The sequence below is a fragment of the Ruegeria sp. CF2 genome (assembly GCF_056537385.1).
Genome location: NZ_JBQFRL010000001.1, coordinates 1,065,109 through 1,119,461 on the forward strand (window position 1 = coordinate 1,065,109; position 54,353 = coordinate 1,119,461).

The window sequence follows — 54,353 nt, forward strand, 5'->3', positions numbered from 1 at the left end:
GAACTTCTGCCATATCGGCGTCGTTGCTGACAGGATCGAACGGCGAGCCATCGTGATTGCGGCGCTGGATAACCTGACAAAAGGTAGCAGTGGGCAGGCCTTGCAGAACGCAAACCTGATGTTAGGTGAACCCGAAACGACGGGGCTTATGATGGCCCCACTGTTCCCATGAGGCCGAGATGAAGACGCTGAAGAAACGTCGTCGTGTACAGATCATTCTGTTGGCTTTTGTGGCTTTGGCCCTGGCGACGGGCTTGATCGGCTATGCCATGCGAGACGGGATCAACTATTTCCGCTCGCCCAGCCAGGTGATCGCCGAACCGCCGGCACCGAATGAGGTGTTTCGCATCGGTGGCTTGGTCGAAGAAGGCTCGATCGTACGTGGGCAGGGTGAAACCGTACGGTTCACCGTTACCGACGGGGGTGAGAGCGTGAAGGTGGCCTTCACCGGTGTCTTGCCTGATCTGTTTTCCGAGGGTCAGGGGATGGTCGGCACCGGAAGCTACGTTGATGGTGTGTTCCAAGCCACTGAAATTCTGGCAAAACACGACGAGACCTATATGCCGAAAGAGGTCATCGATGCCTTGAAGGAGCAGGGCGTCTACGAAGAGCCGGCAGACAGCTGAAACAGGACAGCCTTCGGTAGGTTGCCTGAATGAGTGTTCAAGGGCGTTGCGCGATCTGGTCGTGCAGCGCCCTTCTTCGTTTCATGGATTTAAGGATTTCACCGGACCGTGGGCCGCATAGGAACACAGAGGTGCAGCATGCAGTCGGTTCAGCAGATTGCCAACGAGATCGTAACCCGTGAGGGCGGCTTCGTCGATGATCCGGATGACCCGGGAGGGGCCACGAAATACGGTGTCACAATCCACACGATGCGACGGTTGGGCCTTGACCTGACGCGTGACGGGACTGTCGATCGCCGCGATGTGATGGCGCTTGACCGGGAACAGGCTGTCGCGATTTTCATCACGCATTACTTTCAAAAGCCCGGTCTGGCACGGGTGCCCGACGCGCTGCAGCCGACGCTGTTCGATATGTACGTGAATGCGGGCGGACAGGCGGTGCGCATCCTGCAGCGTCTTTTGGTGCAGATGGGATTTTCGCTCGCCGTGGATGGCGTTTTGGGGCCGCGAACGGCTGGGGCGTGCGATCAGGCCGCAAATCCCGATCCGGTGGTGTTGCGCGACGCGTATGGGGTGGCACGAAGGAACTACTATTTCCGGCTGGCTGACCGACGTCCGGCCTTGCGCAAATACGTGCGCAGCCGCAACGGTGGGAAAGGGGGGTGGATCCGCCGGGCCGAGGAGTTTTTATCTCCGCCCTATCACCTGAGCATGGCCGAGTTTCAGCAAAGGATAGCCGCATGGGACTGATCGCAGGTGTTTTTGATCTTCTGTTCGGGGGTGGGCGCAACGTGGTGCGCGAAACTGCCGAGGTTTTCCGCGAGAACTCGGAGGCCGGTGCGGAACGCGCTGTTTCGCTGCGCGGACAGGCGATGAACCAGTTCGGCGCGGAATTCGAAGCTCCCCGCAAAGGCGGGTTTGACCGTTTCATGGACGGTTTGAATCGGTTGCCAAGGCCTGCATTGGCGCTGGGGACATTGGGTCTGTTCGTGGCCGCGATGGTCGATCCATTGTGGTTTGCGGCGCGGATGCAGGGAATTGCGCTGGTGCCCGAGCCGTTATGGTGGCTACTGGGCGTCATCGTGTCGTTCTATTTCGGAGCGCGGCATCAGGCAAAGGTTCAAGACCTTCAGCGTGATATCTCAGTTACGATGATGCGGGCGCCACAGGTCATGGCCAACTTGCAAGCTCTTCACGAGATGCGGGCGGAAAGTCCGGGGGCTGCCAATCCGGGGCCGGATGCCGAACTGACGGCCCAGGTGATCATCCCCGATCACAACCCGGCGCTTGAGGACTGGCGGCGTCTGCAGCGCGCCTGACCCGCGACACTATGTGCGCCTGATTGCGGCGAAAGTGATTGGCGCTTGCCCGGGCGCGGGATTATACCCGAGCCCATGATTACCGAGCTTGGACATTTCGCCCTTATCCTGGCCTTCATGGTGGCCATAGTTCAGACAGTCGTGCCATTGATCGGCGCCGCAAAACGCTGGCCGTCATGGATGCTGTTCTCGGAGCCCGCGGCTATTGCTCAATGTCTTCTGACAGGATTTGCCTTCGCTGCGCTGGTGTGGGCCTTTGCGACCTCGGATTTCTCGCTGCGTATCGTGGTGGAAAACAGCCACTCCCTGAAGCCGATGCTGTATAAGATCAGCGGAACCTGGGGAAACCACGAAGGCTCGATGCTGTTGTGGGTGCTGATCGTGGCGCTTTTTGGCGCAACGGCCGCGCTTTTCGGCCAGGGTTTGCCACCCACGCTAAAGGCCCGTGTCTTAGCGATGCAGGCCGCAATCGGGGTCGCGTTCTACGCCTTCATACTTTTTACGTCGAACCCGTTTGACCGGCTTCCCGTTGCGCCCTTTGACGGCCGCGATCTGAACCCCTTGCTGCAGGACCCCGGCTTGGCTTTCCATCCGCCGTTTCTGTACCTTGGATATGTGGGCCTGAGCATGGCATTCAGCTTTGCCGTTGCTGCCCTAATTGAGGGACGGGTGGACGCGGCGTGGGGTCGTTGGGTTCGACCGTGGACCCTGGCAGCGTGGATATTCCTGACCATCGGCATCGCTTTGGGGTCTTGGTGGGCCTATTACGAATTGGGTTGGGGCGGATTCTGGTTCTGGGATCCTGTGGAAAACGCGTCTTTCATGCCTTGGCTTCTGGCTGCCGCCCTGTTGCACTCGGCCATCGTGGTCGAAAAGCGCGAAGCCTTGAAAAGCTGGACCATTCTGTTGGCGATCATTGCTTTTGGCTTCTCGCTGATCGGAACGTTCATCGTGCGCTCGGGCCTTCTGACGTCGGTTCACGCCTTCGCAAACGACCCTGAGCGTGGTGTGTTCATCCTGTTCATTCTGGTGGCGTTCATCGGCGGAGCGCTGATCTTGTTCGCCGCCAGGGCGCAGGCGATGGAGGCCAAGGGGCTCTTTGGAATGGTCAGCCGTGAAAGCGCATTGGTGCTGAACAATATCCTGTTGGCTGTCAGCAGTTTTGTCGTCTTCTTTGGGACCCTGTGGCCGATGGTGGCCGAGATGATGTTCGACCGAAAGCTCTCGGTCGGGGCACCGTTCTTCAATGCGGCCTTTACGCCGTTCATGGTGGTGTTGGGCATCGCATTGCCGCTTGGCTCGATGCTGCCGTGGAAGCGCGGCAGGCTGGGCCGCGTCGCATGGCAGCTGCGCTATGCGTTTGTTCTGGCCGTTTCGCTGGCCATACTGGTTTGGGTGCTGCAGACGGGCCGCAGCGCGCTTGGCCCGGTTGGTTTGTTCCTTGGCGCATGGATCACCTTCGGCGCCGCGGTCGATCTGTGGAGCCGTACAGGCCGCACCGGCGGCTTCCGGCGTCTGATGCGTCTGCCGGGTGCGGATTGGGGCAAGGCGATCGCCCATACCGGTCTGGGGGTCACGATCTTTGCGATTGCCGGCCTGACCGCCTGGGAGGTCGAGGACATCCGTGTTGCACGTATCGGCGAGACCTTCGACGTGGGCGGTTTCTCGTTCACTCTGGACGGTGTGCGCGAGGTTGAGGGGCCGAACTATTTCTCCACCATGGCCGATGTGCAGGTTCAAAAAGATGGTCGAGAGATAGCTACGTTGAACCCGGAAAAACGGACCTATCCGGTGGCCGCCATGCCCACGACCGAAGCCGCGATTGACTACCGCTTTCTGCGTGATGTCTACGTGGTCATCGGGGATCAGCAGGACGATGGCGGCTGGGTCATGCGTACCTACATAAAACCTCTTGCGAATTGGATTTGGGGAGGCTGCATTCTGATGGCTCTGGGCGGATTGTTCAGCTTGTCCGACCGCCGCTTCCGGGTGGCCGCAGGCGCGCGCAAGGCTCCGGCAGGCGGGGTGCCAGCAGAATGAAACGTCTGATCGTTTTGCTGTTGTTGCTGGCATCGCCGCTGATGGCGGTCCAGCCGGATGAGGTGCTGGACGATCCGGCGCTTGAAGCCCGAGCACGAGACATCAGTACGGGCCTGCGTTGTCTGGTTTGTCGAAACGAAAGCATCGACGAAAGCAACGCGGAACTGGCCCGTGACCTGCGCATTTTGCTGCGCGAACGGCTTGTCGCGGGCGACACCGATGAGGAAGCGGTTGCTTATATCGTCGACCGCTACGGAGAATACGTGTTGCTCAAACCCACGACCACGGGGGCGAACCTGCTGTTGTGGCTGGCAGGGCCGGCCATGCTGTTGATTGCGGCGGGTCTGGGGTGGAACTTCCTGCGCGGTCGTGCGCGGGTTGAGGAGACCTCCGCCGTAGACGGATTGAATGACGACGAGAAAGAGCGCCTGCGCCGGATTCTTGAAGACTGACGTGCGGTTTGCCTTTCCCTTGCGCCGCATTTGCGTCAGGGTTCGGGAAATTCTGCGCATGTGAGGACTTCATGGAATACGAAACGGTGCTTTTGGACATCACGGACGGTCTGGCTGTGGTCACGCTGAACCGGCCGGACAAGATGAACGCGCTTACGACGAAAATGCGCGCCGAGATTACCCATGCGATGAAAAAAGCCGCTCATGACGCGCGCGCAATCGTCCTGACGGGCGCGGGTCCGGCGTTTTGCTCCGGCCAGGATCTGGGCGATGCGTCCAGCACCGGCAAGATCGATCTGGAACGCGCGCTGCGCGACGAATATGAACCGATGCTGGAAGCTGTTCATGATTGTCCGGTGCCGACAATCGCGGCCGTGAACGGTCCCGCGGCGGGGGCAGGGGCCAACCTGGCGCTGTGTGCCGATGTGGTCATTGCGACCGAAAGCGCCTATTTCCTGCAAGCCTTTGCCCGGATCGGTCTTTTGCCGGACGCCGGCGGAACTTGGTTCATGCCGCGCCAGATGGGTCTGGCCAAAGCCATGGGTGCGGCCCTGTTCGCCGACAAGATTTCTGCGCGTCAGGCCGACCAATGGGGCATGATCTACGAGGCGGTTGCCGACGATGAATTCGCCGCGCATTGGCGCAAGCGCGCCGAGTACCTGGCCAAAGGGCCGACTGCGGGCTTTGCCGCGATCAAAAAGGCGATGAGAGGCACATACGAAAACACCTTGCCGCAACAACTGGCGACCGAGGCGCACCTGCAGGGAGAATGTGGGCGCACCCGCGACTTCGCCGAAGGCGTGGTGGCATTTTTGGAAAAACGCGCCCCCCGGTTCGAGGGGCGCTGACCATCAGGCCCGGCGGCGCCGGCGCGCGCGCCGTTCGGGCATCGCCTCGTCCCCGGTTCCGTCACTGACCGACGAGAAAGGCCCAAGGACCGCAGTAATTTGCTCGAGCGACGGACGGGCGCCACGGGGTTCAGTGTCCAGTGCCTTGCGCATCTCACGCAGGTGCGCTGGCATCGTTCCGCAGCAACCACCGATGATGGTCGCACCTGAATCCCGCGCCATGGCGGCGTAACGGCCCATCAGTTCGGGTGTGCCGTCATAGTGGATGTGGCCATCGACATATTTGGGAATACCCGCATTGCCCTTGGAGATCAGGGGGCGTTCGGTTCCCTGAGCCACAAAACCAAGAACCGTGCGCAGGATATCAGACGCGCCGGTGCCGCAGTTGGCGCCAAAGGCGATCGGCGGGTTGGGCAGGGTTTCGACCAGTTGCGCCAGATCGGCCGAGGTCACGCCCATCATGGTGCGCCCGGCGGTGTCAAAACTCATGGTACCGCACCAAGGCATGTCGGCCAGCGCAAAAGCCTCGGCCGCGGCGCGGAATTCCTCCGGCGCGCTGATCGTTTCTACCCACAGCACGTCGACTCCGCCGGCTTTCAGCGCCTCGGCCTGTTCGTGGAACATCTCGACCGCCTCGGCATGGGTCAGGCTGCCCACTGGTTCCAGGATTTCCCCGGTCGGGCCGACCGATCCTGCAACCACCACCGGGCGTCCGGCGGCATCCGCCACCTCGCGCGCCAGTTCGGCGCCGATGCGGTTCAACTCGGCCACGCGGGTGTGGGCGTCGTGCAGCTTCAGACGTGCAGCCGTTCCGCCGAATGTATTGGTCAGGAACAGGTCACTGCCCGCATTCACCGACCCCTGATAAAGAGCGCGGATCTTGTCGGGTTGGTCGGTGTTCCACAGCTCGGGCGCGTCACCCGATTGTAGCCCCATGTTGAACAGGTTCGTTCCGGTGGCGCCATCGGCAAGAATGGCGTCCTTCGTTTCCAGCAATCTGGTCAGCGCGTTGGTCATTGGAGATGTCCGGAGTTGTGGCCCCAAAGGCCAAAAATTTAGACGCCCCGTGTCGCATGACCGGGACGTCAAATCAAATTCATAATACTCATGAAGATCATGAGGTAGGCGGCATGCCTCAGTTGGTTTCGCTCATCACCTGAGCTTTGGCCTCGGGCAGCAGTTCCGCCATCTTGGCGCGGATTTCCTCGGGGCTGGACAGATCGCCCAGATCGGCGGCGACTTTGCGCACCACGTCCTCGTGGCCGGCCTCTTCGAAATCGGCGATCACGACGGATTTGGCATATTCGGCGGCCTCGTCCCCGCTTTTGCCCATTTTTTCCGCAGCCCACAGGCCCAGCAGCTTGTTGCAACGGGCTTGCGCCTTGAACTGCATTTCTTCGTCATGGGCGAATTTTGCTTCAAAGGCGTTTTCGCGTTCGTCGAACGTGGTCATGGGTGTTGGGCCTCTTCAAGTAAAAGTGTGTTTCCTGATGATATGACCATACGCGCAGCCGGGTGCAAGGTATTTGCGCTGCGTCAAAGCCTCTCGGATGCATGAACTTGCGGGAAAGGGGGGCTTGCACTATGAGAGCGCCAACGCGATGGGACTCATTCCCTCGCCCCAGCCTGGAAAGGTCGCACATGGCGCGTCGCAAGAAGATTTACGAAGGCAAGGCCAAGATCCTGTACGAAGGCCCGGAACCGGGCACGATCGTGCAGTATTTCAAAGATGACGCCACCGCGTTCAACGCGGAAAAGAAAGACGTGATCGACGGCAAGGGTGTTCTGAACAACCGCCTGAGCGAATTCTTCATGACCGGTCTGAACCAGATCGGCGTGCCGACCCATTTCATCCGCCGCCTGAACATGCGCGAACAGCTGGTTCGCAGCTGCGAGATCATCCCGCTGGAGGTGATCGTCCGCAACTATGCCGCCGGGTCGCTGTCGAAACGGCTGGGCATTGCCGAGGGCACGCAACTGCCGCGCCCGATCGTGGAATACTGCTACAAGGACGACTCGCTGGGTGATCCACTGGTGACCGAAGAGCACATCGCCGCGTTCGGCTGGGCCAACCAGCAGGACATGGACGACATCCTCAGCCTGGCGCTGCGGGTGAACGACTTCATGAGCGGCGTGATGCTGGCTGTGGGTATCCGTCTGGTCGACTTCAAGATCGAAATCGGTCGTGTCTACGAGGGTGACTTCCAGCGCCTGATCGTCGCTGATGAGATCAGCCCAGACAGCTGCCGCCTTTGGGACATCGAGACAGGACAAAAGCTGGACAAGGACGTGTTCCGCCGCGATCTGGGCAGCCTGACCGACGCCTATTCCGAGGTCGCCCGTCGCCTGGGCGTTCTGCCGAAAAGCAACGTGAGCAAGCCCACCCTGATCAACTGATCGCGCCGACTGGCAGCGCCTAACAAGGATGCGCTGCTCCTGTTCGGGGGCGGCGCATTTTTCATTGCGGGTTTGACAGGTCAGGCCCCTGTCACGCATCTTCGGGTTGACCGACCAACCCGGTCCGCTAACCAAGGTGGCACACTGAATGAGCGCGTTGTTCGATCAAGCGGTTTTCCTGAAATTTCTGGCGGCCGTTCTGGCCATATTCAACCCGCTCTACAACATCCCGATTTTCCTGAGCATGACACGCGACTGCACACCTGCCGAACGGCGCAGGGTAGCCATGATCGTGATGGCCTCGGTGACGGTGATCGCGCTGATCTCGGTTGCAATCGGCGAAGAGGTGTTGGCTGTCTTCGGGATCGACGTTCCTTCGTTTCGCGTGGCTGGCGGGCTGATTATCTTCGGGATCGGCATGTCGATGCTGAACGCGCAAGATCGGGCGCCGGGCGATCAGGCGGCCGTGGTCGATGGTCACGCGCGCAAGTTGAACTTTGCCGTTGTTCCGCTGGCGATCCCGTTGACAATTGGCCCGGGCACGATTGCCGTGACGATCGTGTTCTCGCATCAACTGTCGGATGGGGCCGAACTTGTGACCCTTGGCTCGGCGATCCTCATCGCCTGTTTCATCGTCGGACTCGGCCTGTTGTTTGCCGACAGCATCTCGCGTCTTGTGGGTGAGACGATGATCAACGTGCTGACCCGGATCATGGCAATCCTGCTGGTTGCCGTGGCCGTCGAGATGGTTCTGACCGGCATCTTCAACGCGGTTGATGCACATTATCCCAGCCTGACCGGCAGCGCAGGCAATTGATTTCCTCAAGATGAACCGCCTGCGGTCATTCGACCGCATCACAAAGGCTTGTTCTGCGCGGTCAGTCGCGCTATCCCCCGCGCAACGGAACAGGCCCCGGCGCGGCGGGCCACAGGTGGAGTTGCGACGATGAAGGCACGGGTGCACGTAATGCTCAAGAACGGGGTTCTGGACCCTCAAGGCGAGGCTGTGCGCCACGCATTGGGCGCACTGGGGTTCGACAAGGTGCAGGGCGTGCGGCAGGGCAAGGTGATTGACCTGGAACTGGCCGATGGCGCAACGGAGGCCGATGTGGCCGAAATGTGCGAGAAGCTGTTGGCCAACACGGTCATCGAGCGTTACGAGATCGAACTGGTCTGAGTTCTCTGACCGTCATCCCCAAGGAGGGTTTCCCATGCGCGCAGCGGTTGTCGTTTTTCCGGGGTCTAACTGTGACCGGGATCTTGCCGTCGCCTTTGAGCAGGCCGGATTTCAGGTCGACATGGTCTGGCACAAGGATGCCCAACTGCCGCAGGGCGTGGATATCGTGGGCGTGCCGGGCGGGTTTTCCTACGGCGATTACCTGCGCTGCGGTGCGATTGCTGCGCAGTCTCCGATTTGCAAGGCAGTGGTCGAGCACACCGAACGAGGCGGCTATGCCATCGGCATCTGCAACGGGTTCCAGATCCTGACCGAGACCGGCATCCTGCCGGGCGCGCTGCTGCGCAATGCCGGCCTGAAATACATCTGTCGAACCGTCGGGCTGAAAGTTGCGACCAGCGACAGCGCCTTTACTCAGGGCTACAACGCCGGAGACGTGATTCAGATTCCGATCGCGCATCACGATGGCAACTACTTCGCTGATGACGAAACCATCGCCCGCCTGCAGGACGAGGATCGGATCGCCTTCAGCTACACCGACAACCCCAACGGCTCGCGCGGGGATATTGCCGGGATCCTGTCGCACAACCGGCGCGTGCTGGGCATGATGCCCCACCCCGAGCGGGCGGCGGACGAGGCCCATGGCGGCACCGACGGAGTGGCGCTCTTCCGCGCATTGTCGGGTGTGCTGACACCTGCGTGACTTGAGGTCGTGGGCGCGGAAGCGTAGCTTCGGTGCATGAGTTCCGACGCGCAATCAGGCTGGACAAATCTATTTGGCCGCGGTGCCCCTTTGGGGTGGCGCCTGCGGCTGGCTGTGTTCGTGTTGCTGGTTGCCGCTGCGGCGACGGTCTGGGTCACCAACAGCCTGCTGACCAATCGGTTCACGGAATCGACCCGAAACAGGGCTGAACTGCGTCTGGCGCTCTATTCCGGCAACCTGCTGAGCGAATTGCGTCGAAACGCCATCGTTCCACAATTGCTGGCCCGGGACCCGACTTTGATTTCGGCCTTGCGGTCAGCCGATTTTTCCCTGTCGACGCAGCGACTTCTGTCCTTTGTTGAGGAAATCGGGGCTGCGTCGCTGATGCTGCTGGATCGGGATGGTCGGGTCGTTGCCGCAACAGACCGCAATCGACTGGGCGAGTCCCATCGAAGTGATCCGTATTTCGTGAATGCCGTCAGGTCGAACGCGACGATCTTTTCCGAGATTGCCCGCGAGACCGGCAGTTATGGCTTTCTCTATTCCCGCAGGATCGAGGCCGGGTCGGAAATTCTGGGCGTGATTGTGGTCGAGGTTGATCTGCGCAAGTTCGAGAACGCATGGGCCGGGATCTCGGACGCGGTCATGGTGACCGACAGCACCGGAACGATCATTCTGTCGACCGAACCCCAGTGGCGCGGCCTGAACGAGACTGAGGCGTTGTTGCGGCAGCATCCGCAGGGTGCCATCCAGCGCGCAATTCGAGCGACTACTGATTGGACGGCCCTGCCGCCGGACGCCTATGTTGCGGGCGAGGCCGTGATGCGGATGGAGACCCGCATCCCGTTCCGTGGTTGGAAGATGACCTCGTTCACGACCTATTCCTCGATCCGCGAAAAGGTGAACAGCGTGCTGGCGCTCGAGATCATGGGATTTGCGATTCTCCTGGCGCTGACCTTTTATGCACTGAGCCGTAGGGCCACGTTCCGCATGGCTCTGTTCCAACGCGAGTCGGCGGAGCTTCGCGCATTGAACGCAAGGCTGCAGCGCGAAATTGCCGAACGCGAGCGGGTTGAAAAGACGCTGGAAGTGGCGGAACAGACGCTGGCGCAAAGCTCGAAGCTGGCAGCCTTGGGCGAGATGTCGGCGGCCGTCAGCCACGAGTTGAACCAGCCGTTGGCGGCGATGAAGACCTATCTGGCGGGCGCGCGGCTGCTGCTGCGCCGAAACCGCCCCGAAGAGGCACTGGCCAGCTTTGGTCGGATCGACGGTCTGATCGAGCGGATGGGCGCGATCACGCGGCAGCTCAAGTCTTATGCCCGTAAGGGTGCGGACGCGTTTTCGCCCGTAAATCTTGGGGAGGCGTTGGCCTCATCCCTGTCGATGATGGAACCGCAGCTGCGCCAGAGGCAGGTCAAGATCACCCAGATTCTGCCCGAGGAGCCGGTGATCGTGATGGGAGATCGGATGAGGATCGAACAGGTTATGGTCAACCTGTTGCGAAACGCGCTCGACGCCACCAAATCTGTTGCAGAGCCTGAGGTCGAGATCATTCTGGCCGCAGGCGAGACCGCCGTGCTGGCGGTGCGCGACAATGGCCACGGGATCGAGGATATCGAGAACCTGTTCGAGCCGTTCTACACCACCAAGCGGCCCGGAGATGGGGTCGGCTTGGGTCTTGCCATCTCGTCCGGGATCGTGAACGACCATGGCGGACGGCTGACTGCGCGCAACGGCCAGAACGGCGGCGCGGTATTCGAGATGCAACTGCCCATTTTGGGACATGACGGCCTTGAGGCCGCAGAATAACGAGGACGTACCTATGGCACAGGCCATGAAAATTGCCATCGTGGATGATGAACAGGACATGCGCCAGTCGATCAGCCAATGGTTGGCGCTGTCCGGCTATGACACCGAAACCTTTGCAAGCGCCGAGGATGCGCTGAAGGTTCTGGGGCCGGATTACCCGGGGATCGTGATCTCGGACATCAAGATGCCCGGCATGGATGGCATTCAACTTCTGAAAAAGCTGATGGGTGCCGACAGCACCTTGCCGGTGATCATGATTACCGGTCACGGCGACGTGCCGATGGCGGTCGAGGCGATGCGGGTGGGGGCGTTCGACTTTCTTGAAAAGCCGTTCAACCCGGATCGGATGTCGGAACTGGCCAAACGCGCCAGCAACGCGCGGCGGTTGACGCTGGACAACCGGGCGCTGCGGCGCGAGCTGTCGGGCGGCACACAGATCATGAACAAGCTGATCGGCGCCAGCCCGGTGATGGAGCGCCTGCGTGAGGATATTCTGGACTTGGGCCAGGCCGACGGGCATGTGCTGATCGACGGCGAAACCGGCACCGGCAAGACCCTGGTGGCGCACGCGCTGCATGCAGTCGGCAGCCGGGCGGGCAAGAAATTCGTTCTGGTCTCTTGTGCCGCGCTGGAAGAGGAGGCGCTGGCCAAACGGCTGTTCGGCCCCATGATGCCCGAGGACACGCAACTGCCCGCTATCGAGGAAGCCCGCGGCGGCACTCTGGTGCTGGAGGATATCGAGGCGCTGAGCGACACGCTGCAAGCGCGGTTGCTGAGCGTCATGAACGAGCAGGGAACGCCGGCCGAGACTCGGATCGTTGCGATCTCAAACCTGCAGGAAGCCGGCAAGACCAGCGAGGACGTGCTGCGGCCCGATCTGTTCTATCGTCTGGCGGCACTGCGGATCACCATGCCGCCGCTTCGGCAGCGGGGCGAGGATATCCTGACCCTGTTCACCCGGCTGAGCGAGCAGTTTGCCGAAGAATACGGCTGTGAGGCGCCGCAAGTCAGCGCCCAGGAGGCCGCGCAGCTGCTTCAGGCCCCGTGGCCGGGCAACGTGCGCCAGTTGATCAACATCGCCGAACGCGCGGTTCTGCAGTCGCGGCGCGGCTCGGGCACTATCGCGTCGCTGTTGATGTCCGATCATGAAGAGATGCAGCCGGTGATGACCACCGAGGGCAAGCCGCTGAAGGAATACGTTGAGGCGTTCGAACGGATGCTGATCGACAACACAATGCGGCGCCACAAGGGATCCATCGCCTCGGTGATGGAGGAACTTTGCCTGCCGCGCCGGACTTTGAATGAAAAAATGGCCAAGTACGGGTTGCAACGGGCGGACTATCTGTAGGCGAGCGGCCAGTCCCTTTTTGGCCTTTTGTCCAAAGTACACCCGGTAAATTTGAAGCCAGAGGATGCCCGACCTGTCCGTAGATCGGGCTCCTTTGCAGTTTGCCCATTGTGTTTTCCACAGGACTGCTTTTATTGTACCGGGACGGGTCGGGCGCATTTTTGTGCCTGAATGTCCCGAATCATTGAGTTTCGCTGCTTTGCTGCAGGTGGTGACCTTTCCCGCCCGGCCAAGCAGACCGATTGTGCCCCGTTCCGGGGCAGTAGAGTACCTGAGCCCGAACTTCGGGCGAAAGGAATAATGGGCAGGCAGCGGCGTGTTCGCGCCTGTCGGAGAAGAACCGCGATGACGCGCGCGCTACGATTGAGTATACGGGCAGGGGGCCACAGCGCCGATCCCTGCCGTGCGCCGTCTGTAATCGCCCAGACAAGACACCACCCCAGATGCGCCTGTCCGCCTGGACAGGTCAGGACAACGCGTTTGGCGCGGTGCACCAAGGACACATGGCAAAGAAAATGCTTATCGATGCCACCCACGCGGAGGAGACCCGCGTCGTGGTGGTGGACGGAAACAAGGTCGAGGAGTTCGATTTTGAATCCGAGAACAAACGCCAGCTTGCTGGCAACATCTACCTGGCAAAAGTAACGCGCGTCGAACCTTCGCTGCAGGCGGCCTTTGTTGACTATGGCGGGAACCGGCATGGCTTCCTTGCGTTCTCGGAAATCCATCCGGACTACTACCAGATTCCGGTCGCGGACCGCGAAGCCCTGATGGAGGAAGAGCGCGCCTATGCCGAGGCAATGAAGGCGCGGGACGAGGCCGAAGAATCCAAGCCCAAGAAACGCCGCTCGCGGTCACGTTCGAAGGCGGCAGAGGTCAAAACGGACGATCCGGTCGAAACGCTGGACGTATCCGCCGAGCCGACAGGTATGGAAACCATCGACTTGGTCGAGGAAGACGCCGCCGATCAGGATGTGCCCGAAGGCACGTCTCCGATGGAGACGGTCGCTGAAACTCCGGTCGAAGAGCCGAGTGAAGACGCGAGTGACGAACCAGCGGACGAAAAGGCCGAAGTCGAAGCAGACGCCGCACCCGCTGAACCGGTCGAAACAGACGAGCCGGACGCGGATGCAGCGGACGACGCTGACGCCGAAGCTGATGAGGCCAAGCCGGATGCGGCTGCCAAGGATGACACGATCGAGTCGGTTGCGGATGATGATGACAGCGAGGATATCCGTCCTCCGCGCAAACCACGCCCGCGCCGCTACAAGATTCAGGAAGTCATCAAGGTGCGCCAGGTTCTGTTGGTGCAGGTCGTCAAGGAAGAACGTGGCAACAAAGGTGCCGCGCTGACCACTTACCTGTCGCTGGCCGGCAGGTATTGTGTGTTGATGCCGAACACCGCACGCGGGGGCGGCATCAGCCGCAAGATCACCAACGCCGCGGACCGCAAGAAGCTCAAGGAAATCGCATCTGAGATCGATGTGCCTATGGGCGCCGGTCTGATCATCCGTACAGCCGGCGCCAAGCGTACCAAGTCCGAGATCAAGCGCGACTACGAATACCTGCAGCGCCTGTGGGAGCAGATCCGCGAACTGACGCTCAAATCGATCGCCCCTGCGAAGATCTACGAGGAAGGCGACCTGATCAAACGGTCGATCCGTGATCTTTACAATCGGGACATCGACGAGGTTCTGGTCGAAGGCGAAGGTGGCTACCGCATCGCCAAAGACTTCATGAAGATGATCATGCCGTCGCACGCCAAGAACGTGAAACGCTACGAGGATCAGTTGCCGCTGTTCGCGCGCTATCAGGTGGAAAGCTATCTGGCGGGGATGTTCAACCCGACGGTCCAGCTGAAATCGGGCGGGTATATCGTGATCGGCGTGACCGAGGCGTTGGTTGCCATCGACGTGAACTCGGGCCGGGCCACCAAGGAAGGTTCGATCGAGGAAACTGCGCTCAAAACCAACCTTGAGGCCGCCGAGGAAGTTGCGCGCCAGCTGCGCCTGCGCGACCTGGCCGGCCTGATCGTCATCGACTTCATCGACATGGACGAGCGCAAGAACAACCTGGCGGTTGAAAAGCGCCTGAAGGACAAGCTGAAGACCGATCGGGCCCGTATTCAGGTCGGACGGATCTCGGGCTTTGGCCTGCTGGAGATGAGCCGCCAGCGCCTGCGCCCAGGAATGCTTGAGGCAACCACACAGCCGTGCCCGTCCTGTCATGGCACCGGTCTGATCCGCTCGGACGACAACATGGCTCTGTCGATCCTGCGTCAGATCGAAGAGGAAGGCACACGCCGCCGCTCGCGCGAGGTGCTGGCGCGGTGTCCGGTCAGCATTGCGAACTTCCTGATGAACCAGAAGCGCGAGCATATCGCGCAGATCGAAGCCCGCTATGGCCTGTCGGTTCGGATCGAAGGCGACACTCATCTGGTCAGCCCTGACTTCTCGATGGAAAAGTTCAAGACGGCCAGCCGGATCGTTCCCGAAGCGTCTGCGCCGGTGGTGTCCGCGACGGCATCGCTGATGGATCTGGTGGATTCCGAGGACGAGGTTGAAGACAGCGCCGCCGAGCCGGAACAGGCGGAAGAGGAAGCTAAGCCGAAGCGCAAGCGCCGCCGGCGTCGCCGCAAGAAGAACGGCGGTAACGGCGAGCAGGCCGAGGCAACCAGTTCTGACGAAGCTGCGGAAGACAAGGCGACCACCGAGGCGCAACCCGAGGAGTCCGGGACGGAAAAGACCGCAGAGTCTGAATCCGCTCCGGCTGAGACCGCAGAAGCTGGCGCCGAAAACGTGACCGAGGGTGAAGCGGAACAGGCCGAAGAAAAATCGGCCAAGCCCAAAAAACGTCGGGCACCGCGCCGCAAGAAGACGGCCGAAGTCGAAGAGGCGCCCGCGCCGGAACCCGAGGTGGCCGAAGAAGCGGTTCAGGCGGCCGCAGAAACGCCTGCTGATGAGGCTGCGGGTGCTGAGGACAATGCCCCCGAAGCGCAAGCCGAGGAGCCGGTCGAAGAGAGTGAGCCCGAGGCAGCGGCAGAAGTCGAAACGCCAGATGCCGAGCCCGTGGCGGAAGCGCCGGAAGCGGCAACAGAAGAAAAAGCCGAGGACACAGCAGAGCCGGTGCTTGAGACGGTGGCGGAAGAACCCGAGCCGTCCCCGGCCAAGCCCAAGCGGCGCGGTTGGTGGTCTCTGGGCCAATAAGACAACAAAGGCGGACAGTATTGTCCGCCTTTTTTCTTTCAGGTCCCGCCGTTTTTCCGAATGAGATAGATGTGGTGATCCGCAGCTTCTTCCATCCCGATCAGCTCGTGCCCGGACTCCGAGCAGAAATGAGGTACATCGACGATTGCGGCCGGATCGTCGGCAAGGACCCGGAGTAGGGAGCCCGCAGGCATGGCCTTGAGCCGTTTGCGGGCTTTCAGGACGGGCAGGGGGCACAGCAGGCCCAATGCATCCAGTGTTTCGGCTTCTTGTGTCATGGCTCTCAGATATTTGCATGGCGCACAGCTGTCCAGCCGGCAACCACGAGGATGTGACCGAATGGCCCCGTGACGCGCCCCACTGGATATCCTATGTGCAGTGGCATGTTCGGAATCGATATCATCGACGCGGGGCTGCTGCCCGCCATGTTCATCGCGCTGGTCGGCGGGTTGATCAGTTTTCTGTCGCCCTGCGTGTTGCCGATCGTGCCGCCTTATCTGGCCTACATGAGCGGCGTGACCATTCACGAGATGCAGGATCAGGCGCAGGCTCGACGTAAGGCGACCTTGTCGGCACTGTTCTTCGTCCTTGGACTGTCGACGGTGTTCCTGCTGCTGGGCTTCACGGCTTCGGCCTTCGGCGCATTCGTGCTGCAGAACCAGCTGCTGTTCGCCAAAGCCTCGGGTCTGGTGGTGATCGTGTTCGGCCTGCATTTTCTGAACGTGTTCCGCATTCCGATCCTGGACCGCGAAGCGCGGCTCGAAACCGGGGACTCAGGCGGATCGGTCTTTGGGGCTTATATTCTGGGGTTGGCCTTCGCATTCGGCTGGACCCCGTGCATCGGCCCCCAGCTGGGCGCGATTCTGTCGCTGGCCGCGTCCGAGGCCTCGGTGGCGCGGGGCACGCTGTTGCTGGGCGTCTACGCGGCGGGTCTGGGCATACCGTTCCTACTGGCTGCGATGTTCCTGAACCGGTCGATGGCAGTGATGAACAAGCTGAAACCGCACATGGGAACGATCGAGAAAGTCATGGGTGGCTTGTTACTGGTCGTCGGCATCATGCTGGTGACGGGTCTGTTCACCGAGTTCAGCTGGTGGCTGCTTGAGACGTTCCCGGCATTGGCCACTCTGGGCTGACGCGGCGCCCGGTCGCGATGATCGGGCCTTACCTTGGCCACATCGCTGAGCTAACCTGCCCGCAACAAGGGCAAAGGCATGAGCAGTCAGGTTCCGCAATCTGGGGTACAACGACGCCGGGTGTTCTATATCCCCGGCTATGATCCGATCCATCCCCGCCGCTATCGCGAGCTCTACCGGAAAGAGGGGCGCGCGCAGTCAGCAATTTCCGGGTATCGGTTCGAGGTCTCGGCCAAGACGGGCGATGGCCCATATGGCTGGCACGTCCGGTCGGAGCAGGACGGGGCCGAAGTACATACAGATGTCGAGGTTCTGGTTTGGTCCGACATCGTGCGCGACAGCATGGACAGCTCGATCCCGGCGACCTATTGGCAATTGCTGCGCACGGCGTGGATCTACATCTCGACCGGCACGCTTTGGCGGCTGATGCGCCTGCGCAAGGGGCCGGTGATCGCCGCACTCTATCCGGTGGCGATGCTGCTGGGGCAGTTGGCGTTGGCCGGATTGGTCTTTTACGGTGTGGCGATGTTGTCCGCGTCCGCGATGCATTGGTTGGCTGAGGCTGTAGAGGGCCCCGCGCTGTTCGGTCCATATTTTGCGGCGCGGATGTATCTCGGCCTGGCTATTGGCATGTTGGCAGGATGGTGGGTCTTGCGCTGGTTCCGCAAGATCGACAACCGCCTGTTCGCCTATTACCTGATGCACGACTATGCCTATTCTGCGCGACAGCGGGGGGAAACACCGCCCGAGTTGCAGGCCCGGCTGGACGAATTCCGTGCCACTATTGCGGCAGCGCTACGGTCGCCCGTCGATGAGGTTCTGGTGGTGGGCCACAGTTCCGGCGCCCATCTGGGGGTTTCGGTTCTGGCCGACCTGCTGCGGCGGGGCGAGGTGCAGCCGGATGGCCCGGTCCTGTCGTTCCTGACATTGGGGCAGGTGGTGCCGATGGTGTCATTCCTGCCGCGGGCCGACCGGTTGCGGGCCGACCTGCAGTTGCTGTCGCAGACCGGGTGGTTGACATGGGTCGACGTCTCGGCTCCCGGGGATGGCTGCGCCTTTGCCCTATGTGACCCGGTGGCGGTCAGTGGCGTTGCCGGGCCGGGCAAACGCTGGCCTCTGGTCCTGTCGGCCGCTTTCACGCAAACCCTGTCGCCTGAACGCTGGGCCGCGCTGCGCTGGCGGTTCTTCCGTCTGCATTTCCAGTATCTGTGCGCGTTCGACCGGCCTAGCGACTATGACTATTTCCGCATCACGGCCGGCCCGCTGACACTGGGCGCTCGGTTCGCCGGGCGGGCGCCGTCGAAATCGCGGATCGAGCGGGCGGTGTCCAAACACCGGACGGTGCGCGCATGACCCCGCCCAAGCCACCCGCCAGACCCGACAAGGTATCGCTGTGGCAATACCTGCGCCTGTTCCGGCGTGATATCCTGTCGGCCCAGCCGCAACGCCTGTACCGCGCCTGGATGGCCGAGTTCCGCACCCCGTTCTTCCGGTCCTACCTGATCAACCAGCCCGAGCTGATCGACCGGGTTCTGAAACGCCGCCCCGAGGATTTCCCGAAATCCGGCCGGATCAGCGAAGGCCTGCGGCCCCTGCTGGGCCAATCGGTATTCCTGACCAACGGCGCAACCTGGGAGCGCCAGCGCCGCATCATCGACCCGGCCTTCGAGGGCGGACGGCTGAAACAGACCTTTCCCGCGATGCTGGCCTCGGCCGAGGCTTGTGCCGATCGCCTGCGCGACAGGACAGGCGTGCCGGTCGAGATTGAGGAGGTCACCAGCCATGCCGCCGCCGACGTGATCTTTCGCACCTTGTTCTCGGTGCCGATCGAGCACGAAATCGCCGCGCAGGTGTTCGAGAAATTCCGCGCCTATCAGCGGCAGCAACCGCTGCTGAACCTGGCGGCTTTCGTGCCGTTGCCAGGCTGGGTGCCTCGGTTCCACCCGCGCAAGACCCGCCGTGCAGCGGCCGAAATCCGCGCCTTGATCGCCCGCCTCACCCGCGAGCGGGCCGCGCAGATCGCCGCCGGCACCGCGCCCGACGATCTGGCCACCAAGATCATGACCACGCCCGACCCACTGACCGGGCGGTGTTTCAACACCGATGAGATGATCGACCAGGTCGCCATCTTCTTTCTGGCCGGGCACGAGACCAGCGCCTCAGCCCTGGCGTGGACGATGTACCTGATGGCCGCCTATCCCGACTGGCAGGACGGCGTGGCCGAGGAGGCTCGCGCGCAGGATGAAATCAGTTTTGCCAGCATGTCCAGACTGCGCATCAGCCGCGATGTGTTCCGCGAGGCGCTGCGCCTCTATCCCCCGGTCCCGATGATGGTGCGCGAGGCCACATGCCCCGAACGCTTCCGCGACCGCGACGTGCCCAAGAGCGCGCAGATCGTGCTCAGCCCATGGCACCTGCATCGACATGAACGGCTGTGGGAGGACCCCGACAGCTTTGACCCGGCCCGCTGGGCGACTGAAAACGGCCAAGCCTGTCAGCGCGCGGCCTTCATCCCGTTTTCGGCCGGGCCGCGCGTCTGCACCGGGGCGGGGTTTGCGATGGTCGAGGGACCGTTGATCCTGTCGACCCTGCTGCGTCGGTACCGGTTCGAACCTGTCGAAGGCCGCGCCCCGGTCCCGGTGGCACATCTGACGGTCCGCTCGCGCGATGGAATCTGGCTGCGCGTGGTTGAGCGCTAACAAACTATCATCGCTTCGCGCCATGCTGTATGCGGTTGGAAAAGCGGAATCATTACTGAACGGGAAAGTGTTATGTCCAAGGCTGAACAGCGCGAACAGATGATCAACGGTGCGGGTTTTATCGCGGCTTTGGATCAGAGCGGCGGCTCGACGCCCAAGGCGCTGGCGTTGTACGGGGTGCAGCCGTCCGACTATGGCTCGGACGAGGAAATGTTTGCCGAGATCCAGAAGATGCGCGCCCGGATCATCCTGGCCGATGACTTCACCCGCGACAAGGTGATCGGCGCGATCCTGTTCGAACGCACGCTGAGCGAGGAAATCGACGGTCGCAAGGTGGCCGATTACCTGTGGTCAGTCAAAGGCATCGTGCCGTTCCTCAAGATCGACAAGGGGCTGGAGGACACCGCCAACGGCGTGCAGCTGATGAAGCCCATCCCGGGCCTGGCCGAGACGCTGGCCAAGGCCGAAGGTGTGTTCGGCACCAAGGAACGCTCGGTCATCCACGAGGCCAATGCCGAGGGCATTGCCGCCGTGGTGAAACAGCAATTCGACGTGGCCCGCGAGGTGATCGCGGCCGGCATGGTTCCGATCATTGAACCCGAGGTGAACATCAAGTCGGACACCAAGGCCGAAGCCGAAGAGATCCTGAAAGCCGAAATCCTCAAGAATCTCGGCGAGTTGGGCGAGGGGCAGGACGTCATGCTGAAGCTGACCCTGCCCAGCAAGGCCAACCTGTATGACGAGGCCGCCGATCATCCGCGTGTTCTGCGGGTAGTGGCGCTGTCGGGCGGCTATTCGACCGACGAGGCCTGTGACCTGCTGGCGCAGAACGGCAAGATGATCGCCTCTTTCTCGCGCGCGCTGACCGAGGGGCTGTCGAAACAGCAGTCGGATGCCGAGTTCAACGCGGCCCTTGGCAGCAATATCGACAAGATCTACCGCGCCTCGGTCTGAGGTCAGACCGGTTTGATGAACAAGCGGCGCATCTGCGCCGCTTTTTCGCGCATGGCGCAGCCTGTGGCGTGGTCATTCACCAGCCCCATCGCCTGCATGAAGGCAAACACCGTGGTGGGGCCGACAAATTTCCACCCGCGCTTTTTCAGATCCTTGGACATGGCGACCGACTCGGGCGAAGTCGAGGCCGTCTGCGGCCCAGGAGGGGTCTCGGGCTCGAACCGCCAGACATAGGCCGCCAGCGAGCCGGCTTCGTCCACCAGCTCCTGTGCGCGGCCGGCGTTGTTGATCACCGCCTCGATCTTGCCGCGATGGCGGATGATACCGGAATCTTGCAGCAGGCGCTCGACGTCCGATTCAGAAAAGACGGCCATCACGTTGAAATCAAAACCGGAAAAGGCTTTGCGGAAATTCTCGCGCTTGGCCAGAATGGTGCGCCAGCTGAGGCCGGATTGGAAGCTTTCAAGGCAGAGCTTCTCAAACAGGCGCTGGTCGTCACCTACTGGATAACCCCATTCATTGTCGTGATAGTCGAAGAATTCCGGCGCGGCCTGACACCAACCGCAGCGCGGCCGGCCATCCGGTCCGGTAGCGAGTTCGCGCATCGAATGTACCCCTTTTGTTCGCCATCACCCTAGGCGCAGACGGATATCAGATCAAGGGTTGCGATCGGGTGACCGGTACCAGTTCAGAACAAAGACGCGAATGGCCGACGCCAATCCAGTCTCGGGGTCGCGCGCGACATCAATTTCCGAGGCCAGCACATTGATCGGCAAGCCTTTTGCCTTGGCGATATCTCGGAACGCCTGCCAGAACTCATCCTCGAGTGAAACCGAAGTGCGGTGCCCCTTGAGGGTCAGCGAGCGTTTGACGGGCGGGCCGCTCATTCATCCAGCTCGTGATTGTCCAGATCGCGGCGGGCTTTTTCCGTACGGGCCTTGTCCAGCTGTTTGTCTGCTTTGCTGCGCCCGAACGCCGCCGCGTTCCGGTCGGCGCGGGCCTTTTTCTCGGCCCGCGCCTTTTCCTTGCGATACCGGTTCAGATTGACCGGCTTGCCCATCAGTCCTTGGGCCCGATCATCTGCTCGGGGCGTACGACGGCGTCAAAGGTCGCCTCGTCGACGAAGCCCAGCTTGATGGCCTCTTCCTTCAGCGTGGTCCCGTTCTTGTGCGCAGTCTTGGCGACCGTGGTTGCGTTGTCATAGCCGATGGTGGGGGCCAGGGCGGTGACCAGCATCAGCGATTCCTTCATCAGCTTGTCGATGCGCGCCTCGTTGGCCTTGGTGCCCAGAAGCATGCGTTCGGTGAAGCTGTCCGTCGCGTCGCCCAGCAGCTGGATCGACTGCAGCAGATTGTAGGCCATCATCGGGTTGTAGACGTTCAGTTCGAAATGGCCCTGGCTGCCGGCGAACTTGATCGCAGCGTCATTGCCCATGACGTGGGCTGCGACCTGGGTCAGCGCCTCGGCCTGGGTCGGGTTGACTTTGCCCGGCATGATCGACGATCCGGGCTCGTTCTCCGGCAGGATCAGCTCGCCCAGACCCGAACGCGGCCCCGACCCGAGGAAGCGGATGTCGTTAGCGATCTTGTAGCAGCTGCCCGCGACGGTGGCCAAGGCGCCCGAGAGGAACACCATGGCGTCATGAGCGGCCAGCGACTCGAATTTGTTGGGCGCGGTGACGAAGGGCAGGCCGGTGATTTCGGCCATGTTGGCGGCGACGGCCTCGGCCCAGCCTTTCTGGGTGTTCAGCCCGGTACCGACGGCGGTGCCGCCCTGCGCCAGCTCGTAGATGCCGGGCATGGCAGCATTCACGCGGGCGATACCCTGACGGATCTGATGGGCATAGCCGCTGAACTCTTGGCCCAGGGTCAGCGGGGTCGCGTCCTGTGTGTGAGTGCGGCCGATCTTGATGATGTCCTTGAATTCCGCCGACTTCTGCCCGAGCCCGGCGGCCAGCTTTTCCAGCCCCGGCAGCAGCACGTCACGCACGCTCATAGCGGTGGCGATATGCATGGCGGTGGGGAAGGTGTCGTTCGACGATTGTCCCATGTTGCAGTGATCGTTCGGGTGCACCGGATCCTTCGAGCCGATCACGCCGCCCAGGATCTCGATCGCGCGGTTCGCGATGACCTCGTTGGCGTTCATGTTCGACTGGGTGCCTGATCCGGTCTGCCAGACGACCAGAGGGAAATTGTCGTCGAACTTGCCCTCGATCACCTCGCCGGCGGCCTGGATGATGGCGTCGGCGATGCGTGCGTCCAGCTTGCCGGTGGCCTTGTTCTGCATGGCGCAGGCCTTCTTGACCACGCCCAGCGCGCGCACGATGGCGACGGGCTGTTTCTCCCATCCGATGGGGAAGTTCATGATCGAGCGCTGCGTCTGCGCCCCCCAATACTTGTCAACGGGAACCTCGAGCGGGCCAAAACTGTCGGATTCGGTGCGGGTCTGAGACATCTGTCACTCCGTCTGGTATGCAGTCGCATGCCGTTTAACCGCAGCTAAGCCTTGGTTCAATCGGCCAGTTGCGCGCACCTTAGTCCGAAGGGCAAAAAAGGTATAGCCATGCGGTGTGCGTCACTTTTCTTGGTCGGTCACAGGGCCGTACCATTGTGCCCGTTCCCGGCTGAGCTAAGATAAAGAAGGCAACCGCGGAGAAAGAACCATGAATCGCTCAGACCGGACCTCATCTTTCGCGCAAATGGCCCGATGGCTGTCGGTACTGGCGTTTGGGCTTTTGTTGGCGTCTCCGGGATGGGCGCAGGACATCGGCCCCTTTGTAGGCGACTATGTCGGATCTGCCGACGTGGTGGATGCGGACGGATCGTCGACCCCGCGCGACATGAGCGTTTCCATCGCAGAGACTGGCGAAGGGTTCGTGGTCAAATGGAAGACTACCACCTACAAAGCCGACGGCCGGGTAAAAGAACAAAGCTTTTCGGTCGAGTTCCGACCTTCTGATCGGAACAACATCTATTCCGCAGCCATGAAGCGGAATGTCTTCGGTCATGAGGTTCCACTGGACCCAATGAAGGGGGAACCTTTTGTCTGGGGGCGGATCGAAGGGGAAACGCTGACCGTCTTTTCGCTGTTCATAGATGAGGACGGCGGGTACGAATTGCAGCAGTATGATCGGACGCTGGCCGAGGGCGGGCTGAACCTGTCCTTTTCCCGGTTCAGAGATGGACAGAAGTCGCGTTCGGTCGAAACATTCCTGGAAAAACAATAGGCTCCGCCAAAAAAGCGAAGCCTTGTTGAATGGATACGACTTACTTGCGGAAGCTGTCCAGCGATACGATATCCGCATCATGATGCGGCTCGTCTTCGGGTTCGACCTCGATCGACTCGGCATCGATTTCCACCGGGTCCTCATCTTCTTCGTCCGAGCTTTCGAAGCGCAGCCCGAATTCGACCGACGGATCGACAAAGGTCTGGATGGCCGAATAGGGGATATACAGCGGCTCCGGAGCGTCACCGAAATTGAGCGTGATGGCAAATCCGTCCTCGCCAACCTCGAGATTTTCGAACCAGTGCTGCACCACGATCGTCATCTCGTCAGGGTAGCGTTCGCGCAGCCAGTCAGCGATTTCGACGCCGGGCTCACGGGTATCGAACGTGATGAAGAAATGGTGCGCGCCGGGCAATCCGGTTTCGGAAACGCGCTTCAGAACAGTCTTGATCAGCCCGCGCATAGCGGTGTGCATCAAGTTGCCGTAGTCAATGCCTTGCGACATGTGTCATCCTCGAAAGTGGTTATCCCAAGCATAAGGGATTTGATCGGAAACGAAAGAGCGGGTTGCGTCTGATTGTTCAAACCAGATGCAGGATTGCGCCTGCTCCTATCATGATAGCCAGCGTCGTTGCCAGACCGGTTTTTCTTATGAAAATCAAGGCTCCGGCAAGGGACGTCAATCCAACGGCTGCGATGTCCAAGGTCGAAAAAACCGGAATGGGCAGTGAGATCGGACCAAACTCGACTTCTCCGATGGTTCCAAACAGGACATGCAGTCCGAACCACACCGACAGGTTGAGAATCACACCGACGACCGCCGCGGTAATTGCGCGCAATGCTCCCGACAGTCTCGGTCTTTGCGCTAAGACGTCCAGGTAAGGCGCGGCAACGAATATCCACAGGAAGCACGGAACGAAGGTCGCCCACAGCGCAACGACCCCGGCTGCCAGCGCAAGGGACATCCCGCCCGCCAATTGCCCGGCGAGCATGGCGACGAATTGCGTGACCAGTATCAATGGGCCGGGGGTTGTTTCTGCCAGCCCCAGCGCGTCGATCATCTGATCGGTAGAGATCCATTGATAGTTCTCGACGACCGTCTGGGTCATGTAGGCCAGCACCGTATAGGCCCCGCCGAAAGTGACTACTGCCAATCGTGCAAAGAACCAGCCCAGATCGCTTAGCAACGTCTGGTCGGAAAGGGTCAACAACACCAGCGGAGCCAACCAAAGAAACAGCCAGAGCGCTGCGGTCCGCGCGGGCCGAGCCAATGCGGTATCGACATTCTGCGAAACTGAAGGCTGCTCTGAAGGCTTACGTGAAAAGCCCCAGACAGCCGCGGCCAGAATGATCAGGGGGAACGGTAGATTCAGAGCGAAGATCGCCAAGAACGCCAGTATCGCAAGAATCCCGGGCTCTGCCCCAGATAGAGTTTTGCGAGAAAGATTGAGCACCGCCTGGAGAACGATCACGATAACCGTGGCCTTGATCCCGAGAAATGCAGCCTGGACCAGGGGAAGGTCTCCGTAGGCAGCATACAAGCCGACCAGCACAGCTATCACCAGCGCTCCGGGCAGAACGAACAGGCCGCCGGCAATCAGCCCGCCCGGCACCCCACGCAGCCGCCAACCGGCATAGGTGGCCAGTTGCATGGCTTCGGGGCCGGGCAGCAACATGCACAACGACAGCGCGCGCAGAAAGCTCTGCTCATCCAACCATGGCCGCCGTTCGACCAATTCCTGGTGCATCAATGAGATCTGTGCCGCTGGGCCACCAAATGAGAGGAGGCCGATGCGGCCGAACACCCGGACCAGTTCTGACAGTGAGGGGTTCACTACAGGGGATCCGCCCTGCATGCGCCGGTTTCGGCGGTCCTCGGGCGGCTCCATCCGATATTCGGAGCATAGGTGCTGATCCGACCACCAGCGATCATTGGAAACTGCGCAGCCATGGCATGTGCCCCTTTGGATTCGGGGACATGCGAACTCGGGCTGCCGCCGGGCAGGGCGTTCACATGCTGACCCCGTGTGCTTTTGCTACTCGGGGTCAGCACGCGCGGTCAAGAACCGGTTCAGGCCCAGTCCAGCCGTTCCCCTGTCATGCATACGGGCAAGGTATCCTGCGGGAACTGGCCGAGCTGTTCGAACAGGGAAACGAAGTCGAACTGGTTGTAGGCTTCGACCATCTTGTCACCTTTGAAGCGCGCCATCACTTGGCCTGTGACCTCCAAGGGCGCGCCGTTGTCTGCCCGCGAGGTCCGCACATGCAGAACGGCTGACGCCCAATCGCCGTTTTCGATAATTTTGGGCAAGTCCACCTGAATTTCGCCCAGAACGTGCCGAAAGGCCATGACCAGGTCGCGAAAGTCGTCCGCGCCGACCTGCATTTCGGGTATCAGCCCTTCGGCCATCGTTTCCGGGGCAAAATACTGGTCGATCGCGTCAATATTGCCTTTTTCCCAGACCTCGGAATACCAGGCCCTGAGTATCTCTGAATGAGTCATCCCAACTCTCCTGTCTGTCTTCCGCTACTTTGAATGACAGGAGTGAACAGTTTCTGAATGGCGGCCAAATTTGGCGCAAAAACTCAGACAAAATCTTGGGAAATGCAGGTTTCTGTTGCCAGGTACCTGCGAACCCCGCCTTACGCGGCTAGGCGCAAGGACTTAAGTTTCGGTCTGGTTACTGCTTACGCAGCAACGGCAACCGGAGCACGATTGTCATTTGCAATTGTACTGTTTTCGCCGGTAACGGTGGCAGACAGCCGAGACAAAGCTAACCCCTTTAGACGTTCGTCGATCCTATTTCGGCCCCATGATCCCCAAATGAAGGATATATGGTGGAGCCGCCGGGTACCGCCCCCGGGTCCGATCCGCTTATTACGAGCGCGTTTATGTCCATAGTCCCGAAGGACAGCATTTATATAGGTGAGGATTTTTGCGGATGCAAACCCCCAAAGCGCGGGGCCATCGCGATTTTTCCAACCTTTCACACAGGCTTGAAGAGGTTGGCGGCGATCAGCCAAATTGCCAGCACCAGCTCGATTCCGCCGAAGGTCAACGCTTTGGCCAACGGTGGATTGTCCAGCAGTACGGACACGAACCGACCCAGCGCCGCGCCGGCATATACCACGCCCAACATCGCGTAGGCCATCGGGTGGTTCAGCCACAATACGGCGATGCCGGTCACGACAAACAGCCCGCCGACCGAGGCGCGCATTTCACTGAGGCCCATCGTGCTGTTGGTGGGCGCAAGATCCAGCGAGGCCGCCGTCCAGGCCGGAGCCAGAAAGCCGAACAGGCCAAAGCCGATGGTCAGAAGGGCTGCGATGATGTTGAGTGTTCCGGTCATGGGGGCCTCGCGTTTCAAATGCCTGTCCGTCGAACCTAATCTGTTTCGGGGCAGGGGGAAGACCTCAGATTGCGGCCCACAGGCCTAGAACACCCACAAGGATCAGGCTAAGCGCCCAGACCATTTCCAGGTTGAACCAGCTGCGAGACAGAAACTGCAGGCCCAGCCAGCGATAGACCGCGAAGGCCAACGCACCGCCGCCCAGCATCATAGCGCCCGTATGGACCGCGGCCACAGCCAGAACCAGCAGGCCATTGGTGCCCATGATCTCTGACACGGCTCTGTGGCCGGTATCCAGCTCGTCCAGCCCGCACAGGCCCAGATAGATCGGGACCAGCATCAGCGCCGCACCATGCGCCAACGCCACCAGAAACGACCACAGCGCCAGCCGACTGGGCGGTACGCGCGCCAGAAACCGTGGGTGGCGCCGGGTGATCGCGATGTAGAGCCCCATGGCGATTACGATCAGGGCAGCTCCGATCCGGATTTCGCGCTGATAGTCTACAAGGATGGTCATCAGCGCGAAGGGCAGCAACACACCCAGCATCGCCACGAAATGCCCGCCCGCCAGCGCTACCAACGCGCGCCAGAGGGCGGATTGGCGTTGCTCCATCAATGCCGCCGACACGGCCAGCGGCCAGCCCATGCCGGGGTTCAACCCGTGATAGGCGCCGCTCAGAACAACGGCCAGCCAGAGGCCGGCCGTCGATGTCATCAAGACGTCCAATTCAGACCGAAGGGTAGCAGAAACTGTCGGTGGAGCAGTCTCCTCCCTCAAGCCGGATCTGGTGGCTGCGATACCCTTTCGGGAAGTCCACCCAGAAATCCTTGTCCAGTGTCAGGCCGCCTTTTTCGCCTACATCTGCCTTGACCATCGCAGCGCCGCGATCGCCGGGATAGAATTGGTCATCCCATGTGGAATAGAGCGAATTGGTCCAATAGACGCGTTTGCCGTCACGGCTGATCTCGACCATCTGCGGGCCATAACCAAAGTCCTTGCCGTTGGGATGCTTGGTTTTCTTGACGATTCCGCCGATCTCGACCTTGCCGGCCAGCTTGGGCTTCATCGGGTCCGAGACATCGTATTGGTGCATTTCACCGGTGCCCCAGCACGCGACATACAGGTATTTGTCGTCCAAGCTCAGGTCGATGTCGGTCACCAGAGGCGGCACCGCCGAGAACCCTTTGAGCAGATCGGGAAGATCATCCGGATCAGCGGGTTGCGGGTCGATCGTGATGGTCTTCTTGGCCTCGAAACTGCCATCCTTGTTGCGCCACCAGGTAAAGATTGCGCCCTGAAGATTGGTGGTGTCGACCACCACACCGCAGAACCCGTATTGCTTGACCGGGTCATGCGCCGGCCGGATTTCCAGCGCCATCTGGTGGTTCTCGCCCAAATCGATGGTCTGGATGTTGGTGCGGTCGCGCAGGTTCCAGAAATGGATCCGGTGGCCATATTTGTTCGACAGAAGATCTTCGGCCACGATCCCGTTTTCGAATTGCGGGGGCAGACCCCATTCGGAACTGACCATGTAGTCACGCGGCAGGTTCCACCAGAAATCATAGTGCTTGTCCTGCACGCCGCGCTCGATCTCGTAACGCCCGATGATGTCGAAGGTCTCGCAATCCATGATGAAGATGCCCGGAGGTCCATCGGTGCCATCCGGCCCGCCACCGCCCAAGGTGCTGACATAGATGCCTTCGGGTCCGCAATGGATCGTGTGGGGGCGGGAATATCCCGTCTTTGCAAAGACTTCTTCGGGTTCGATGATCTTGTGAATTTTGGCCTTCAGCGGCTCTTTCACGTCAATCACGTAGATCCGGCTGGAACGGATACCGGGGATGATCAGGTACCGGCGCTCAAGAAAAGCGTGGCCGGTCAGCGGAGACAGGGCCGAAGAACAGGCGTTCCATCCGAAATGGTGAAACTCGTCGCCCTTGTTGGGCATCATCACCTTGTGAACGATCTTTCCGTAATCGCCTGAAGTTGGGTCGACATTCACAACCGCCAGGCCATCGGGCTGCGAAAAATCGGGGCTGAGCATCAGCGTGAAGGCCAAGGTCTCGGGCGGGGCCTCCATGGCCATCTTGGCGGATGGATAGAATGTTGGATCCGGTCTTTTGTTCATAACGTCCTCCCGTAAGTCATTGAAAATCAATTTTATTGAGAGTGCCGGTCTTCCCGCCGGATAATGGTCTGCCTGCTCGAGTGTCCTTTCCGTTGATGTGATGCGTCAAGAAGTATTCAGATTGTCTTCAGGCCGGTTTCCGCCGACGTTCGGCCACATCATGGGCCAGGCGGCGGGTGTAGGTTTCCAGCTCGACCAGAGCGGCGTCGACGGTCTCGGCGTCCTGCGCCTCCAGCGCGTCGGCGATCTTGCTGTGCAGGCGGATGATCTCTTCGCGTGAGCGGGCGGTGAAGGTGATCATGTTCATCAGGGGTTGCATTGCCTCGACCGCGCCGGCCAGCTGATAGGACAGGACAGGGTTGCCCGCACCATCGACCAGCGCCCGGTGAAAGGCCACGTCCGAGGCGCAGAAGGCCTCATCCGTCAGACCGGGTTGCGCCTGGCGGAAGATTTCCGCGCGCATGGTGGCCAATTGATCGGCGGTGCGCCGCTGGGCCGACAGGGGCGCGCAGGCCCGCTCCAGCGCATAGCGGGCCTCGCAAGCGGTGTCGAAGCTGACCTCGTTCATCGACAGCAGCAGCGTCGAAGTCGTGATCTGCTGGGAATAGGCGTCCTGGAAACTCAACCGGTTGACGAAGGCACCCCCTGTCGCACCGCGTTGGGTTCGGATCAGCGACTGTGCCGCCAGCCGTTTCAACGCCTCGCGCACGGTGGGGCGCGATACCTGGAACTGGTCCGCAAGCTCGGATTCCGAGGGCAGGCGCTCGTCCACGATCAGCTCTCCTGATACGATGGCATCACGGATGGCCTGGGCGATCTGTGCGGACAGGTCGGTGCTTTTCTGGGGATCGATTTTCATCTTCTGCAGGCCGCCGTGAAAAATTTATTTGTCTGACATTTAAAAGTCTGACATTTGAAAAGCAAGCACCGAGTCGGGAGGGAACATGAGTCGGGCACTTCTACGCAGCGGTTTGTGGCTGGGATTTTTCGTCCTGATCCTGTCGGCCTGGTGGGTGATGTACACCATGAGCCGCGACATGGGCGTCGATTGGATTGGCCGACCCGGGCCAATGGCCGAGGCGATGCGTGCGATGGATCCCCGCATGGACATGTACATGCCGATGGCCGAGTTCGGCCCGCTGTTCGTGATGTGGGCGATCATGATGGCCGCGATGATGCTTCCGACGCTGGTTCCAACACTGAGAAGCTATGAGGATTTGATCCAGAGCGCCAATGGAACAAGGCTCGGGTGGGTCGGCGTTCTGTTGGGCTATTTCGTGGTCTGGGCCGGGTTCGCCGCGTTGATCACAGGTGTTCAGCTGGCCTTGCTGTTCGGGGGCGTGATCGACATGCTTGGCATTGCCAAGTCTCCGCTCTTTGCTGCCGGTCTTCTGATTGCCGTCGGTGCCTTTCAATTCACGCGCGCCAAGGAGGTGTGCCACGGGGTGTGTCATGCACCCATGACCTATTTCCTTGGACACTGGCGCACCGGCTTCTCTGGCGGTCTGCGCATGGGGCTGGGGCTGGGCGCCTTTTGTGTCGGCTGCTGCTGGGGGTTCATGGCGCTTGGCTTTGTCGGAGGCGTGATGAGCCTGCTGTGGATGGGCTTGGCGACCCTGTTCATGGTGTTGGAGAAATTGCCCCAGATCGGTCATGTTCTGACACGGCCGCTGGGTTTCGCTTTGATTGCAGGTGGCCTTGGGCTGCTGATCTACCCAATTGCATACGGAGGATAAGCCGATGGCAAAAAACAGAAAACCCGATGCCGACAAGCTGCCGGTCAGTCAGCGAATTGACAGCCGGATGCCCAACCCCAAGCGGCGCGAGATGAGCCCGACGGACTGGGCCATCAAGGGTGAGCTTATCCTGAACTGCTCCTGCGATGTTTTCTGCCCCTGCGTGGTTTCGCTAGGGGCGCACCCTCCGACCGAAGGGCATTGTCATGCCTGGATGGGCGTGATCATCGACGAGGGACACTATGAAGGTGAGGACCTGTCGGGTCTGAACGTTGGTCTGCTGGTAGATATTCCCGGCCGGATGGGCGAAGGCCAGTGGAAGGTCGCCGCGTACGTGGATGAGCGCGCAAGTGGCAAGGCGTACAACGGCCTGCTGCAAATCTTCAGCGGGCAGGCCGGTGGCACCACTGGGCTGTTCACGATGCTGGTGAGTGAAATCATCGGCGCCGAGCGTGCTCCAGTGCAGATCGAGCGCGACGGCAACAAACGCCGCATCGTCATCGGCCGCAAGATCCAGGGTGAGATCGAGATGCTGGCAGGCAAAGACCCCGAACATCCGGTCATGGTTTCGAACTCCAAGTATTGGATGGGTCCGGACATCATCGTGGCGCGTGGCACCAAGTCGAAGGTGCGCGACTATGGTCGTGTCTGGGATTTCGGCGGCAAATCGGCCGAAATCTGCCCGATCGACTGGCACGGACCCAAGTGATGATCACCGGCGCCTATGCTCGGCAGATGGCCCGCTATAACCGCTGGCAGAACAGCCAGTTGGCGGGCTTTCTTCAAGAGCTTTCGCCCGAGGAATTGACCCGGGAACGCGGCGCGTTTTTCGGGTCGATCTTGGGGACTGCCAACCATCTGCTGTGGGGCGACTGGATCTGGATGTCCCGGTTCGACAAAGGTCCGGGGCCTGAAAGCAATCCGCACCGCAAGGGCGGCGGTATTCACGAAAGCGTCCACCTGTGCCCGGATCTGGTGCACTGGCTTCCACTGCGCGAGACCATCGATGCCCGGATCGATGCTTGGGTTGATACTCTGGGCGACGAGCCAATCTCGGGCCCGTTCACATGGTATTCCGCCGCAAAAGAAGAAAACATTACATTACCTTACGCCGTGTGTGTGATGCATTTTTTCAATCATCAAACGCATCACCGGGGACAAATCCACAAAATGCTGACCGAGGCCGGGTCTGGGGCCCCGGTCAGCGATCTCGTTTTCATGCCATAGGAGGTCTAGGTGCCACAGATTTCTTTGTCGCGCCGGCTGCGGCGCACACCGTTCTCTGACGGGGTCGAGGCGGCCGGTGTCAAAGGCTATACCGTCTACAACCGGATGCTGCTGCCAACGGTGTTTGAAAGCGTAGAGGCCGACTATAGGCATCTCAAGACCCATGTACAGGTCTGGGATGTGGCCTGCGAGCGGCAGGTCGAACTGCGCGGCCCCGATGCGGCGCGATTGATGCAGATGCTGACGCCGCGCGACCTGCGCGGCATGTTGCCGGGCCAGTGCTACTATGTGCCGATCGTGGACGAAACCGGGGGTATGCTGAACGATCCCGTGGCGGTGAAACTGGCGGATGACCGCTGGTGGATTTCGATCGCAGACAGCGATTTGCTGTTGTGGGTCAAAGGCTTGGCGAACGGGTATCGGCTGGATGTTCTGGTGGATGAGCCGGACGTGTCGCCTTTGGCGGTGCAGGGACCCAAGGCGGATGACCTGATGGCGCGGGTCTTTGGCGACCGGGTGCGCGATATCCGCTTCTTCAAGTTCGACATGTTTCAGTTCGAAGGGCGTGATCTGGCGATTGCGCGGTCGGGTTATTCCAAACAGGGCGGGTTCGAGATCTATGTCGAAGGCGGCGACGTCGGCATGCCCTTGTGGAATGCGCTTTTTGCCGCCGGAGAGGACCTGCAGGTTCGGGCGGGCTGCCCCAACCTGATCGAGCGGATCGAGGGCGGGTTGCTGTCTTACGGCAATGACATGACCGATGACAACACGCCCCATGAATGCGGGTTGGGCAAGTTCTGCAACACGCATACGGCCATTGGCTGCATCGGGCGGGATGCGCTGTTGCGGGTGGCCAAAGAGGGGCCGGTTCAGCAAATCCGTCCGATCGCGATCGAGGGCGACGCGGTGCCCCCCTGCGATCGGCCGTGGCCGGTCTATGGCGGCGGCAAGCGTGTGGGCCAGGTGACCTCGGCCACCTGGTCGCCGGATTTTCAAACCAACGTGTCGATCGGTATGCTGCGGCTGAGCCACTGGGATCCGGGAACGCAGGTTGAAGTCGAAACGCCGTCTGGAATGCGGACTGCAATCGTGCAGGACAAGTTCTGGATTTGAGCCGGGAAGGGCGCGCGGGACGCACCCGGGAAGCATTTGGGCCAGATGAGAAATTGCTCGGGCCACGGTCAATGAAAGGAATTGGAATATGTTCAACGCTTTGGTGATGGAAAAGGACGAGGAAAGCGGACTGGCCAGCCCGGTGATCAAGCAGATCTCGGAAGATGACTTGCCGCATGGTGAAGTGCGTGTGGCCGTCGAGTTCTCGACCGTCAACTACAAGGATGGTTTGTGCATGTCGCCCAAGGGCGGCGGTTTGGTCCGAAACTACCCGCATGTGCCCGGGATCGATTATGCCGGAACGGTCGAAGAATCCTCGGACGACAGGTACAAGCCCGGTGACAAAGTGGTGTTGACAGGTTGGCGCGTGGGTGAGGCGCATTGGGGCGGATACGCTCAGAAGGCCAGCGCGCTGGCCGATTGGCTGGTCCCTCTGCCCGAGGGGTTGAGCACGCGCCAGGCCATGGCCGTGGGAACTGCCGGTTTTACCGCGATGCTGGCGGTGATGGCGCTGGAAGATCACGGTCTGACGCCCGACCGCGGGCCGGTTCTGGTAACCGGTGCAGCCGGGGGCGTCGGCTCGGTTGCCACGGCGATTTTGGCCAATCTGGGATACGAAGTTGCGGCAGTGACCGGGCGGCCTGAAACCGAAGGCTATCTGAAGGCGCTTGGTGCGACGTCGATCGTGCCGCGTGACGAGTTGAACGAAACCACCAAACGTCCGCTGGAAAGCGAAACCTGGGCTGGCTGCGTTGATGCCGTCGGGGGCGCAATGCTAGCGCGCGTTCTGGGCCAGATGAAGTATGGCGCCTCGGTGGCAGCAGTCGGTCTGGCTGGTGGCGCGGGCCTGCCGGCGACCGTCATTCCGTTCCTGCTGCGTGGTGTCAACCTGTTGGGAATCGACAGCGTGATGCAGCCGTTCGACAACCGACTGCGGGCCTGGCAGCGCGTGGCTTCGGATCTGCCGATGGACAAGCTGGAAGCGATGATCCAACCTGCCACTCTGAATGACCTTCCGAAGCTGGGTGCCGACATCCTCAACGGTCAGGTCAAGGGGCGCGTGGTCGTTGACCTGAACGCCTGAGCCTTGGTTTTTTCTGTGTCAGACCGGCCCGCCACAGGGCCGGTCTTTTTTGTCCGGGGGATTGGGTTTTTCGCGGAAACAACTCTGGTCATTGCCACATTTCCCGATCATGATTGCTATACATCCCAGGTGCGATGGCGTAAGAGCCATTCCAACATCACCTGAAGACGGGGAGTGAGCAGCATGCCTGACGATTTTGAACTGGACACCGATGATCTGAAACGCCGCATGGATGGCGCGATGGCCAACCTCAGAACCGAATTCGCGTCGCTGCGCACCGGGCGTGCGTCGGCTTCGATGCTCGAGCCGGTTATGGTGGATGCGTATGGGTCGATGACACCGATCAACCAGGTCGGCACTGTAAACGTTCCCGAGCCGCGCATGGTCACCGTGAATGTTTGGGACAAGTCTTTGGTCGGCAAAGTGGAAAAGGCGATCCGGGAAAGCGGACTGGGCATCAACCCGCAGCTGAACGGAACGATCATCATGCTGCCTATCCCCGAGCTGAACGAAGAGCGCCGCCGCGAGCTGGGCAAAGTGGCCGGGCAATACGCCGAACACGCCCGCGTTGCCATTCGCAACGTGCGCCGCGATGGCATGGATCAGATCAAGAAAGCCAAGGCCGACGGCCTGTCGGAAGACGATCAGAAATTCTGGGAAACCGAGGTTCAGGAACTGACCGACCAGATGATCAAGGCCGTAGATGCGGCCCTTGAGGCCAAGCAGGCCGAAATCATGCAGGTTTGAGCGCAGGCCATGCCCGCTGATCCCCAAAACGAGCTCCCCTGTGGACCGCGTCACGTGGCCATCATCATGGATGGCAACGGTAGGTGGGCCCAGGCGCGCGGCCGGCCACGGCTGTACGGGCATCACGCCGGTGCCCGTCGGGTGCGCGAAGTGGTCGAAGCCTGCCCGGGGCTGGGGATCAAGTACCTGACGATTTTTGCCTTCTCGACGGAAAACTGGAAACGGACCCAGGTCGAGGTTGCCGGTCTGATGAGCCTGTTCAAGCGCTACATCATCAAGGAAACCCGAACCCTGGCCCAAAACGGTATCCGTGTCCGATTCATCGGCGACAGGGTGCGGCTGGATGCCAAACTGATCGAGTTGATGGACACGTTGGAGCGCGAGACGTCCGACAATGACCTTGTCCACCTGACCGTCGCTCTCAATTATGGTGGTCGGGACGAAGTGGCCCGGGCAACCAAGCGGCTGGCGCGGGACGTTGCCGCAGGCAACCTGCGGCCAGAAGATGTCGACGAGGAAACGCTGCCCAGATATCTGGACACGCGCGTCCTGCCTGACCCCGATCTGGTCATTCGCACCAGCGGCGAGGCGCGGATATCGAATTTCCTTCTCTGGCAATCCGCTTACTCGGAATACGAATTCATCGACACGCTCTGGCCCGACTTCACCGCGGCCGAGCTGGAACGGCTGTGCAAGAGCTTCGGGTCGCGCGAACGCCGGTTCGGAGCAGTTCCGGCATGACGGACGGCCGATGGTCCGACCTCACCACCCGGGTCTTGTCTGCCCTGGTACTCGTCGCTATTGGAGCGGTCGAGGTTTGGCTGGGCGGACTATGGTTCGAGACATTTGTTGCCGCCGCGTGTGGTCTGATGACCTGGGAACTGGTTCGCATGATCGATTCCGATCGGATGGGCGTTGCGGTTCAGTTGGGAATCCTGACCGGCGTTGCCGTCATGCTTAGCTATCATGTTCCGCCGCTCTACAAACTGCCCTTTCTGATCGCGCCCGCACTGGTCGGGGCAGGGCAGGTCTCGCACTCACGCGGGATCTACGTGCTGTTTGCCATGTGGATTGCCTGCGCGGGTTACGGGTTCATCCAGATCCGCGAGACGATGGGGTTTGGCTGGATGGTCTGGTTGATCCTGGTCGTCGTTGCCACGGACGTAGCTGGGTACTTCGTGGGAAAGACGTTCGGTGGCCCGAAGTTCTGGCCGCGGGTCAGCCCCAAGAAAACCTGGTCGGGCACGGCGGGCGGCTGGGTGGCAGCCGCGCTGGTGGGCGCAGCCGTTGCCGCGTATGCCGGGTTTGGCTATCGGTTTGTTTTGGTTTCGGTCCTGGCCTCGATGGCCAGCCAGGCCGGTGATATCGTGGAAAGCGCCGTCAAGCGGCGGTTCGGGGTCAAAGACAGCTCGAACCTGGTGCCAGGACATGGCGGTTTTCTGGATCGATTTGACGGCATGATGGGTGCATCGCTGATGGTTCTGATCGCGTCGCTGGTCTATTCGCCCGGGGAAATCTGATGCGAAAGGTTTCGATATTCGGCGCGACCGGATCGATTGGCCAGAATACGATCGATCTGATTGCTCGGGCCCCGGAGGATTACAAGGTGGTCGCCGTCACCGGCGGGGCGAATGTCCGGCAGTTGGCGCAGGACGCCCGCCGGCTGGGCGCTGAAGTGGCAGTAACCGCCTTTGACCAGCATCTGGATGATCTTCGCGATGCATTGTCCGGCACAGGGATCGAGGCCGCCGCGGGCGCAACCGCGCTGATCGAAGCGGCCGCTCGCCCGGCAGACTGGGTCATGTCCGCCATTGTTGGCTCGGCCGGTTTGGCGCCGGGGCTCGAGGCGTTGAAGCAGGGCGCGACCCTGGCCTTGGCAAACAAGGAAACGCTGGTGTGTGCCGGCCCGCTTGTTCTGGAAACCGCGGAACGCCATGGCGCGCGTCTGCTGCCTGTCGACAGCGAACATTCGGCGGTCTTTCAGGCGCTTGTCGGTGAAGACATGGATGCGGTCGAACGCATCATCATCACTGCCAGCGGCGGCGCCTTTCGCGACTGGCCGGTCGAGAAGCTGGCCGGCGCTACGGTCGAGCAAGCTTCGAGCCACCCCAATTGGGACATGGGGCAGCGGATAACGATCGACAGCGCCTCGATGTTCAACAAGGCGTTGGAAGTGATCGAGACCAAAGAGTTTTTCGGGATCAACCCTGACCGGATCGAGGTTGTGGTTCACCCGGAATCCATCGTGCATGCTCTGGTCGGATTTCGCGATGGCGCAGTGATGGCGCATCTAGGTGCGCCTGATATGCGGCATGCGATCGGCTATGCACTGCATTGGCCCGAAAGGCGCGACCTGCCGGTGCCGCGCCTGGACCTGGCCAAGTTGGGTCAGCTGCGTTTTCGTGATCCGGACCCGGCGCGCTACCCGGCCTTGCGGCTGGCCCGCGAGGTCATGCAGCGCGGTGGCCTGTCAGGCGCGATCTTCAACGCCGCCAAGGAGCGTGCGTTGGATCATTTCATCGGTCAACGCATCGGCTTTCTGGACATGACCGACGCCGTGGCCGCCGTTCTGGACCGTTTCGGCGATGCAGGCGGCCTTATTGATGCCCCTTTAACCCTTGATAACGTCCTGAAAACGGACCATCTGGCACGTCAATGGGTGGATGACGCCGTACTACGAAGAGCAGGATAGAATTTTGGACATACTCTCGCTGATCCCGCAATTTGGTGGGCTGGTTTATACGATTGCCGCATTCGTCGTGGCGCTGTCCGTCATCGTGGCGGTGCATGAATACGGGCACTACATCGTTGGCCGCTGGTCCGGGATCCATGCCGAGGTGTTCTCGTTGGGGTTTGGTCCGGTGCTTTGGAGCCGAATGGACAAACGCGGCACCAAATGGCAGATCGCTCTGCTGCCTTTTGGCGGTTACGTGAAATTCCTGGGCGATGCCAATGCGGCCTCGGGCAAGGACGCCGAGACGATGGCCGAAATCACCACGCAAAGCTCCGAGGAATTGCGTCGGACGATGCATGGCGCACCGCTTTGGGCGCGGACTGCCACGGTTGCAGCCGGGCCGGTCTTCAATTTCGTTCTGTCGATCCTTGTCTTCGGTTTGATCTTCTGGTCGCAAGGCGTGACCCGCGAGCCACTGACGGTCGGATCGCTGAAACCTCTGCCGGGCACTGTGCAGGAGCTTCAGGAGGGGGACGAAATCGTTGCGATCGCTGGCATCCCCACGCCTGATTTCGATCAGGAGGGGGCCTGGACCGAGTTTACCGAAGCGCTGCCGGTGCAGCCGGTTCTCGAATACACTGTCATCCGCGACGGCCAGACCCTCGACGTGTCGGCCCCGTGGCTGTTCCCGCCCTTGATCCAGCAGGTCGCTCCGCGCAGTGCTGCGATGGATATCCAGTTGCAGGCGGGCGACGTCATCACCTTGGTTGATGGCGATCCGATTTTTGCCTTTGAACAGCTGAAGGAAAAGGTCGAAAGCTCGGACGGGAAGGTGCTTTTGCTGGACGTTTGGCGCGACGGCGCCGAGTTGGAATTTGCACTGGCGCCGCGTCGCACGGATGAACCACAGGCGGACGGCGGCTTCAAAACCGAATGGCGGATTGGAATCGTCGGCGGCATGATGCTGGTCCCGGCGACCGAACCTGCGGGTCTAGTCGACTCGCTGCATGGCGGTGTCATCCAGACCGGCCGCATCATCGAGGGGTCGCTGTCCGGCATATGGCACATGGTCACCGGTGCGATCAGCACCTGCAACATGTCCGGACCCATTGGTATCGCGGAAACCTCAGGCGCGATGGCGAGCCAAGGGGCGCAGAGCTTCATCTTCTTCATCGCGGTTCTGTCCACTGCTGTAGGCCTGCTGAACCTGTTCCCAATCCCGGCATTGGACGGGGGCCACCTTGTTTTCTACGCCTACGAAGCAGTCGCGGGGAAACCGCCCAGCGACCGAGCTTTGCAACTGTTGATGGCGGTGGGCATCACGTTAATTCTCAGCCTCATGATCTTCTCGGTAAGCAACGACCTGTTCTGCTGATTGTGGCGGCATTGACGCGTTACGGTCGCAAAATTGCCTCAATTCAAACCTAGTTTGTTTGGTGTAATTTTGCCGAGACGTGCAATCAAGCGGGCTGTAACCAATGACCAAGGCATTGCGAAATTCCTATCGGGGCTTCAGCTTCCTGTTTGTATTGAACTGGGACGCGTTGCTGAGCTTTGGGCTGACCGCTTTGGCACTGGCAGGCGCCGCATATCTGGCCGGTATGTGATTCCCCATACCCAGCTGAACGACTCGAGCGCGACCGATCCGGTCGCGTTTTTCGTTTGTGCTTTTGACAAGGCCCACCAGAGCGGCTACTCAACTTCTAAAGTCCGAAATTCTAGGTAGAGACAAAAATGGCTTACAGGAGAGGCGCGGGCACATCCTGCGGTACTGCGCAACCGCACGGCAACATTTTGTGGCGGGCACTAACGATTTTTTTCCTCTTTGCGGCAATGAGTTTTACGGCGGTACCGCAAGCCGCCCAGGCCCAGACCTACACGATTTCGTCGTTCGATGTTCAGGGCAACCGTCGCATTGAGACGTCCACCATTATCGCCCGGACAGGAATCACACCCGGTCAGACAGTCACTGCGGGCCAGTTGAATGACGCCTACCAGCGTTTGCTTGACAGTGGTGTTTTTGAGACAGTCGAATTGACCCCGCGCGGGAACACTCTGGTGATCGAGGTCGCCGAGTATCCGACGATCAACAAGATCAGCATCGAGGGCAATCGCCGCGTAAAGGACGACGTGTTGATCCAGGCAATCTCGTCGCAGCCGCGCCGGGTGTTCACGCCGCAGGTCGCGGAGTCCGACGCTGACAAGATCGCCGAAATCTACTCGGCGCAAGGGCGTGTGTCGGCCACTGTCATTCCGCGGATCATCCGCCGCAGCGACAACCGGGTGGATCTGGTTTTTGAAGTCGCCGAAGGCACCACGATTGAGATCGAGCGCGTCAGCTTTGTTGGAAACCGTGCATATTCCGACCGTCGTCTGCGCCGTGTCCTTGAATCCAAGCAGGCCAACATCCTGCGTACCTTCCTGCGCGGTGACACGTTCATTGCCGACCGCATCGAATTCGACAAACAGGTTCTGCGTGATTTCTACCTGTCGCGCGGCTATGTCGATTTTCGGATCAACAGCGCCAATGTCGAGTTCACGCGTGAGCGCGACGCCTTCTATCTGGTGATGAACATCACCGAAGGTCAGAAATTCTCGTTCGGCAACATCTCGACGGTCAGCGAAATCCCGGGCGTTGATGCGGCCGAGTATCAGAAGGCCCTCAAGATCAAACCTGGTGTTACGTATTCGCCAACTCTGATTGAGAATTCGATCGCTCGGCAGGAGCGTCTTGGCCTGAAGCAGGGCGTCGACTTTCTGCGCGTTGAGCCGCGTGTGACCCGCAACGACCGTGACCTGACGCTGGACGTTCAGTTCGTGCTGACCAGAGGCCCGCGCATTTTCGTCGAACGGATCGACATCGAGGGCAACACGACCACTCTGGACCGGGTCATCCGGCGCCAGTTCGACACGGTCGAGGGTGACCCCTTCAACCCGCGCGAAATCCGGCAGAGTGCCGAACGTATCCGAGCCTTGGGTTTCTTCTCGGTCGCGGATGTGGAAACTCGCGAAGGGTCCAGCCCCAGCCAGGTGATCGTGGACGTGGATGTCCAGGAGCAGCCGACCGGTTCGCTGGCGTTGGGCGGCAGCTACTCGGTTTCCGACGGTTTCGGGATCGCCATCCGGCTTGAGGAACGGAACTTCCTCGGGCGCGGACAGGAATTTGGCCTGACGCTGTCGACTGCGCAGGACTCTGAGCAGTACGTCATCAACTTTGCCGAACCGTACCTGTTGGGCCGGAAACTGCGTTTCGATCTGGGCTTTGGCCTTTCAAGGACCAATTCCAGCTTTGCCAGCTATGACACCAAGAGCGTGTTCATCAATCCGCAGCTCAGCTATGCGATTGGCGAACTGTCCTCGTTGCGGCTGCGTTACAACTGGAACAAGTCCGAGATGTCGCAGCAGGATGACGAGGTCAACGGGGCAGTCATCGCGTCGGAAATCGCGCAAGGCAAGCGTTCGACAAGCTCGCTGGGGCTGGCCTATGTCTATGACAGCCGGCTGGGCGGCCTGAACCCGAATGCAGGTGTTCTGTTCGAGGTCGGCGTGGACGCGGCTGGCCTTGGTGGCGACAACAAGTACTTCAAGACCTCGACCCGGGCGATTGCCCAGACAAAGGTTCTGAACGAGGAAATGACGCTGCGTGCGTCCTTCGAGGCCGGCGCGCTCCATTGGCAAGGTGACGACTTCAGTCGGGCAATTGACCGTTATGTTCTGGGTCCGACAACGTTCCGCGGCTTCGAGCCGGCCGGTATCGGCCCTCGTGACCTGTCGAACGGGCAGGATGATGCGATCGGCGGCAACTACTACTGGGTCGCCCGGTTCGAGTCGGACTTCCCGTTGGGTCTGCCCGAGGAACTGGGGCTGCGCGGCGGTGTCTTCTATGACATCGGCAACCTGTACAACATCAACAATGTTGATACGACAGGTGCCAATATCGTCGGCGCAGACGGCTCGATCCGTCAGGTCATCGGCGTCTCGCTGCTATGGGATACGCCGTTCGGTCCGCTGCGGTTCAACTTCTCGCAGGCCGTGAAGAAGGAAGACTTCGACAAAGAGCAGAACTTCGACTTTACCATTCAGGCACGGTTCTGACGTCCATGGTCAAAGCGATATCGAAGTTTGTACAGGGCCCGTCACGGGCCCTGTGTGTTTTGATCTTCCTGGTGGTGTCGCTCCCAGTGGCCGCCCAGCAGTTGGGTGTACCGCAATCCGGCGTGCTGACCATCTCAAGCGACCGGATCTTTACCGAGTCAGCATTCGGGCGACGGGTTTTTGATGAGATCGAAGCAGAAAGTGCTGCGCTGGCCGCTGAAAATGAACGCATCGTTGCCGAGCTGAGCCGCGAGGAAAAAGAGTTGACGGAAAAGCGGGAAGTGTTGAGCCCTGAGGAGTTTCGCCCGCTTGCGGAAGCCTTCGACCGAAAGGTTCAGTCTCACCGCGAGGGGCAACGCGCGAAACTGGATGCTCTGGCCCGCCGCAGTGACGAGGCGCGCAATCAGTTCTTTGAGCTGGCCCAGCCCGTGCTCATCGACCTGCTGCGTGAAACTGGCGCGTCGCTGATCATCGAACGATCCAACGTATTTCTCAGCTCGGACGCCTCGGATGTTACGGCCATCGCCATCCGCAAGATCGACGCGGCCATCGGCGACGGATCGCAGCTGGAAGAGGGCGACAAGCCATAGCGTGGCTTGCCCTTGGGTACGGGTATTGCTAACCACGCGTGAACGAGACCTCGAGAACAGGACATCCTGAAAATGACCACGGAAACCAAGAGCGCCGACATTCAGCTGATCCAGCGGATCCTGCCGCATCGCTATCCGTTCCTGCTGGTTGACAAGGTGGAAGAGATTGACGGCTATCAGTCGGCGGTTGGTATCAAGAACGTCACCATGAACGAGCCGCATTTCCAGGGCCATTTCCCCGGAACGCCGATCATGCCCGGCGTGACCATCGTCGAAGCGATGGCGCAAACCGCAGGTGTTATGCTGGGCGTCGGCATGGATGTCATCGACAGCGAGCTGCTGATCTATTTCATGAATATCGACAAATGCAAATTCCGACGCAAAGTGGTGCCGGGTGACGTGCTGAAAATGCATGTCGAAACCGTGCGCGGCAAGAAGGGCGGCAAGATCTTCAAGTTCAGCGGCCGTGCGACCGTTGACGGAGAAGTGGCGGCCGAGGCCGAGTTCTCGGCCTACGTCGATTGGGATATGGAAAAAACAGCATGAGCCGAATTCATCCCAGCGCGATCATCGAAGACGGCGCTCAGATCGGCCAGGACTGCGTAATCGGCCCGTTCTGCCATGTGGGGCCACAGGTGCGTTTGGGCGACCGCGTCGAATTGAAGTCGCATGTGGTTGTCACAGGAGATACCTCGATCGGTGACGACTGCGTCATCTTCAACTTTTCGGTGATTGGTGAAATCCCGCAGGACCTCAAGTTCGGGGGCGAAAACACGCGGCTGGAAATTGGCAAGCGAAACCGCATCCGGGAACACGTTACGGTCAATACCGGCACCGAGGGCGGCGGCGGCGTCACTCGCATCGGCGATGACTGCCTACTGATGGCCGGGGTCCATGTGGCCCATGACGTGCAGATCGGCAACCGGGTGATCATGGTGAACCATTCCGGCGCCGCCGGCCACTGCATCATCGAGGATGACGTGATCATCGGCGGCATTTCCGGATTGCACCAATGGGTGCGCGTGGGCCGCGGCGCCATCATCGGTGCGCTAACCATGGTGCCCAACGATGTCATCCCTTACGGCCTGGTTCAGGCCTCGCGCGGCGAATTGGAGGGGCTGAACCTTGTTGGCCTGAAACGCCGCGGCGTTTCCCGCGCGGACATTTCGGCGCTGCGTGCGGCCTTTCGCGAGCTGTCCGAAGGCGAGGGCACCTTTATGGACCGCGCCAAGCGTCTGGGCGACAGCACAGACAGCGACTATGTGCGTCAGATCGTGGAATTCGTGACGGGCGAAAGCGATCGTTCGTTCCTGACACCAAGGAAATAGGATCATGCTGGCTCTGATCGCGGGAACAGGGGTTTTGCCGGACGAACTGGTTGCACACCTGCCGGAACGCCCCTTGGTTTGCGCGATGGAGGGATTTCAGCCCGACACTCTAACGCCAGACGTGACCTTCCCGCTGGAGCAGTTGGGCAGTTTTGTCGCCGAGCTCAAAGCGCGCGGCGTCACAGATGTATGCCTCGCAGGTGCCGTCCGCAGGCCAGACATAAACCCCGCCCGGATTGACGCGCAGACCATGCCCTTGGTTCCGATCATACAGCAGGCGTTGATGTTGGGTGACGACGGAGCTTTGCGGGCGGTGATCGGCATTTTGGAGGACGCCGGACTGCGCGTGCGGGCCGCGCACGAAATTGCTCCGGACCTGTTGCCGCCTCTCGGGTGTCTGACTCAGGCACAGCCGACCGAGGCGGAGCTGGGCGATGCGAACCGGGCCGTGGGTGTCCTGCGTGCCATGGGGGCAGCGGATATCGGACAGGCTTGCGTTGTTCACAAAGGCCAAGTTCTGGTTGTCGAAGGGGCCTTCGGCACGGCCTGGATGCTGCAATCTCTGGCCGCTCGCCCTGATGCGGGCGGTGGTATTCTGTTCAAGGGCCCCAAGCCGGGCCAAGACCGACGTGCCGATCTGCCTGCCATCGGCCCCGACACCGTATCCAGCGCCGTTGCGGCCGGTTTGTCCGGCATCGTCATCGAAAAGGGTGGGGTGATCGTGTTGGACCGGCCCCAAGTGATCGCGGAATGCGACCGCCTGGGCCTGTTCCTGCACGTACATGAGCGGGTCGTCTGATGCGCGTTTTTCTGGTCGCCGGTGAACCGTCGGGCGACCGTCTGGGCGGTGCGCTGATGGAGGGGTTGAAGACCCTTGTTCCGGATATCGAATTCGACGGGGTTGGCGGGCCGCTGATGCAGGCTCAGGGTCTGGTCAGCCGCTTCCCGATGTCCGAGCTCAGCGTGATGGGCTTGGTCGAGGTTCTGCCCAAGTTCTTTCACCTCAAACGTCGCATCGCCGAAACGGCGCAGGCCGTTCTTGATACCCAGCCCGACGTTCTGATTACTATCGACAGCCCCGACTTTTCGCTGCGCGTGGCCAAGCAGGTCAAGGCGCGCAGCAATATACGCACCGTGCACTACGTCGCGCCCAGCGTCTGGGCCTGGCGCCCCAAGAGGGCGGACAAAATGGCCAAAGTCATCGACCATGTTCTGGCCCTGCTGCCGTTCGAGCCACCCTATATGGAAAACGCCGGAATGGAGTGCGATTTCGTGGGCCACCCGGTGGCCAGCGAGCCGGTTGCAACCGACGCGCAGATCGCACAGTTCCGCGCCGATCACGGGCTGGGCGACGCGCCAATCCTGCTGGCCTTGCCCGGCTCGCGCCGGGGCGAGGTCGATCGGCTGGCGCCCGTATTCGGAGCGGCGCTTGACCTGTACCTGAAAGACCGCCCCGACATGCGAGTGGTGGTTCCGGCGGTCGCGCATGTGGCCGATACCGTGGCCGCCCATGTCCGGTCCTGGCCGGGTCAGCCGGTCGTGGTGGACCCGCGCAACATCGCCACGGATCAGGCGGTGGCCAGCAAACGTGCGGCCTTTGCCGCCGCCGAGATCGCGCTGGCCGCATCCGGCACGGTCTCATTGGAGCTGGCGGCCCAGTCCACGCCGATGGTGATTGCCTATAAACTGACCTGGCTGACCCAGAAGATCGCCGAACGCATGGTCAAGCTGGATACGGTCACGCTGGTCAACCTGGTGTCCGAAACCCGGACAGTGCCGGAATGCCTGCTGGATGACTGCACGCCTGAAGCCATTTCCGCCGCGCTTGCCTCCGTGTCGGCCGCGCCGGACGCGCAGGAACAGGCTATGGCCATCACGATGGAACGTCTCGGCCGCGGTGGCGAAGCGCCCGGTCTTCGGGCCGCGCGCGCGGTGTTGGAGCGGATGACGCCGTGATGCTGGACTATGTGGTCTTTGCGGCCTCGGCCTTCATGGCGCAGGTGCTGACCAATCTCGACAACCTCATGGCTCTGGTCGCCCTGATGATCGTCACCGGTCCGCAACGCGCGGTTCTGGGGTTCCTGCTGGCACAGGGGCTTGTGATCGGCGCGGCTTTCCTGCTGGCGCTGGGGGTCGAAGATGTTGTGCCGCACTGGGCGGGCTACCTCGGCGCCATCCCTCTGGCCTTGGGGCTTTTTGGGGCCGCTCGACAGCTTCGCGGAACAAATGCGCAGGACGCGCCCGCAGTGCCGGGCAGCGCCTCGGCGCTTGTGACAATGTTGTTGTTCACAAGCCTTTCGATGGACACGTTTGCGGTCCTCGCCCCCTTGCTGGCGGACTCGACCCCCGATTTCCGGCTGGCAGGTGTGCTTGGGGCAGGACTAGCAGCGCTCTCCCTTGCGATCGTGGGGCTGATCGGTGGGCGCGCCCAGATCATGACGGGACGTCTGGCGCAACGGCTGGAGTACCTCGTGCCTTACGTCATGATCTGCGCCGGGCTTTATATCCTCAGCAATTCGTGGACCGACGCGGTTCAGTAACCGCGCCAGATCCAGCCGCCGCCGAAGATGCGGCTGCCCTCGGTTTCATAGAACACGCAGGCCTGCCCGGGCGAGACACCTTCTTCGGGCGTCAGCAACTCGACCTCGGCGGTGGTGTCGGTCAGCGGACGGATGATCGCCTCGCGCGGGGGGCGGGTCGAGCGGACCTTGACCGAAACATGCCATTCTTTCTGCAAGGTGAAGGGCTCATCGCCCAGCCAGTTGATCTCGCGCACGGGGATGGTGCGGGTGGCCAACAGTTCCTTGGGGCCGACGACGACCTGTTTGCGGTCCACGTCCAGTTTGACGACATAGAGCGGCTCGCTGAGCCCGCCGATGCCCAGACCGCGCCGCTGGCCGATCGTGTAGTGGATCACGCCCTCATGCTGGCCCAGAACACGGCCATCGGCGTGAACGATTTCGCCCGGTTCGGCCGCGCCGGGGCGCAGTTTCTCGATCACGCTGGCATAGTTGCCGTTGGGCACGAAACAGATGTCCTGGCTGTCGGGCTTGTCGGCTACGCTCAGCCCGTATTGGGCGGCCATCTCGCGGGTCGCGTCCTTCGAAGGCAGGTGACCCAGCGGGAAGCGCAGGAATTCCAGCTGCTCGGGCGTGGTTGAGAACAGGAAATAGGACTGGTCGCGGTTGGCGTCTTCGGCGCAGTGCAGTTCAGGGCCGCTCGGGCCCATCTTGCGCTGGATGTAGTGGCCGGTCGCCATGCAGTCGGCCTCGAGATCCTTGGCGGTTTCCAGCAGGTCCTTGAACTTGACGCGCTCGTTGCAGCGGATGCAGGGCACCGGAGTCGCACCAGCCAGATAGCTGTCGGCGAACTCGTCGATCACGGCGTCCTTGAAGATGCTTTCATAATCCAGAACGTAGTGCGGGAAGCCGCGCTCCTCGGCCACGCGGCGGGCGTCGTGGATGTCGATCCCGGCACAGCACGCACCCTTCTTGGCCAGCGCCGCCCCGTGGTCATACAGCTGCAGGGTTACGCCAACAACGTCATAGCCCTGATCCGCCAGATACGCCGCCACGACCGAGCTGTCGACACCCCCCGACATGGCGACGACCACCCGCGTTTCCGACGGGGGTTTGGCAAAGCCAAGCGAGTTCAGAGGGGTCTCGGTGTCGAGGGCCATGGGCTGTTCCAGTCCGGGTTAAGAAAGACCGGCAGAATATAGGAAAATTCTACGCACTCTCAAGGGGCGGTTTCACCGCTCATTAAGTAGACTGCCGTCAGCTTTGTGGCACCAGAAAAAGGGTCGAAAGATGTATTTGCACAAAGTTGAGGGACCAAGGTCAGTTACCCTGCCGGATGGGTCTGTTTTGTCCCGAGCGGATTTGCCGCCTGCGGATACGAAACGCTGGGTCGCATCAAGAAAGGCCATTGTCGTTCGAGGCGTGCTTTACGGATTGATCTCCTTGTCGGACGCCAAGAAACGATACGGCCTGAGTGACGAAGAGTTCAACACATGGGTGTCTGCAGTCGCCGAACACGGAATCGAGGCCTTGAAAGTGACGGCGCTAAAAAAATATAGACAACCTAAAGGCGAAAGCGAATAAATGATTCAACGGTAACGTCAGATTAACCATTTGTGATCAGGGTTAACCCGAACTGGAATAGTTGAGCTGAATTGGAGCAGTGCAATGCGAATTCTTCTTGTCGAGGATGATCCGACCACGTCAAAAAGCATCGAGCTGATGCTGACGCATGCCAACCTTAACGTGTATGCGACGGACCTGGGCGAAGAAGGCATAGATCTGGCCAAGCTGTATGACTACGATCTGATCCTGCTTGACCTGAACCTGCCGGACATGAACGGACATGAAGTCCTGCGTCAGTTGCGCATTGCAAGGGTTGAAACGCCGATCCTGATCCTGTCCGGAGCCGACGACACCGAAAGCAAGATCAAGGGCTTCGGTTTCGGGGCCGACGACTACCTGACCAAACCGTTCCACCGCGAGGAGTTGGTGGCGCGGATCCATGCGATCATCCGCCGATCCAAAGGTCATTCGCAATCGATTATCCGAACCGGACGAATCGCGGTCAATCTGGATGCCAAGACGGTCGAGGTCGACAATCAGGCGGTGCATCTGACCGGCAAGGAATACCAGATGCTTGAGCTTCTGAGCCTGCGCAAGGGCACGACCCTGACCAAGGAGATGTTCCTCAACCACCTTTACGGCGGCATGGACGAGCCGGAACTCAAGATCATCGACGTTTTCATCTGCAAGCTGCGCAAAAAGCTCAGCAACGCCACGGGCGGCGAGAACTACATCGAAACGGTGTGGGGCCGAGGATATGTATTGCGCGACCCCCAGACGGACACGGTGGAAAACACTCGCTTGGCCGTCGGCGCCTGAAAATCTGACCCATCTGCCACCGCGGTCCAGGGTGGCACTCGCACTCACGGCTCAGCACATCTGGACCTGACCATGACCTCGCCCTATCACTGGAGTCCAAGACGATGTGACAGGGCGAGGCCATGAGCAATTCGATTGCAGTAGAAGATCTGACCGAGGACCAGGCTCGAGAGGAGTTGGCACGTCTTGCGGAACTCCTGCAGCGGGCCAACGACCTGTATCACGGTCAGGACGCGCCCGAGATCTCGGATGCCGAATACGATACCCTGAAACTACGGAATCTCGAAATCGAGTCGCGGTTTCCGCAGCTAAAGCGCACCGACAGCCCCAGCGATCAGGTTGGTACGCAGCCGGTGGACGGTTTCGGCAAAGTGACCCATGCGGTCCGCATGATGTCGCTTGGCAACGCATTCGACGATGAGGATGTAGCAGACTTCGTTCGGTCCGTTCGGAACTATCTTGGGCTGAGCGAGGAGGCGGCCCTCGAATTCACGGCCGAACCAAAGATCGACGGTTTGTCGCTGTCTCTGCGTTACGTGGACGGCGAACTGGTGCAGGCGGCAACACGGGGCGATGGGGAAGTTGGCGAAAACGTCACGGCCAATGCCTTGACCGTTTCAGATATCCCTCAAAAGATCGCCAATGCGCCCGGGATTCTGGAGGTTCGCGGCGAAGTCTATATGTCCCATGACGATTTCGAGAAGCTGAATGCCAAGCAGGCAGAGGCGGGCGCGAAGTTGTTTGCGAATCCGAGAAATGCGGCCGCCGGTTCGCTACGCCAGCTTGACCCAGAAGTTACGCGCGCAAGGCCGCTGCGGTTTTTCGCCTATGCCTGGGGCGAACTGTCCGAGCCGTTGGGAACCACCCAGTCGTCTGCGTTGGATCGATTGAAGTCCTTTGGCTTTTCCACCAACGACCTGACTGCCGTTTGCAGCTCGACCGCGCAAATGCTGGAGCACTACCGCGCAATCGAAGAGCAGCGCTCTACGCTTGGCTATGACATCGACGGCGTCGTCTACAAAGTGAACGATTTGTCGTTGCAGGCCCGTCTTGGGTTTCGCTCGACCACACCAAGATGGGCGATCGCTCATAAATTTCCTGCCGAACTCGCCTGGACCCGGCTTGAGGCGATTGACATTCAAGTTGGCCGCACCGGCGCGCTTAGCCCGGTTGCGCGGCTGCACCCGGTGACGGTTGGCGGTGTGGTCGTGTCCAATGCAACCTTGCACAACGAAGACTACATCGCCGGTCGGGATTCGAAAGGCGAACAGATCCGCGACGGCAAAGATATACGTGTTGGCGATTGGGTGCAGGTGTACCGCGCCGGCGATGTGATCCCAAAAATAGCCGACGTCGACCTGAGCAAAAGGCCGGAACAAGCTGTCCCGTTTGAGTTTCCGACGAAATGTCCGGAATGCGGCAGCGACGCGATCCGCGAGGAAGGCGACTCGGTGCGCCGCTGTACCGGAGGGGTGATCTGCCCGGCGCAAGCGGTCGAGAAACTGAAGCACTTCGTTTCCCGCAAGGCGTTTGACATCGATGGGTTGGGGGCCAAGCAGATCGAAATGTTCTACAACGACCCGGACCTGCCGATCCGTACGCCGGCAGACATTTTCACATTGCAAAAGCGGGACGCTGCAAATCTGAACAAGCTGGCCAACCGAAAAGGCTGGGGCAGTCAGAGCGCCGCAAAACTCTTTGCCGCGATCGAGGAAAAGCGGACAATACCGCTGGGCCGCCTTCTGTTTGCGCTGGGTATTCGACACCTTGGTGAAGCCGCCTCGAACCTGATCGCCAATCACTACGGCACGTGGGACGCGTTCGAGCAGGCTGTCACGGCTGCCAGCCAATTCAGCGGACCCGAATGGGATGAACTGCTGAATATCGACGGCGTCGGTGAAGTCATGGCCCGGACCCTGGTTTCGACATTTGCTCAGGACGCAGAGCGCCAAAGCATCGATGCGCTGGTCGCCCAACTGAACGTACAAGAGGCCAAACGGCCGGATACATCGGGAAGCCCCGTCGCGGGAAAAACGGTTGTCTTTACGGGTACGCTCGAAAAAATGACCCGGGCCGAAGCAAAGGCCCGCGCGGAAGCCCTGGGGGCCAAAGTGGCTGGCTCAGTCAGCGCAAAAACGGACTATCTGGTCGCCGGCCCCGGCGCAGGTTCCAAGGCCAAGAAGGCGGCAGAGCTGGGGATCGAAACCTTGGATGAAGACAGCTGGCTGCAGTTGATCGGGGACGCATGAGCGGCCGTCCAGAGCAACTGTACCCGCTCTTTGCAGGGCTCGAGACGCTGGATGGCATCGGTCCCAAGACCGCACGGCTGCTGGCGCAGACCGGGCTGGAAACGCCACACGATCTGCTGTTTGCATTGCCATATGCAGTAGTTGACCGGCGGCGGCGTGATACGATCCGGGGCGTCGATCTGCCCAAAACACTCACGGTGGAAGTCACCGTCGGCGCCCACCGCCCGGCGCACAACAGGGGCGGTGCCTATCGGATTTTCGTGCAGGATAGTCAGACCGATTTCCAGCTGGTCTTCTTTCACGCCCGGGCCGACTACCTGAGAAAGGTCCTGCCCGAGGGGGCGAGACGGGTGGTGTCCGGCAAGCTCGAACTATTTGACGGTACAGCGCAAATGGTTCACCCGGACCACATTCTTCCGGTCGAGCAGGCCCACAGCATCCCCGAGTTTGAACCGGTCTACCACCTGACCCAAGGTGTCACCCAAAAGACGGCCTACAAGGCGGCGCAAAGCGCGCTGGCACGCCTGCCAGATTTGGCGGAATGGGCGGATCCTGCACAGGTTGCCCGCCAGAACTGGCCGACCTGGGCCGATGCAGTCCGGGCGGCTCACACACCGCAAGGTGCCGATGACGTGGCAGCGTTTGCTCCCGCGCGCGAACGTCTGGCCTATGACGAACTGTTCGCCCATCAACTGACTCTGGCTCTGGCCCGACTGCGAGAACGCAAAACTCGTGGAACCGTAAGTGTCGCGACCGGGGCGTTGCAGACCCGTGTACTGGATGCGCTTCCGTACAAACCCACTGGGGCGCAGTTGCGTGCCATACGCGAGATAACCGAGGACATGGGTGCTCCGACCCGAATGAACCGCCTGCTGCAGGGGGACGTCGGATCCGGCAAGACACTGGTTGCGTTCATGGCGCTTCTGGTTGCGGTAGAGGCCGGTGCTCAGGGTGTCATGATGGCTCCGACCGAGATCCTCGCGCGCCAGCATCTGGAGGGCCTTCGCCCCCTGGCCGAGGACGCCGGCGTGGTTCTCGAAATCCTGACGGGTCGGGACAAGGGGTCCGAGCGCAAGGCGAAGCTGGCCGCGCTCAAGGCGGGTGACATCCAAATTCTGGTGGGCACTCACGCGGTTTTCCAGAACGATGTGGCATTCCATGACTTGCGTCTGGCGATTGTCGACGAACAGCACAGGTTCGGTGTCCGCCAGCGGATGGAGCTCTCTGAGAAGGGACAGGGGGCCGATGTTCTGGTCATGACAGCCACACCGATCCCACGCAGCCTTGCGCTTGCACAATATGGGGATATGGACGTCTCGGTCCTGGATGAGAAACCGCCGGGACGCAAACCGGTCAAAACTGCGATTGTCAGCACTTCGCGCATGGAGGAGGTGGTCGATCATCTGCGCCGCGCGATCGAAGACGGAAAGCAGTGTTATTGGGTTTGTCCGCTGGTCGACGAATCCGAGGTCTCCGACCTCACCGCGGCAGAGGAACGGTTCAAACACTTGCGGGCCCAGTTGGGTGACGGAATCGTCGGTCTTGTGCACGGACAGATGCCCCCGGCCGAGAAAGATGCGGCAATGGCCGCTTTTCAGGACGGGCGGACCAAGGTTTTGGTTGCAACGACGGTCATTGAGGTGGGAGTAAACGTCCCCAACGCCACGATCATGGTCATTGAGCGGGCGGAAATCTTCGGGCTGGCCCAGTTGCACCAGCTACGCGGTCGGGTCGGACGCGGGCATGACGCGTCAACCTGTCTGTTGATGTATCAAGCGCCGCTCAGCGAAGGGGGCCGAAGACGGCTGGAAGTTCTGCGGGAAACCGAAGATGGATTCAGAATTGCCGAAACGGATCTCGAGATGCGCGGGGCAGGGGACCTGATCGGGACCGCTCAATCCGGTCTTCCCCGGTTCCAGATTGCCGACCTAGAACGGCAGGCTGGACTTATGGCTGTTGCACAATCTGACGCGCGTGCGCTGCTGGCTTCGGACCCGAAATTGACCTCGGAACGAGGTCAGGCCGCGCGTGTTCTTCTTTGGTTGATGAAACAGGATCAGGCCATCCGTTTGATTTCAGTGGGTTAGCGGGTTGCGCGCAAAAAGTTCACAAATGTTCTCATAAAGTTCTTTACTGATCCCCGGAAATATGAGAACAAAAGGTCAACAAAGGATTAATTCCCGACCGGAGGTGAAACATGCTGACCCAGATCAAAAGTGCTTTCAGCCGTTCGCAAGCCACGCTATTGCAGGATGCAGCCGGCGTAGCTTCGCTGGTTGTCATGCTGATGGTGGCGCTTCACTTGCCCGTCGGGTTCTAAGCCTTTCTGCCTGCGATCTCGTGCCGATCAACCCGCGTATGTCATCCCCATTTCAGTCAAGGGTGACCTGCCTGTCCCAAACCCCTTGAAGGGGCCGTGCCTCGGCCCCACGCGGTAATCCGGACCCCACGCGAGAAACGCATTGACTGCCGCCGCCCTTTCCGCCCGGAAGGAGCGGCGGTTTTTTTTACAGTTGACCGGTTTTGAAGATCTCAAGCAGGGCTGACAGGACCGAGTTGACGGCCACCGAGGCCAGGATCATTCCCATGACCCGGCTGATGATTGCCGCCCCCGAATGACCGATCAGCCGGATGATTGGCTCGGCCAGCAACATCAACACAAAGGCGCAGGCCAGCACGGACAGCATGACCAGCGCAGTAATGCCCTGATCCGCCACGCTGTAGCGGTGGTTGTCCGTCAGAATGACGATGGCCAGCATAGCACCGGGTGAGGCCAATGACGGGACCGCCAAGGGGAAGATCGCCGGGTTGTGCCTGTGCAGCTTGTCTTCCATGTCTTCTTCGGCCTGGCGCTGTTCGATTTCCTGTTTGCTTTCACCAAAAATCATCGTCAGCGCGAACAGGAACAGGATGATCCCGCCGGCGACCTGAAACGAGTTGAGGCCGATATCCAGCGCCTCGATCAGCAATTGTCCAAAGACCAGAAAGAACAGAAGGATGCCGGCGCTGATCAGTGCGGCCAGCAGGGCAGTGCGCCGACGCGCGGCGGCTTCGATACCCGCGGTGACGGCAATGAAAACCGGGATGGTTCCGATCGGGTCGATGACGACCCACAAGGTTACAAAATGTTCCAGAAGGTTGTTCAATTGGCTTCTCCGTCAAATTGGTCAGGAGGTTAGCCGCCTTC

The 54,353-nt window shown here is 60.7% G+C and carries 58 protein-coding genes and 1 other RNA gene (1 of these 59 running past the window's edge); 42 read left to right on the forward strand and 17 right to left on the reverse strand.

Annotated elements, in window-relative coordinates; genetic code table 11:
- The 7 genes from argC to ACR0IR_RS05215 all read left to right on the forward strand — a co-directional run.
- Window positions 1-172, forward strand: partial view of an N-acetyl-gamma-glutamyl-phosphate reductase gene (gene argC, locus ACR0IR_RS05185; RefSeq protein WP_170363534.1) — the 3' end only. 857 nt of this gene lie to the left of the window's left edge; the window shows 172 of its 1,029 coding nt (coding positions 858-1,029); its start codon lies off the left edge, out of view; its stop codon occupies window positions 170-172.
- A 7-nt stretch (window positions 173-179) separates the two neighbouring features.
- Complete coding sequence (ccmE, locus tag ACR0IR_RS05190; RefSeq protein WP_170338751.1) at window positions 180-626, forward strand: cytochrome c maturation protein CcmE; 447 nt, start codon at window positions 180-182, stop codon at window positions 624-626.
- A 138-nt stretch (window positions 627-764) separates the two neighbouring features.
- Complete coding sequence (locus tag ACR0IR_RS05195) at window positions 765-1,376, forward strand: holin-associated N-acetylmuramidase (RefSeq protein ID WP_170363533.1); 612 nt, start codon at window positions 765-767, stop codon at window positions 1,374-1,376.
- Window positions 1,367-1,945 carry a holin family protein gene (locus ACR0IR_RS05200; RefSeq protein ID WP_170363532.1) on the forward strand — a complete coding sequence of 193 codons (579 nt, stop codon included), beginning with the start codon at window positions 1,367-1,369 and terminating at the stop codon, window positions 1,943-1,945. Before ACR0IR_RS05195 ends, ACR0IR_RS05200 begins: the two co-directional genes overlap by 10 nt.
- Window positions 1,946-2,020: 75 nt before the next feature.
- Window positions 2,021-3,985: a heme lyase CcmF/NrfE family subunit gene (locus ACR0IR_RS05205; protein WP_170363531.1), complete on the forward strand. Its 1,965-nt coding sequence runs from the start codon at window positions 2,021-2,023 to the stop codon at window positions 3,983-3,985.
- Window positions 3,982-4,437 (forward strand): cytochrome c-type biogenesis protein, encoded by a 456-nt coding sequence (locus ACR0IR_RS05210; RefSeq protein WP_170363530.1) that lies wholly within the window; start codon window positions 3,982-3,984, stop codon window positions 4,435-4,437. The genes ACR0IR_RS05205 and ACR0IR_RS05210 overlap by 4 nt, the downstream gene beginning before the upstream one ends.
- 71 nt (window positions 4,438-4,508) lie before the next feature.
- Window positions 4,509-5,285 carry an enoyl-CoA hydratase-related protein gene (locus tag ACR0IR_RS05215; RefSeq protein WP_093961976.1) on the forward strand — a complete coding sequence of 259 codons (777 nt, stop codon included), beginning with the start codon at window positions 4,509-4,511 and terminating at the stop codon, window positions 5,283-5,285.
- A gap of 3 nt (window positions 5,286-5,288) precedes the next feature.
- Here ACR0IR_RS05215 and bmt read toward each other — a convergent pair whose 3' ends face one another.
- Both bmt and ACR0IR_RS05225 read right to left on the reverse strand, forming a co-directional pair.
- On the reverse strand, window positions 5,289-6,302 hold the full coding sequence (gene bmt / locus ACR0IR_RS05220) for a betaine--homocysteine S-methyltransferase (protein ID WP_170363529.1): 1,014 nt from the start codon (window positions 6,300-6,302) through the stop codon (window positions 5,289-5,291).
- 118 nt (window positions 6,303-6,420) lie between these two features.
- Entirely contained in the window at window positions 6,421-6,738 is a 318-nt protein-coding gene (locus tag ACR0IR_RS05225; protein ID WP_170363528.1) for a DUF1476 domain-containing protein, read from the reverse strand.
- 188 nt (window positions 6,739-6,926) lie between these two features.
- Between ACR0IR_RS05225 and purC the strand changes: the two genes are divergently transcribed.
- The 7 genes from purC (at window position 6,927) to ACR0IR_RS05260 (ending at window position 15,925) form a co-directional block, all read left to right on the forward strand.
- Window positions 6,927-7,682 (forward strand): phosphoribosylaminoimidazolesuccinocarboxamide synthase, encoded by a 756-nt coding sequence (gene purC, locus ACR0IR_RS05230; RefSeq protein WP_170363527.1) that lies wholly within the window; start codon window positions 6,927-6,929, stop codon window positions 7,680-7,682.
- 148 nt (window positions 7,683-7,830) lie between these two features.
- Window positions 7,831-8,499 carry a MarC family protein gene (locus ACR0IR_RS05235; protein WP_170363526.1) on the forward strand — a complete coding sequence of 223 codons (669 nt, stop codon included), beginning with the start codon at window positions 7,831-7,833 and terminating at the stop codon, window positions 8,497-8,499.
- A 129-nt stretch (window positions 8,500-8,628) separates the two neighbouring features.
- Window positions 8,629-8,859, forward strand: coding sequence for a phosphoribosylformylglycinamidine synthase subunit PurS (gene purS, locus ACR0IR_RS05240; protein ID WP_093961981.1), 231 nt, complete (start codon window positions 8,629-8,631; stop codon window positions 8,857-8,859).
- A 34-nt stretch (window positions 8,860-8,893) separates the two neighbouring features.
- On the forward strand, window positions 8,894-9,562 hold the full coding sequence (gene purQ / locus ACR0IR_RS05245) for a phosphoribosylformylglycinamidine synthase subunit PurQ (protein ID WP_170363525.1): 669 nt from the start codon (window positions 8,894-8,896) through the stop codon (window positions 9,560-9,562).
- 36 nt (window positions 9,563-9,598) lie between these two features.
- Window positions 9,599-11,371, forward strand: a complete 1,773-nt coding sequence (locus ACR0IR_RS05250) for a sensor histidine kinase (RefSeq protein ID WP_170363524.1) — start codon at window positions 9,599-9,601, stop codon at window positions 11,369-11,371.
- A gap of 13 nt (window positions 11,372-11,384) precedes the next feature.
- Entirely contained in the window at window positions 11,385-12,719 is a 1,335-nt protein-coding gene (locus tag ACR0IR_RS05255) for a sigma-54-dependent transcriptional regulator (RefSeq protein ID WP_093961984.1), read from the forward strand.
- Window positions 12,720-13,222: 503 nt separating this feature from the next.
- Complete coding sequence (locus tag ACR0IR_RS05260) at window positions 13,223-15,925, forward strand: Rne/Rng family ribonuclease (protein WP_170363523.1); 2,703 nt, start codon at window positions 13,223-13,225, stop codon at window positions 15,923-15,925.
- A 38-nt stretch (window positions 15,926-15,963) separates the two neighbouring features.
- Here the strand turns inward: ACR0IR_RS05260 and ACR0IR_RS05265 are convergent, their stop codons facing one another.
- Complete coding sequence (locus ACR0IR_RS05265) at window positions 15,964-16,203, reverse strand: sulfurtransferase TusA family protein (RefSeq protein ID WP_170363522.1); 240 nt, start codon at window positions 16,201-16,203, stop codon at window positions 15,964-15,966.
- A gap of 105 nt (window positions 16,204-16,308) precedes the next feature.
- Between ACR0IR_RS05265 and ACR0IR_RS05270 the strand changes: the two genes are divergently transcribed.
- The 4 genes from ACR0IR_RS05270 to ACR0IR_RS05285 all read left to right on the forward strand — a co-directional run bounded on the left by ACR0IR_RS05270 (window position 16,309) and on the right by ACR0IR_RS05285 (window position 20,714).
- Window positions 16,309-17,061 carry a cytochrome c biogenesis CcdA family protein gene (locus tag ACR0IR_RS05270; protein WP_170363521.1) on the forward strand — a complete coding sequence of 251 codons (753 nt, stop codon included), beginning with the start codon at window positions 16,309-16,311 and terminating at the stop codon, window positions 17,059-17,061.
- A gap of 78 nt (window positions 17,062-17,139) precedes the next feature.
- Window positions 17,140-18,414, forward strand: coding sequence for a hypothetical protein (locus tag ACR0IR_RS05275; protein WP_170363520.1), 1,275 nt, complete (start codon window positions 17,140-17,142; stop codon window positions 18,412-18,414).
- Complete coding sequence (locus ACR0IR_RS05280) at window positions 18,411-19,760, forward strand: cytochrome P450 (protein ID WP_170363519.1); 1,350 nt, start codon at window positions 18,411-18,413, stop codon at window positions 19,758-19,760. The genes ACR0IR_RS05275 and ACR0IR_RS05280 overlap by 4 nt, the downstream gene beginning before the upstream one ends.
- 72 nt (window positions 19,761-19,832) lie before the next feature.
- Window positions 19,833-20,714, forward strand: coding sequence for a fructose bisphosphate aldolase (locus tag ACR0IR_RS05285; protein WP_170363518.1), 882 nt, complete (start codon window positions 19,833-19,835; stop codon window positions 20,712-20,714).
- A 2-nt stretch (window positions 20,715-20,716) separates the two neighbouring features.
- Here ACR0IR_RS05285 and ACR0IR_RS05290 read toward each other — a convergent pair whose 3' ends face one another.
- The 4 genes from ACR0IR_RS05290 to fumC are packed head-to-tail and all read right to left on the reverse strand — an operon-like array spanning window position 20,717 to window position 23,168.
- Window positions 20,717-21,319, reverse strand: coding sequence for a DNA-3-methyladenine glycosylase I (locus tag ACR0IR_RS05290; protein ID WP_170363517.1), 603 nt, complete (start codon window positions 21,317-21,319; stop codon window positions 20,717-20,719).
- A gap of 51 nt (window positions 21,320-21,370) precedes the next feature.
- Window positions 21,371-21,601, reverse strand: coding sequence for a ribbon-helix-helix domain-containing protein (locus ACR0IR_RS05295; protein WP_170363516.1), 231 nt, complete (start codon window positions 21,599-21,601; stop codon window positions 21,371-21,373).
- On the reverse strand, window positions 21,598-21,774 hold the full coding sequence (locus tag ACR0IR_RS05300) for a DUF4169 family protein (RefSeq protein WP_170363515.1): 177 nt from the start codon (window positions 21,772-21,774) through the stop codon (window positions 21,598-21,600). Before ACR0IR_RS05300 ends, ACR0IR_RS05295 begins: the two co-directional genes overlap by 4 nt.
- Window positions 21,774-23,168 carry a class II fumarate hydratase gene (gene fumC, locus ACR0IR_RS05305; RefSeq protein WP_170363514.1) on the reverse strand — a complete coding sequence of 465 codons (1,395 nt, stop codon included), beginning with the start codon at window positions 23,166-23,168 and terminating at the stop codon, window positions 21,774-21,776. Before fumC ends, ACR0IR_RS05300 begins: the two co-directional genes overlap by 1 nt.
- 208 nt (window positions 23,169-23,376) lie before the next feature.
- On the opposite strand from fumC, the gene ACR0IR_RS05310 reads away from it, so the two are divergent.
- A complete protein-coding gene (locus ACR0IR_RS05310) occupies window positions 23,377-23,940 on the forward strand; it encodes a hypothetical protein (RefSeq protein ID WP_170363513.1) in 564 nt (187 codons plus the stop codon).
- A gap of 40 nt (window positions 23,941-23,980) precedes the next feature.
- On the opposite strand, the gene ACR0IR_RS05315 is transcribed toward ACR0IR_RS05310, so the two are convergent.
- From ACR0IR_RS05315 to ACR0IR_RS05350, 8 genes are all read right to left on the reverse strand, one after another.
- The gene (locus tag ACR0IR_RS05315; RefSeq protein ID WP_170339296.1) at window positions 23,981-24,445 is read right to left on the reverse strand and encodes an SspB family protein; all 465 of its coding nucleotides are present in this window, start codon (window positions 24,443-24,445) and stop codon (window positions 23,981-23,983) included.
- A 76-nt stretch (window positions 24,446-24,521) separates the two neighbouring features.
- Complete coding sequence (gene chrA / locus ACR0IR_RS05320) at window positions 24,522-25,796, reverse strand: chromate efflux transporter (RefSeq protein WP_170363512.1); 1,275 nt, start codon at window positions 25,794-25,796, stop codon at window positions 24,522-24,524.
- Between the two features lie 215 nt (window positions 25,797-26,011).
- Window positions 26,012-26,443 (reverse strand): ester cyclase, encoded by a 432-nt coding sequence (locus ACR0IR_RS05325; RefSeq protein ID WP_170363511.1) that lies wholly within the window; start codon window positions 26,441-26,443, stop codon window positions 26,012-26,014.
- Between the two features lie 101 nt (window positions 26,444-26,544).
- Window positions 26,545-26,892, reverse strand: a transfer-messenger RNA (tmRNA) gene (gene ssrA / locus ACR0IR_RS05330).
- 35 nt (window positions 26,893-26,927) lie between these two features.
- Complete coding sequence (locus tag ACR0IR_RS05335; RefSeq protein ID WP_170363510.1) at window positions 26,928-27,290, reverse strand: DUF4345 family protein; 363 nt, start codon at window positions 27,288-27,290, stop codon at window positions 26,928-26,930.
- 64 nt (window positions 27,291-27,354) lie between these two features.
- A complete protein-coding gene (locus tag ACR0IR_RS05340) occupies window positions 27,355-28,005 on the reverse strand; it encodes a hypothetical protein (protein ID WP_170363509.1) in 651 nt (216 codons plus the stop codon).
- Window positions 28,006-28,018: 13 nt separating this feature from the next.
- Complete coding sequence (locus ACR0IR_RS05345) at window positions 28,019-29,419, reverse strand: selenium-binding protein SBP56-related protein (protein WP_170363508.1); 1,401 nt, start codon at window positions 29,417-29,419, stop codon at window positions 28,019-28,021.
- 127 nt (window positions 29,420-29,546) lie between these two features.
- The gene (locus ACR0IR_RS05350; RefSeq protein WP_005983321.1) at window positions 29,547-30,278 is read right to left on the reverse strand and encodes a FadR/GntR family transcriptional regulator; all 732 of its coding nucleotides are present in this window, start codon (window positions 30,276-30,278) and stop codon (window positions 29,547-29,549) included.
- A gap of 85 nt (window positions 30,279-30,363) precedes the next feature.
- Here ACR0IR_RS05350 and ACR0IR_RS05355 point away from each other — a divergent pair, with 85 nt between their 5' ends.
- The 18 genes from ACR0IR_RS05355 (at window position 30,364) to ACR0IR_RS05440 (ending at window position 46,553) form a co-directional block, all read left to right on the forward strand.
- Window positions 30,364-31,155, forward strand: coding sequence for a DUF2182 domain-containing protein (locus tag ACR0IR_RS05355; protein WP_170339283.1), 792 nt, complete (start codon window positions 30,364-30,366; stop codon window positions 31,153-31,155).
- A 4-nt stretch (window positions 31,156-31,159) separates the two neighbouring features.
- Entirely contained in the window at window positions 31,160-31,864 is a 705-nt protein-coding gene (locus ACR0IR_RS05360) for a DUF1326 domain-containing protein (RefSeq protein ID WP_093962001.1), read from the forward strand.
- Window positions 31,864-32,382, forward strand: coding sequence for a DinB family protein (locus ACR0IR_RS05365; RefSeq protein ID WP_170363507.1), 519 nt, complete (start codon window positions 31,864-31,866; stop codon window positions 32,380-32,382). The genes ACR0IR_RS05360 and ACR0IR_RS05365 overlap by 1 nt, the downstream gene beginning before the upstream one ends.
- Window positions 32,383-32,391: 9 nt before the next feature.
- Entirely contained in the window at window positions 32,392-33,495 is a 1,104-nt protein-coding gene (locus ACR0IR_RS05370; protein WP_170363506.1) for a dimethylsulfoniopropionate demethylase, read from the forward strand.
- Between the two features lie 88 nt (window positions 33,496-33,583).
- Window positions 33,584-34,579 carry an acryloyl-CoA reductase gene (gene acuI, locus ACR0IR_RS05375; RefSeq protein WP_170338698.1) on the forward strand — a complete coding sequence of 332 codons (996 nt, stop codon included), beginning with the start codon at window positions 33,584-33,586 and terminating at the stop codon, window positions 34,577-34,579.
- A gap of 183 nt (window positions 34,580-34,762) precedes the next feature.
- On the forward strand, window positions 34,763-35,326 hold the full coding sequence (frr, locus tag ACR0IR_RS05380; protein ID WP_170363505.1) for a ribosome recycling factor: 564 nt from the start codon (window positions 34,763-34,765) through the stop codon (window positions 35,324-35,326).
- A gap of 9 nt (window positions 35,327-35,335) precedes the next feature.
- Window positions 35,336-36,067: a polyprenyl diphosphate synthase gene (gene uppS, locus ACR0IR_RS05385; RefSeq protein ID WP_170363504.1), complete on the forward strand. Its 732-nt coding sequence runs from the start codon at window positions 35,336-35,338 to the stop codon at window positions 36,065-36,067.
- A complete protein-coding gene (locus ACR0IR_RS05390) occupies window positions 36,064-36,846 on the forward strand; it encodes a phosphatidate cytidylyltransferase (protein WP_170338692.1) in 783 nt (260 codons plus the stop codon). Before uppS ends, ACR0IR_RS05390 begins: the two co-directional genes overlap by 4 nt.
- Window positions 36,846-38,018, forward strand: a complete 1,173-nt coding sequence (gene dxr / locus ACR0IR_RS05395) for a 1-deoxy-D-xylulose-5-phosphate reductoisomerase (RefSeq protein WP_170363503.1) — start codon at window positions 36,846-36,848, stop codon at window positions 38,016-38,018. Before ACR0IR_RS05390 ends, dxr begins: the two co-directional genes overlap by 1 nt.
- A 4-nt stretch (window positions 38,019-38,022) precedes the next feature.
- Window positions 38,023-39,375 carry an RIP metalloprotease RseP gene (gene rseP, locus ACR0IR_RS05400; protein WP_170363873.1) on the forward strand — a complete coding sequence of 451 codons (1,353 nt, stop codon included), beginning with the start codon at window positions 38,023-38,025 and terminating at the stop codon, window positions 39,373-39,375.
- Between the two features lie 103 nt (window positions 39,376-39,478).
- Complete coding sequence (locus tag ACR0IR_RS05405; protein ID WP_254920122.1) at window positions 39,479-39,607, forward strand: hypothetical protein; 129 nt, start codon at window positions 39,479-39,481, stop codon at window positions 39,605-39,607.
- Window positions 39,608-39,734: 127 nt separating this feature from the next.
- Window positions 39,735-42,095: an outer membrane protein assembly factor BamA gene (bamA, locus tag ACR0IR_RS05410; protein WP_170363502.1), complete on the forward strand. Its 2,361-nt coding sequence runs from the start codon at window positions 39,735-39,737 to the stop codon at window positions 42,093-42,095.
- 71 nt (window positions 42,096-42,166) lie between these two features.
- Window positions 42,167-42,685: an OmpH/Skp family outer membrane protein gene (locus tag ACR0IR_RS05415; protein WP_367646449.1), complete on the forward strand. Its 519-nt coding sequence runs from the start codon at window positions 42,167-42,169 to the stop codon at window positions 42,683-42,685.
- 72 nt (window positions 42,686-42,757) lie between these two features.
- On the forward strand, window positions 42,758-43,231 hold the full coding sequence (fabZ, locus tag ACR0IR_RS05420; RefSeq protein WP_170339263.1) for a 3-hydroxyacyl-ACP dehydratase FabZ: 474 nt from the start codon (window positions 42,758-42,760) through the stop codon (window positions 43,229-43,231).
- The gene (gene lpxA / locus ACR0IR_RS05425; protein ID WP_170363500.1) at window positions 43,228-44,013 is read left to right on the forward strand and encodes an acyl-ACP--UDP-N-acetylglucosamine O-acyltransferase; all 786 of its coding nucleotides are present in this window, start codon (window positions 43,228-43,230) and stop codon (window positions 44,011-44,013) included. The genes fabZ and lpxA overlap by 4 nt, the downstream gene beginning before the upstream one ends.
- Window positions 44,014-44,017: 4 nt before the next feature.
- Window positions 44,018-44,812: an LpxI family protein gene (locus ACR0IR_RS05430; protein ID WP_170363499.1), complete on the forward strand. Its 795-nt coding sequence runs from the start codon at window positions 44,018-44,020 to the stop codon at window positions 44,810-44,812.
- A complete protein-coding gene (gene lpxB, locus ACR0IR_RS05435) occupies window positions 44,812-45,969 on the forward strand; it encodes a lipid-A-disaccharide synthase (protein ID WP_170363498.1) in 1,158 nt (385 codons plus the stop codon). Before ACR0IR_RS05430 ends, lpxB begins: the two co-directional genes overlap by 1 nt.
- Window positions 45,969-46,553 (forward strand): hypothetical protein, encoded by a 585-nt coding sequence (locus ACR0IR_RS05440; RefSeq protein ID WP_174819629.1) that lies wholly within the window; start codon window positions 45,969-45,971, stop codon window positions 46,551-46,553. The genes lpxB and ACR0IR_RS05440 overlap by 1 nt, the downstream gene beginning before the upstream one ends.
- Here ACR0IR_RS05440 and mnmA read toward each other — a convergent pair.
- A complete protein-coding gene (gene mnmA, locus ACR0IR_RS05445) occupies window positions 46,547-47,692 on the reverse strand; it encodes a tRNA 2-thiouridine(34) synthase MnmA (RefSeq protein WP_170363496.1) in 1,146 nt (381 codons plus the stop codon). The two genes, ACR0IR_RS05440 and mnmA, sit on opposite strands and share 7 nt — an antisense overlap.
- A gap of 130 nt (window positions 47,693-47,822) precedes the next feature.
- Between mnmA and sciP the strand changes: the two genes are divergently transcribed.
- From sciP to ACR0IR_RS05470, 5 genes are all read left to right on the forward strand, one after another.
- Window positions 47,823-48,116 (forward strand): CtrA inhibitor SciP, encoded by a 294-nt coding sequence (gene sciP / locus ACR0IR_RS05450; RefSeq protein ID WP_170338674.1) that lies wholly within the window; start codon window positions 47,823-47,825, stop codon window positions 48,114-48,116.
- Window positions 48,117-48,200: 84 nt separating this feature from the next.
- Window positions 48,201-48,917: a response regulator transcription factor CtrA gene (gene ctrA, locus ACR0IR_RS05455; protein WP_170339250.1), complete on the forward strand. Its 717-nt coding sequence runs from the start codon at window positions 48,201-48,203 to the stop codon at window positions 48,915-48,917.
- Between the two features lie 122 nt (window positions 48,918-49,039).
- Window positions 49,040-51,166, forward strand: a complete 2,127-nt coding sequence (gene ligA / locus ACR0IR_RS05460) for an NAD-dependent DNA ligase LigA (protein WP_170363495.1) — start codon at window positions 49,040-49,042, stop codon at window positions 51,164-51,166.
- Window positions 51,163-53,253 (forward strand): ATP-dependent DNA helicase RecG, encoded by a 2,091-nt coding sequence (gene recG, locus ACR0IR_RS05465; RefSeq protein ID WP_170363494.1) that lies wholly within the window; start codon window positions 51,163-51,165, stop codon window positions 53,251-53,253. Before ligA ends, recG begins: the two co-directional genes overlap by 4 nt.
- Before the next feature lie 110 nt (window positions 53,254-53,363).
- Entirely contained in the window at window positions 53,364-53,486 is a 123-nt protein-coding gene (locus ACR0IR_RS05470; protein WP_260066061.1) for a hypothetical protein, read from the forward strand.
- A gap of 187 nt (window positions 53,487-53,673) precedes the next feature.
- Here the strand turns inward: ACR0IR_RS05470 and ACR0IR_RS05475 are convergent, their stop codons facing one another.
- The gene (locus ACR0IR_RS05475; RefSeq protein ID WP_093962021.1) at window positions 53,674-54,312 is read right to left on the reverse strand and encodes a MarC family protein; all 639 of its coding nucleotides are present in this window, start codon (window positions 54,310-54,312) and stop codon (window positions 53,674-53,676) included.
- Window positions 54,313-54,353 lie beyond the last annotated feature (41 nt).

Excerpts from the sequence above, each read along its gene's own strand:
- ccmE (WP_170338751.1), top strand. The coding sequence starts at position 180 with ATGAAGACGCTGAAGAAACGTCGTCGTGTACAGATCATTCTGTTGGCT.
- ACR0IR_RS05195 (WP_170363533.1), top strand. The coding sequence starts at position 765 with ATGCAGTCGGTTCAGCAGATTGCCAACGAGATCGTAACCCGTGAGGGC.
- ACR0IR_RS05200 (WP_170363532.1), top strand. The coding sequence starts at position 1,367 with ATGGGACTGATCGCAGGTGTTTTTGATCTTCTGTTCGGGGGTGGGCGC.
- ACR0IR_RS05205 (WP_170363531.1), top strand. The coding sequence starts at position 2,021 with ATGATTACCGAGCTTGGACATTTCGCCCTTATCCTGGCCTTCATGGTG.
- ACR0IR_RS05210 (WP_170363530.1), top strand. The coding sequence starts at position 3,982 with ATGAAACGTCTGATCGTTTTGCTGTTGTTGCTGGCATCGCCGCTGATG.
- ACR0IR_RS05215 (WP_093961976.1), top strand. The coding sequence starts at position 4,509 with ATGGAATACGAAACGGTGCTTTTGGACATCACGGACGGTCTGGCTGTG.
- bmt (WP_170363529.1), bottom strand. The coding sequence starts at position 6,302 with ATGACCAACGCGCTGACCAGATTGCTGGAAACGAAGGACGCCATTCTT.
- ACR0IR_RS05225 (WP_170363528.1), bottom strand. The coding sequence starts at position 6,738 with ATGACCACGTTCGACGAACGCGAAAACGCCTTTGAAGCAAAATTCGCC.
- purC (WP_170363527.1), top strand. The coding sequence starts at position 6,927 with ATGGCGCGTCGCAAGAAGATTTACGAAGGCAAGGCCAAGATCCTGTAC.
- ACR0IR_RS05235 (WP_170363526.1), top strand. The coding sequence starts at position 7,831 with ATGAGCGCGTTGTTCGATCAAGCGGTTTTCCTGAAATTTCTGGCGGCC.
- purS (WP_093961981.1), top strand. The coding sequence starts at position 8,629 with ATGAAGGCACGGGTGCACGTAATGCTCAAGAACGGGGTTCTGGACCCT.
- purQ (WP_170363525.1), top strand. The coding sequence starts at position 8,894 with ATGCGCGCAGCGGTTGTCGTTTTTCCGGGGTCTAACTGTGACCGGGAT.
- ACR0IR_RS05250 (WP_170363524.1), top strand. The coding sequence starts at position 9,599 with ATGAGTTCCGACGCGCAATCAGGCTGGACAAATCTATTTGGCCGCGGT.
- ACR0IR_RS05255 (WP_093961984.1), top strand. The coding sequence starts at position 11,385 with ATGGCACAGGCCATGAAAATTGCCATCGTGGATGATGAACAGGACATG.
- ACR0IR_RS05260 (WP_170363523.1), top strand. The coding sequence starts at position 13,223 with ATGGCAAAGAAAATGCTTATCGATGCCACCCACGCGGAGGAGACCCGC.
- ACR0IR_RS05265 (WP_170363522.1), bottom strand. The coding sequence starts at position 16,203 with ATGACACAAGAAGCCGAAACACTGGATGCATTGGGCCTGCTGTGCCCC.
- ACR0IR_RS05270 (WP_170363521.1), top strand. The coding sequence starts at position 16,309 with ATGTTCGGAATCGATATCATCGACGCGGGGCTGCTGCCCGCCATGTTC.
- ACR0IR_RS05275 (WP_170363520.1), top strand. The coding sequence starts at position 17,140 with ATGAGCAGTCAGGTTCCGCAATCTGGGGTACAACGACGCCGGGTGTTC.
- ACR0IR_RS05280 (WP_170363519.1), top strand. The coding sequence starts at position 18,411 with ATGACCCCGCCCAAGCCACCCGCCAGACCCGACAAGGTATCGCTGTGG.
- ACR0IR_RS05285 (WP_170363518.1), top strand. The coding sequence starts at position 19,833 with ATGTCCAAGGCTGAACAGCGCGAACAGATGATCAACGGTGCGGGTTTT.
- ACR0IR_RS05290 (WP_170363517.1), bottom strand. The coding sequence starts at position 21,319 with ATGCGCGAACTCGCTACCGGACCGGATGGCCGGCCGCGCTGCGGTTGG.
- ACR0IR_RS05295 (WP_170363516.1), bottom strand. The coding sequence starts at position 21,601 with ATGAGCGGCCCGCCCGTCAAACGCTCGCTGACCCTCAAGGGGCACCGC.
- ACR0IR_RS05300 (WP_170363515.1), bottom strand. The coding sequence starts at position 21,774 with ATGGGCAAGCCGGTCAATCTGAACCGGTATCGCAAGGAAAAGGCGCGG.
- fumC (WP_170363514.1), bottom strand. The coding sequence starts at position 23,168 with ATGTCTCAGACCCGCACCGAATCCGACAGTTTTGGCCCGCTCGAGGTT.
- ACR0IR_RS05310 (WP_170363513.1), top strand. The coding sequence starts at position 23,377 with ATGAATCGCTCAGACCGGACCTCATCTTTCGCGCAAATGGCCCGATGG.
- ACR0IR_RS05315 (WP_170339296.1), bottom strand. The coding sequence starts at position 24,445 with ATGTCGCAAGGCATTGACTACGGCAACTTGATGCACACCGCTATGCGC.
- chrA (WP_170363512.1), bottom strand. The coding sequence starts at position 25,796 with ATGCAGGGCGGATCCCCTGTAGTGAACCCCTCACTGTCAGAACTGGTC.
- ACR0IR_RS05325 (WP_170363511.1), bottom strand. The coding sequence starts at position 26,443 with ATGACTCATTCAGAGATACTCAGGGCCTGGTATTCCGAGGTCTGGGAA.
- ACR0IR_RS05335 (WP_170363510.1), bottom strand. The coding sequence starts at position 27,290 with ATGACCGGAACACTCAACATCATCGCAGCCCTTCTGACCATCGGCTTT.
- ACR0IR_RS05340 (WP_170363509.1), bottom strand. The coding sequence starts at position 28,005 with ATGACATCGACGGCCGGCCTCTGGCTGGCCGTTGTTCTGAGCGGCGCC.
- ACR0IR_RS05345 (WP_170363508.1), bottom strand. The coding sequence starts at position 29,419 with ATGAACAAAAGACCGGATCCAACATTCTATCCATCCGCCAAGATGGCC.
- ACR0IR_RS05350 (WP_005983321.1), bottom strand. The coding sequence starts at position 30,278 with ATGAAAATCGATCCCCAGAAAAGCACCGACCTGTCCGCACAGATCGCC.
- ACR0IR_RS05355 (WP_170339283.1), top strand. The coding sequence starts at position 30,364 with ATGAGTCGGGCACTTCTACGCAGCGGTTTGTGGCTGGGATTTTTCGTC.
- ACR0IR_RS05360 (WP_093962001.1), top strand. The coding sequence starts at position 31,160 with ATGGCAAAAAACAGAAAACCCGATGCCGACAAGCTGCCGGTCAGTCAG.
- ACR0IR_RS05365 (WP_170363507.1), top strand. The coding sequence starts at position 31,864 with ATGATCACCGGCGCCTATGCTCGGCAGATGGCCCGCTATAACCGCTGG.
- acuI (WP_170338698.1), top strand. The coding sequence starts at position 33,584 with ATGTTCAACGCTTTGGTGATGGAAAAGGACGAGGAAAGCGGACTGGCC.
- frr (WP_170363505.1), top strand. The coding sequence starts at position 34,763 with ATGCCTGACGATTTTGAACTGGACACCGATGATCTGAAACGCCGCATG.
- uppS (WP_170363504.1), top strand. The coding sequence starts at position 35,336 with ATGCCCGCTGATCCCCAAAACGAGCTCCCCTGTGGACCGCGTCACGTG.
- ACR0IR_RS05390 (WP_170338692.1), top strand. The coding sequence starts at position 36,064 with ATGACGGACGGCCGATGGTCCGACCTCACCACCCGGGTCTTGTCTGCC.
- dxr (WP_170363503.1), top strand. The coding sequence starts at position 36,846 with ATGCGAAAGGTTTCGATATTCGGCGCGACCGGATCGATTGGCCAGAAT.
- ACR0IR_RS05405 (WP_254920122.1), top strand. The coding sequence starts at position 39,479 with ATGACCAAGGCATTGCGAAATTCCTATCGGGGCTTCAGCTTCCTGTTT.
- bamA (WP_170363502.1), top strand. The coding sequence starts at position 39,735 with ATGGCTTACAGGAGAGGCGCGGGCACATCCTGCGGTACTGCGCAACCG.
- fabZ (WP_170339263.1), top strand. The coding sequence starts at position 42,758 with ATGACCACGGAAACCAAGAGCGCCGACATTCAGCTGATCCAGCGGATC.
- lpxA (WP_170363500.1), top strand. The coding sequence starts at position 43,228 with ATGAGCCGAATTCATCCCAGCGCGATCATCGAAGACGGCGCTCAGATC.
- ACR0IR_RS05430 (WP_170363499.1), top strand. The coding sequence starts at position 44,018 with ATGCTGGCTCTGATCGCGGGAACAGGGGTTTTGCCGGACGAACTGGTT.
- lpxB (WP_170363498.1), top strand. The coding sequence starts at position 44,812 with ATGCGCGTTTTTCTGGTCGCCGGTGAACCGTCGGGCGACCGTCTGGGC.
- ACR0IR_RS05440 (WP_174819629.1), top strand. The coding sequence starts at position 45,969 with ATGCTGGACTATGTGGTCTTTGCGGCCTCGGCCTTCATGGCGCAGGTG.
- mnmA (WP_170363496.1), bottom strand. The coding sequence starts at position 47,692 with ATGGCCCTCGACACCGAGACCCCTCTGAACTCGCTTGGCTTTGCCAAA.
- sciP (WP_170338674.1), top strand. The coding sequence starts at position 47,823 with ATGTATTTGCACAAAGTTGAGGGACCAAGGTCAGTTACCCTGCCGGAT.
- ctrA (WP_170339250.1), top strand. The coding sequence starts at position 48,201 with ATGCGAATTCTTCTTGTCGAGGATGATCCGACCACGTCAAAAAGCATC.
- ligA (WP_170363495.1), top strand. The coding sequence starts at position 49,040 with ATGAGCAATTCGATTGCAGTAGAAGATCTGACCGAGGACCAGGCTCGA.
- recG (WP_170363494.1), top strand. The coding sequence starts at position 51,163 with ATGAGCGGCCGTCCAGAGCAACTGTACCCGCTCTTTGCAGGGCTCGAG.
- ACR0IR_RS05470 (WP_260066061.1), top strand. The coding sequence starts at position 53,364 with ATGCTGACCCAGATCAAAAGTGCTTTCAGCCGTTCGCAAGCCACGCTA.